The following is a 56863-nucleotide window of genomic DNA, read 5'->3' on the forward strand; positions in this document are numbered from 1 at the left end:
TGCCGCGCCGGCGGCGGCGCAGCGTGGCGTTGCCCGCCTCCGCCCGCGGGCCCCGCACCGATACCGGACAGCCGCATACCGATACGGGCCTGCCCCGGGTCGACATCGCCGAAGCCTGGCAGACCGGTTCCACCAGCGGACGTGCAGCCGCACATGACAACTCCGAAGGGATGACATCCTGATGGCCACACCCGGCACCACTGTGACCGACGGCGATAACAAGCTGTCGTGGATGCTCGAGGATCTGACCGTTCCCGGCGTCCGATTCGCCGTACTACTGTCCGAAGACGGCCTGCGCATCGCCCACGTCGGCGCCATCTCCCTCGACGACGCCGAACGCTTCGCCGCCGCGGCCTCCGGCCTCAGATCCCTGGGTAAGGCCCTCAGCGAATTCTGCGGCGGAGCGAACACGGTGCGGCAGAACATGACCGAGTACGACGAGGGCATGATCTTCATCACCGCGGCCGGTGAGGGCGCCCTGATCGGCGTCTCGACCATGTCCGATGTGGACGTCAGCATGGTCGCTCACCGGATGAACGAACTCGCCGTGAGAGTCGGCCGCGAACTCGGCAGCCTGCCCCGCCACAGGCCCGGTAGCGATCGGGCATGAGCAAGCACCGGCGCGATCCCGACCTGGTCCGTGCCTACGTACGCACGGGCGGACGTACCCGTGCGACTCGCTCGGTCGACCTGGTGACACTGGTTGTGGCAGCACAGGATCCGACGCCCGGTGCCAGTCCGGACGCGCGCCGGGTTTTGAACGTCTGCAGTCGGCACGCTGCACTGTCGCTCGCCGAGGTGGCCGCATATCTCGACCTGCCGCCCTCGGTAGTGAAGATCGTGGTATCGGACCTGCTCGACAGCGGCCATCTGGTCAACCCGACCCCGGCGGATCATGTGCCGGAGGTCGCCCTGCTCGAGGAGGTACTGAATGGGCTCCGCGCTCTCGCCGTCTGAGCGCCCGACCGCCCTGTCCGAACGACCCGCCGCTGTGACCGACCGTACGGTCGACTATGTACCGGAAACGGTCACGCGGTCGGTGAAGCTGTTGGTAGCAGGTAATTTCGGCGTCGGTAAGACCACGTTCGTCAGCAGCGTGTCGGAGATCCGTCCGCTACGCACCGAGGAGACCATCACCGAGGCCAGCGTCGGGATCGACGACATGGCCGGTCTCCCGGGCAAGCAGACCACCACGGTGGCCATGGATTTCGGGCGCATCACGCTCAATCCGCAACTGGCGCTGTATCTGTTCGGTACGCCGGGGCAGCGCCGGTTCCTGCCGTTGTGGGAGGAGCTGGCCAACGGCGCACTCGGTGCGCTGGTGCTGGTCGACACCCGGCGCATCGACAAGGCCGACGAGGTGCTCTCCATCCTCGAGGAACGCGGCGTGCCGTATTCCGTGGCGATCAACGAATTCGACGGTGCGCATCGCTTCCCGCTCAGCGAGATTCGCGATGCGCTGGACCTGGAACCGGGCACCCCGCTGACCGCGTTGGACGCCCGCGACCGCGGCACCTGCCTGCGATCGCTGATCACGCTGGTGGAATTCCTGTTCCACCGGCTCGAACCGCGTCCCTGACCGTTTCACCCCGAGCAACGCCGTACCGGCCTCCGGTGCGGCGTTGCTCCGTTTTCAGGAGCTGCGCTTTCAGGAACTGTGCAGGGCGGCCAGCAGGGTGACCAGGATGGGTGAGCGCCGGATATCGCCGCGAAGTACGGCCGACACCGGAATGCGCAGCGGCCGGCCGGCGAGTTTCAGCGTGGCGATCCCTTCGGTGGCACTGTCGGCGTAGAGGATCGTCCAGGCGTCCGGCCGATTGATCAACTCCATCGTCGCGGTGTGGTCCGGCGGGATCGGCGGGCCGTAGCTCGGGCGGGTCGGTATTTCGGCGAACGCGTGCCGGACGACGTTGTGCAGAAGCACCTGTTCCGTCTCCGGGGGCAGCAGCAGCGGATATTTCCCCAATTCGGCCAATGTCACATCACCGCGGCCGGCCAGCGGGTGGGCGGTCGAGGCGGCGATGACGAGGTCCTCCACCCACAGTTGTTCGACCGTCAGACCGGGCTGTTCGACACTGCCGCGGATGAGAGCAAGATCACAATCGCCGTCGGCGACCGCAGCGATGCGCTGCCGGAACGGCTTGATGACGAACTCGATTTCGGCACCCGGATGCGCTTCGCGTGCTCCGGCTATCGCGGATAGCGATCTTGTTGCGAAAGACATATTCGCTGCCAGGCGAATTCGTGGCCCGGAGTCGCGAACAGCTGCGCGAATAGCGGATTCGAGGCTCAGCATTTGTTTCGCAAGGGGAAGTAGCCGAACGGTTGCCTCAGTCGGGACAACGGAGCGCGTGGAGCGTTCGAAGAGCTGCACACCAAGATCATGTTCGAGTCGCGCGATTTGATGACTGATAGCCGATTGCGATATGAAGCAGCGCACAGCGGCGCGACTGAAGCTCAACTCCTCGCACACCGCGACGAAGTAGGTGAGCTGACGAAGTTCCATCAAGATCTCCATTCATGAATGATCTAGATAAGAGTCATCAATATTATGCGCCCTGACCCCCGAAACATCCAGGGCATGAATCGCGTTTACTCATGACAGAAGGAGGCTGTCATGCAAGACGTGGATGCGGGAATCGAAACCACCGATGTGGTCATCGTGGGTTCGGGGTTCGGCGGGCTCGCCGCCGCGAAGCAGCTCAGCAAATCGGGGATCGACTACGTTCTCATCTCGGCGACGCCGGAACATCTGTTCCAGCCGCTGCTCTATCAGGTAGCGACGGGTGTGCTCCCGTCCACCGACATCGCTCCGCCGATCGCGCAGATCCTGCGCCGGCACAAGGGCGCGGATGTGCGGCTGGGCAAGGTCGTCGATATCGACGCCGCTGCCGCCGTCCTCACCTACGAGACCGAGCAGGGGCCGCGCAAGATTCGCTACGGCTCGCTGATCGCGGCCACCGGCGCCACCCAATCGTATTTCGGCCGCGACGATTTCGCGGAGAAGACGTTCTCGCTCAAGACCATCGACGATGCCAAACTGCTGCGAGCGCAGATCGAGCGCGTCTTCGCCGAGGCGGCGAAGGCCGATCCGGAAACCCGGGAACGGCTGCTGAGCTTCGTGGTCGTCGGCGCGGGCCCGACCGGCGTCGAGGTCGCCGGTCAGCTCAAGGAACTCGCGAAACGCCACTATCACCAGGAGATTTCGGTGACCCTGGTGGAAGGCGCGGGCGCGGTGCTGCCGCCGTTCGGTGGCAGCCTGTCGGAGTATGCGCGCAAGTCGTTGAGCCGCAACGGCGTCGAGGTGCTGCTCGACACCTTCGTCACCGACATCGAAGCCGGCAAGGTGACCGTCAAGACCAAGGACGGTGTCGAGCGCGGTATCGGCGCCGAGACCGTGGTGTGGTCGGCGGGTGTGGCGGCCGGCGGATTCGCCACGCTGCTGGCCGAGGCCACCGGCTGCGAAACCGACCGTGCCGGACGGCTTCTCATCAACCCGGACTGCACGGTGGGCGGACACGCCGATATCTACGCCATCGGCGATATGACCTCGCTGAACGGCTATCCCGGCCAGTCGCCGACGGCCATGCAGGAGGGCCGCCACGTCGCCGACATCATCCGCCGCAAGAAGCAGCCCGGCACCCCGTTCGTGTACTGGGACAAGGGTTCGATGGCGGTGATCAGCCGGTTCAGCGCGGTCACCAAACTCAACGACCGCGTGAAGTTCACCGGCACCATCGCCTGGGCCACCTGGCTCGCCGTCCACCTGTTCTATCTGGTCGGCTTCCGCAACCGCTTCGTCGCGGTCCTGTCCTGGCTGGTGGCGTTCATCGGTACCGGCCGCCCGGGCTTCGACGAGAGCGACAAGCCGCAGCAGGCGACGCCGATTCCCGAGAATCGACGAGCGGCGTAGCGTCACCCGACCGAATCCCCCTTCCGGCCCGCGACAACGATGCGGGCCGGAACGCGTGGCTCCCGGGTCCCGGGTTCAGGCCGCTCGCTCGACGGCGGCCTCGGTGGTGGCCATGGCGAACAAATCCTCGGCAAGAGCATCGGGATGGACTCGCCGCACGTCGTTCGGTTCCACCGAGGCGAAATGGCCGGAATCGAACAACTGTTGCGCCGCACTGTTTTCGATGAGGCGGGTGATGAGCAGAGCGCCCACCCGCACACCGCTCGGTCGGACCTGCTGGTCGATCGCGTACAGGTAATTGAGCAAGGCCGACTGCGGCACGCTCGAACTGGCCAGCGCCGCTTGCGGTTCGCGCACCGCTCCGCCCTGGGCGATGAGGACGGCGCCCGACCCGCGGGCCGTCATCGCCGGCAGTAGCGCGTGCATGATGCGCACCGGCGTGGTCAGGTTGATCGGCAACCACGTGCGCAGGGTGTCCGCGTCCAGCGACAATGCATCGACGGGTAGCCGGCTCACATCACCCGGGCTGTAGACCACCACGTCCGGAAGTCCGTGCGCACTCCGCAATTCGGCGAGTGCGTAGTCGATCCGGGCGTCGTCGGTGAGGTCGGCGAGCAGGACGTCCACCTCGATCCCCTCGGCCGCCAGCCGCGCCCGCAACCGTTCGAGTGTGTCCGCGTTGCGCGCGATCAGCGTCACCGAATAGCCCGCACGGCCGAATCGCAGCGCCGCCGACAATCCGAGCGCGGGACCCGCGCCGAACACTGCCAGATGTGGCATGACCGAACCTCCATAACTCGAGAAGGCACTCAAGTTGAGCACATTCTCAAGTTAAGGCTAAGTCGAGTGGGTTTTCAAGTTGTTAGTGTGAGGTCATGGTCGAGAAGGTGGCGAGTACCGGGGAAACGGCGGCCGGCGCGCGCCCGCGGCGTCGGGACGCCCGGGACAATCGGGACAAGATCGCCGCGGCGGCCCGGCGGCGGTTCACGGCCGAGGGCCTCGACGCTTCGCTGAATCAGATCGCACGCGACGCGGGGGTCAGCATCGGCACGCTCTACAACCACTTCCCCACCCGCGAGGCGCTGATCGGCGACGCGTTACTGGACCTGGTCGTCGAGTCGGGCCGCAGCGCGGAGGAGGCCTTGCGGGCGGCCGACCCGTGGACGGGGCTGGTCGACCACTTGACGAAGCTGGCGCAGTGGCAGGCGAGCGATCGCGGCTTCACCGATATCTGCGTGTATTCGCTGCCCGCCGACAGTCCGATCGAGGTGGCGAAACAGCAGGGGCACACCCTGTTCCAGCGGTTGGTGACGCGAGCGCAGGAGGCCGGGCAGCTGCGCAGCGACATCACCGAAGCCGATCTCGGCCTCCTGCTGTGGTCGGTGGTGCGCGCGACCGACGGCGTGCGCGAGGTCGCCCCCGAGGCGTGGCGCCGGCATCTGACGGTCCTGCTCGACGGCTTACGCGCCGAGGCCGCCCATCCCCTGCCGGGACGCGCGCTCGACCCCGAACAGGTCCGCGCGGCAATGACTCTCGGTTGAGACCCCCGAACACAGCAGTCCCCGGTAGTCTCCATCGATACCTGAACCTCAGTCGTCGCTGTCGGTTCCGGATATTCGACTGGCTTGCCGGGGGCCTGGCCAGATCCTGGAAACCATCTCCGCGAGTCGTCCGACGTCTCGTTCGACTCCGTGATGATTTCCGGTGTTCCGGTGTATCACCTAGTTTCCTCCTGATTTTTCTCCAGTCAAGACCTCAGGAAGGAAAAACTACAGCTTGGCCAGCACTTTTTGCACCGTGAGCCAGGTGCGGGTGGTGATGTCCTTGCCGTAGACGGTCTCGAGCCACGACATGTGGTTCGGCGTGCCCGCGACCGAGTTGTCGATGACCGCCAGCAGCGCCCGCGCCGGTTCGTCGAAGCGCACGATGCGCACGGCCGACTCCAGGTTGCCGGGCAGCTCCGGCGGAGCGGACCCGGCTCGATCCTTCACGAAGGTCGCGGTGAGATAGGTGCCGCGCGCATGTGTGAGGCCGGGAAAAGGATCGGAGTCGACCAGCTTCTGCAGCTCCTCCCGGCTGCGGATGATGGTGCCGCCGCCGATGCCGAGCTCCGCCTGCAACGCCGCCTGGATCTGCGATTCCATTGCGGCGATATCGGTTTCAATGCTGCCGAAGACGATGTTCCCACTCGCCAGCACCGATCCCACCCCCTCGTAGCCGAGGCCCTCGAAGACCGCCCGCAACTTCTCGTTGCGCATGTTGGGGTTGCTGGGCATGATCCCCCGCAACCAGGCCGCATACCGGTTCATGAGCCGAAGGCTACCCGGCGTCACCGACAGGAATGCCGGTTCGGCCGTCCCGGCGATCGGGCTGTCCGGCGGACGCGTCCGGCAGGCGTGCGTAGGTCAGGTGCACGAGACCCGTGCCGACCGCGCGAACCCCGGTGAGCCGCAAGGGGCGCGGCGAGACCGGTGCCGAGCCGTCGGCGCAGGCGAAGAGCCGGCTCCCCGCGCCCATCACCACCGGGAATACCGCCAGTCGTACCTCGTCGACCAGGCCGTGGCCGGTCAGCGCGTGCACCAGTTCGGTACTCGCGTAGACCCGGATCTCGCCGTCGACGAGGTGTCGCAACCTCGCCACCTGCTCGGCGAGATCACCTCGCAGCACGGTCGTGTTGTTCCACTGGGGATCCGACAGCGTCGCGGACACAACGTATTTCGGCAGACCGTTCACGCGGTCCGCGGTCGCGCCGGTGCGCAGCGGATACCGGGCAGCGAAGTATTCGTAACTGCGCCTGCCCAGCAGCAGCGCCTGTGCGTCCAGCACATCGTCGTGAATCAGCCGGGCCCATTCCGCGCGGTCGTCCGGCGACAGCGCCGCACGCCAATCCGCGTCGCTGAAACGCTCCGCACCGGTCGGATCCTGGGTCACTCCGTCGAGCGACACGTTCTCGAAGACGACGATCTTTGCCATGGCGTACTCCTCTTGTGGGTGGCGGGACTGCTACAGAGACAGACACCGCCGCATCGGCCGAAATGGTCGCGTTCGGACCGACACATTCACCGTCGCCGCGGTGTCGATATTCGGTGGAGGTGTGTCATGACAGACGGAGATGACGACATGGTGGCGATCGGCGATCTGATGGCCGGGGCGCGGGCGGGCGACGGTGCGGCGTTCCGGGCGTTGACCGCGCCGTACCGCACGGAGCTACAGCTGCACTGCTATCGGATGCTCGGCTCGCTCCAGGATGCCGAGGATGCCTTGCAGGACACGATGCTGGCCGCGTGGCAGGGCATCGGCGCATTCCAGGAGCGCTCCTCGCTGCGCACCTGGATGTACCGGATCGCCACCAACCGGTGCCTGAACGCGCGCCGGGCCGCGGGCCGGCGCCGGGCGAAGGAGTGGGACGTGCCGAACGTCGAACCGCCCGAGCCGTCACGGCTCGGCGAGGTCGTGTGGTTGCAGCCCTGTCCCGACGCACTGCTCGAGCAGGCGCCGCCCGGCCCGGAGGCACGCTACGAGCTGAGCGAGTCCGTCTCGCTGGCCTTCGTGACCGCGCTGCAACTGCTGCCGCCGCGCCAGGTCGCCGTCCTCGTCCTGCGCGATGTCCTCGGATTCCGTGCGGCCGAGACCGCCCGGATGCTCGACGCCTCCGTCGACTCGGTCAACAGTGCCCTCACCCGGGCCCGGGCGGCACTCGAGCGGCGCCGGCCGATCGGCCGGTCACCGGCACCGGGATCGGCCGACGAGGAGGCGATCGTGGCGAGATTCGCGCACGCGTGGGAATCGGCCGATGTGCACGCGCTCGTGCGACTGCTGACCGACGACGTCTTCATGTCGATGCCGCCGATTCCGTTCGAATACGTGGGCCGCGAGGTCGCCACCCGCTTCTGCGCCGGCATCTTCGCCGCCGGGCGGCGATTCGACCTGGTACCGACGCGGGCCAACGGCCAACCGGCGTTCGGCGCCTACCTGCGCGGCCCGGACGGCAGCAGTCACGGCACCGGCCTGTACGTCCTGTCGCTCGCCGGCGAGCGCATCAGCGCCCTGACCCGATTCGAGAGCACGGTGCTGCCGTGGTTCGGACTGCCGCGCACGCTACCGAGCCGATAGCGGTACGAGAGGAATACGGGTCCGGCGGATCAGTCCGATCCGGCCCCGACTCCCGCCTTCTTGCGTTCGATATCGGCCAGCGCGGCGGCATGCCGGGCGCGCTCCTCGGCGGCGTCGTCCCAGGCCTTCTTGCGGTTCTTGACCACCCGGGCGGGGGCGCCGACGGCGATGCTGAAGTCGGGGATCTCCCCCTTCACGACGGCATGGGCGCCGAGCACGCAGCCGCGGCCCACCCGGGTCTCGCGCAGCACGGTCACCTTGGCCGCGATCCAGGTGTCGGGGCCGATGCGGACCGGGCTCTTCACGATGCCCTGATCCTTGATCGGCATCGTCACATCGTCCATCCGGTGGTCGAAGTCGCAGATGTAGCACCAGTCGGCGACCAGGGTCGACTCGCCGATCTCGATGTCGAGATAGGTGTTGACGACGTTGTCCTTACCGAAGACGACCTTGTCGCCGATGCGCAGCGAGCCCTCGTGGCAGCGCAACGCGTTGCCGTCGCCGATATGCACCCATTTGCCGATCTCCATGCGGCCGAGCTCGGGGGTGGCGTGGATCTCGACATTGCGGCCCAGGAAGACCATGCCGCGCAGCACGATATGCGGGTTCGCCAGCCGGAATTTGAACAGCCGGTAGTACCGCACCAGATACCACGGCGTGTACGCCCGATTGGCGAGCACCCAGCGCAGCGACGCCATCGTCAGAAAGCGCGCCTGCTCCGGATCCCGGCGGCGCGAACCCCGCCAACGCGAACGCAACGGTGCGCCCCACATGCTCGTCACGGGCCAGCTCCCTTTCCTCGGGCGACGGTTACCTCGGTGGTCACCTGATCGAGGTACCAGCGTAGTCTCGTGCAGGCCCGTTACGAACAGATGGGAGTGCAGCAGGTGCGAAGCGGCAGTCGGCGACCCGAGCGCAGCGAGCACGACCGCGGCGGACACCACCCGACGACGTTGCGCCACTCGGTAATTCGGGGAGGCGTCCCGTGGCGCGCGATCGCGGCGGTGGGCGCCCTGGGCCTCCTGACGCTGACCGGATGCGGCAGCAGCACCGTCGACGACATCAAGGTCGGTTCCGGCAAGGGCTGGCAGTCGGCCTTCCACGATGCCCGCAACAGCGGCGCGAGTCCCGTGACCGGCGCCCGGCATCTGAGTCTGAGCTGGTCGCGCCCGATCGGCGGCCCGCTGGCGAATGCGACCACGATCGGCCCGGACGGCCAGTTGTTCGTCACCTCCCGCACCACCACCGACTGTGTCGGCAAGCCGGGTACCACCGGCATGATCTTCTCGTTCCAGATGCCCACCGGGCGCAAGCGGTTCTGCAATGCGCTGGGACCGGATGCCGTCGCCGCGGCCTCGGCGGTCGACGGGGCGAGCAATGTGTATGTCGGTGACGACGGCGCGGTGTTCTCGTTCAACGCGCTGGGGCAGCCGCGCTGGCGCACTCCCGTTGCCGGCGTTCCGGTCTCGGTGCAGTTCACCCACGACGGGACCGTGCTGTCGGTCTCGCAGTCCGGTCAGGTCGACGTCCTGGACCGGCAGACCGGCGACCGCGAGGTGTCGACCTATCAGGTGCTGGGCGACCCCGACTTCCTCGCGCACCCGAATGTCACGCGCCCGGCGGACGGGCAGGGTATCGACGACTGCGCCGTCGGCGGTCCGCAGTGCGCGGTGGCGAATGTGTCGGCGCTCGATCCGAATTCGGGCCGCTTCTATCTGACCGCCTGGCGGACCGGCGCGCCCGCGGCGTCCGTGGTGGCGCTGCACTACGCCGACAAGAAGGTCACCCAGGACTGGAGCGTCGACATCCTCACCGACGGCAGCGCGACCAGCCCGACGCTGTCGTCGGACGGGAAGACGCTGTACGTGGGCGACAACAGCGGTCGCCTGCTCGCCGTCGACACCGCCGACGGTCGTACGAAATGGACGCAGCCGCTGGGCTTCGCCCCGCGCGGCGGCATCTCCGAACTCGACGGGCTGCTGATTCCGGGCGGCGACGACGGCCATCTGCTGGCGTTGCACGACAACGGCGACCGCGCCGAGATCGCCTGGGAACGTAAGGATCTCACCCTGCGCGGCCGTCCGGTGCAGACGGCCGGCGATACCGGCTACGTGGTGGTGCCGATGGGCGATGCGCTGCATCTGCTGACCTTCGAGACGAAGTCGGGTAAGACGATCGCCTCCGCCGCACTGCCGGGTGCGCAGGGCACGACGGTATCCACCGCGATCGGACCCGACGGCCAGGTCGTGGTCGGCACCCGGATCGGCGAGCTGTTCGCCTTCACACCGGATCGGTAGAGTTCGCCGCCGGCCCCACGCGCGGCGTTTCGCAGACGAATGCCGTTGCGGTACGGCCGATCCGGGTGATCACCACGGTGTGCGGGGTGCTGCCCCGCGGTTTGATCCGGCGCCGCAGGGCATCGGGATCGACGTCGACGCCGCGGATCAGTATTTCCAGCGGACCGCAGTCGCGGCGGTGCAGTTCGGCGCGCAGCGGCTTCTCCCGGAATTCCAGCCGGTCCAGGATGCGGAAACCGCGCACACCCGGCGGCACCGTCTCGCCGGTGAGATAGGCGATGCGCGGATCCAGTTGCCACAGGCCGTATCTCGCGGCGTAGTGGCGGACCAGGCCGGCCCGGACCACCGCGCCGTCCGGGTCGACGAGCCAGGTGCCGGGCTCGCGGTCGGGAAGGTCGTCGGGCTCGGCATCGGTCAGCGACCACGAGGAACCGTCGCTGCGCAGCACCGTCGCCCGCCTGGTCACCCCGGATTCGGTGAGCCCGCGCGACCACAGGCAGGCTTCGCGCACGGCGCCGTCGAGGGAGACCACCTCGACCTCACCGTCCCACGAAAGGCCCGCGTACCCGTCCGCGGCCGTCCGGTCGGCTCGCGCCGGCAAGGGTTGGGCGCCCGGGCGCCGCTGCGCGAAACGGTCGAAATCCAGTCCGGGAGCGCATTTCACGACCAGATCGCGGTCGCGGTAGACGGCCAGCAGCTGCGGTAGCGGCGGTTGCAGCTGAGCCGGATCGTGGGTGCGCCGGCCTCCCGCGCGCCGCGCCGGATCGGCGATCACCACGGCGCCGGCACTGCACGGCCGCAGCGCATCGGCCTGTGCCAGTGCGACATTCGGCGCATCCGCCAGATTGTGCGCGGCCATCGCCAGCCGCACCCGGTCCAGATCACTGCCGAGCACCGCCGGGCATTCCCGCCGCAGCGCGGCGAGTTCCGCGCCGATCGAGCAGGTGATGTCGTGGACGGGACGCCCCGCCAGCCGCCGGGCCCGGTGTCGGGCCACGAGACTCGGCGTCGCCTGCTGCAGAGCGTCGTCGGTGAACAGCCATTCGGCCGCGTCGTCGAGTTTGGCGGCCGCCCGCCGGCGCAGCTGCACGGTCTCCACCAGCGCGGCCGTACGCTCGCCGTAGTCGCGGCGCAGGACCTCGAGGTCGCGCAGCATCGTCGCGGGCGTCAGCGCGTGTTCCCCGACCACGGACAGTGCGTCCCGGCCCGCCGCACTGTCCAGAAAGCCGACGTCTTCCGCTGTGAACGAATACCCCATCAGCGCGGCTCCGGCCGCCGCACGGGCGAGACCGACTGAGCCGCAACGGGTATCGAGCGAGCAGAGACCGCACGCCGGTAGGACACCGGCACCGCCGAGGGCCGGAGCATGCACCCCACGCCCGTCGAGACGGTCCGCGCCGGACCGGCAGCGTAGCCGGTCCGCACGCGAGACAGCCTGCCGCCCACTACTTTCCGGCGGCGCCCGGCTTCACGCCGGTGATCATGGCGTTGTAGAAGAACTGGCGCGGCACCACGTGGCGCAGCACCTTCTCGTCGAGCTTGCTCAGGCCCAGCCACGCCTTGTACTGAGCCATCCGGTAGCGCCAGGTGAGCTTCTCCTCCGGCACCGCCGCCTCGAAGGTACGCACCGGCCAGCCCCACAGCGCGGCCGCGAATTCCTCGGTCTCGGCGTGCACCTGCACCGCACCGGCGCTGCGGGCGATCCGCTCGAGCTCGGAGGGATCGAAGGTGTGCAGGTCGACCACGGCCTCCAGGGCCGCGGCCCGCGACGACTCGTCCAGTTCGGCCTGCGGTCGCCGCCAGTCGGACAGGAACGGCAGCTTGGTCACCTCGGTGGTGACCTTCCAGGTGATCTGGCCGAGTTTGCGGGCGTAGAAGTTGCCGATGGTGGTCGGCTCACCGGCGAACACGAAACGGCCGCCCGGCTTCAGTACCCGCAGGCATTCCCGCAGCGCCTGCTCGACATCCGGAATGTGGTGCAGCACAGCATGTCCCACGACCAGGTCGAAGGTGTTGTCCTCGTAGGGGATGGTCTCGGCGTCGGCGACGCGGCCGTCGACATCCAGCCCCAGGTTCTGCGCGTTGCGGGTGGCGACCTTGACCATGCCCGGCGAAAGGTCGGTCACCGAACCGGTTTTCGCCACTCCGGCCTGCATCAGATTCAACAGGAAGAAGCCGGTGCCGCAACCGAGTTCGAGGGCCCGCTCGTACGGCAGCGGCGCATTCGGGGCGACGGCGTCGAAGCGGCCGCGCGCGTACTCGATGCAGCGCTCGTCGTAGGAGATGGACCATTTGTCGTCGTAGGTCTCGGCCTCCCAGTCGTGGTAGAGGACCTGCGCGAGCTTGTTGTCGGTGAGCGCGGCCTGGACCTCGGCCTCGGTGGCGTGCGGGTTCGGCGCGGGGTCGTCAAGACGTGCGGTCATGGTGGCACAGCGTATCGAGTGATCACGCGGAGTGGGTCAGCGGCCCAGGAATTCCGCGACGCCCGGACCGGACGCCGAATAAGAACGTGTTCCTACGCTGCGATCTTCGGTTTCGAACAGCTCCGCCCACTCGCCGCGGGCGCGGTCGAGGCCGTGCGGACCGGCCTCGAAGACCCGTTTCGCCGCGGCCAGCGCGCGCGCCGGGCCGGTGGTGAACTGCCGCGCCCACCGCAGCGCCGCGGCGAAGACGTCATCGGGCGCGACCACCTCGTCGACCAGCCCGATCGCCGCCGCCTCCTCGGCATCGACGTAGCGGCCGGTGTACACCAGATCCTTGGCCGGGCCGGGGCCCACGAGCAGTCCCAGCCGGCGGATGCCCGCCACCGGGATCAGGCCCGCCCGGATCTGCGGCAGGCCGAGTTTGACGTTGTCACCGATGAGCCGGCGGTCGGCACCCAGAGCGAGCTCGAGGCCCGCGCCGACCGCGTACCCGGTGATCGCGGCGATCGTCGGCTGCGGAATCCGGGCCAGGCAGCCCAGTGCCTGCTGCAGATCCGTGGCGACGGCGCCGGCCTGCGCGGGCGTCCAGCGCGCGAGTTCGGCCATGTCGTCACCCGCGCTGAAGATTCGCTCGTCGCCGTAGACGACCACGGCCCGCACCTCGTCGTCCGCCGCGAGGTCCGCGGCGGCCGCGGCCAGCTCGAGCGCCAGCTGCAGATCGATGAGATTCAGCGGCGGCCGGGCGAAACGCAGTACGGCGATTCCCGCCTCGACACGGTCCACGGTCACGAATTCGGCCACGGCGGCGAGCCTACTGTGCGTGCCGGGACACCTCCGACGTCGGGATGTTCGCGCCGGTGTCGGACCGCCGGCGCGTCGCCGTCCGGGCCGCCGGTAGTGCGACGAGACGCTGCCGACCCGACCCGCGAGGCGAAACGGGTCCCCGAGACGAGCCCGCCGCACCGCGACCGGCGCCGGGTAGCAGCTCGCGACTCGGCCCACGCCCCGTGGCCGGGTGTCCGGTCGTACCGCCGGCTCAGTCTCGCTTCGAACCCTGCAACCGGGACGCGTCCGGCATGTCGGCGAAATACCGGTGGTTGTTCGGGAACTGCAGCATCGGCTGACCGTCGACCGGCTCGAAGACCGGCATGATCGGGCTGATCGCGCGCTCGGCCGCGAGAATCTCTGTGGTGGAGGCGAATTCGGCGATCGAACTCAGCTGCGTCCAGGTCGGCGGCAGCAGCACGTCCTCGCCGGCCCGCCAGCGGTCCAGCGCCTGCGCCGGAGTCCGCCACGCCACCTCGTGTGCCTCGGTGGTCGCGCCGTCGGCGCGCTGGCCCTCCGGCAGGACGGCGACGAAGAAGTAGGTGTCGTAGCGCCGCGGTTCCACCACCGGCGTGATCCAGTTGTCCCACGGGCGCAGCAGATCCGCGCGCAGCACCAGATTCTCGTTCGCCAGGAAATCGCCGAACGACAGTTCGCGGCGCTCGAGCTTCTCCCGGGCACTGCGGTAGGCGACAGTATCGGAGACGACGGTGTCGGCGGTCGGGCCCGCCAGCAGCACACCGCATTCCTCGAAGGTCTCCCGTACCGCGGCGCACACCAGCGCCTGCGCGCGAGCGCGGTCGACTCCGAAACGACGACCCCACCACGTCGGGTCCGGCCCGGCCCAGCCGATTTCCGCGTCGGCGTCGGAGCGGTCGACACCGCCACCGGGAAAGACGGTCATGCCGGCCGCGAAGGCCATCGCCTTGACCCGTCGTTGCAGGAATACCTCCGGTCCGGATGCGCCGTCACGCACGAGCACTACGGTCGAAGCGTCCTTCGGCGCCGGTGGCTCGGCCGGGGTTTCCGCAACAGATTCACTCACAATCGCACCATAACGCGCGCTTGGTTCCGATCGGCAGCAGGTGCCCGAATGCGGCACCGGTGCGCACTGCGGGAACAGGCGCCGGGAACCGGCTCAGGCGCGGTGGCGGCCGAAACGCTGCGAGCGCCGCGCGAAATACCGTCCGTCGATGCGATCGAGGGCGATGGACTGGCGGAAGGCCTCGCTGAGGTTCTCGGCGGTCAGCACGTCCGAGAGCAGGCCCTGTGCGATCACATCGCCCTCGTTGAGCAGCAGCGCGTGGGTGAAGCCGGGCGGAATCTCCTCGACGTGATGGGTGACCAGCACGGTCGCCGGAGCATCCGGGTCGGCGGCCAGATCGCCCAGTTGCTCGACCAGTTCCTCGCGGCCACCCAGATCGAGCCCGGCGGCCGGCTCGTCGAGCAGCAGCAGTTCGGGATCGGTCATCAGAGCGCGGGCGATGAGAACGCGTTTGCGTTCGCCCTCGGACAGGGTTCCGTAGGCGCGGTCCGAAAGGTGTTCGGCGCCCAGGCTTTCCAGGATGTCGACGGCGCGGTCGGTATCGACATCGTCGTAGCGCTCGCGCCAGCGGCCCATCACGGCGTACCCCGCCGACACCACCAGATCCGACACCTTCTCGTCCACCGGGATCCGGCTGGCCACCGCCGCCGACGACAGGCCGATGCGCGGCCGCAGTTCGCTGATGTCGGTCTTGCCGAGCACTTCGCCCAGCAGCGTGGCCGACCCCGAGGTCGGATACAGCTCGGCGGCGGCCATCCGCAGCAGCGACGTCTTACCGGCGCCGTTGGGGCCGAGCACGACCCAGCGTTCGTCGAGCTCCACCTGCCAGGTGACGGGACCCACCAGGGTATGGCCCGAACGCCGGACGGTCACCTCGTTGAAATCGATGAGCAGATCGGGATCCGGTTGCGGCACGAGCTCCATCTTTGCCGACGCGCTCGATCCGTTGCCAACGTGGTCGGTGTGCACGCTATCCGTCATAGTCGGCCACCCGCTCCCCCACGATCCGAATCGGCCATTGCCGCAGTGACATTCCGCACGTTTGAGCACCCTACGGCGCTCGACACGCCACGGCACGCCGGGCCTCGGCTCGGTGCGGTGGGTGGTCGCGCCGCGCTACGCCGCGTCGTCGAGCGGGCTCATCGGCGGCGCCACCGCGATCACCGTCATCGATCCGGGCGCGACTTCGGTGAACCCGGCATCCCGCACGGCGGCGATCGTCTCGAGCCCGTCGCCACCGTTCACTCGGGCGCACAGGCGGGCCCAGAGATCCGGCTCCGCATCCCGGACAGCGCAGCGGAATCCACGCTGCGCCCAGGCGAAGGCTTGTTCCACCGGAAGCGCACCGGCCAGCAACATGCTCGCGTGACCGACCTGCGCCGCCGCCTTGCCCACGGTCATGCTCAGGGCCGAATTCACCCACAGCACAGGCAGTTCCGGGTCCGCGGGACCGGGCTCGTCCGACTCGAGATCGGTGCCGCCGATCTGCAGTTTGCGAATGCGCTGGTCGATGTCGCCGACCGGACCGGGCACCAGGGCGCGCGCCTCGGCGCCGTCCACCTCGAGCGTGACGCCGTCCACCTCGTTGGCCGCGAGCCACTGTGCGCCACGGGCCCGGCGCGCGACCTTCCGGATACGCGAGCGCTTCCACGCGAGGTAGCGGTCCTGCCACTCACCGTCCGGACCCACTCGCGGGTCCAGGCAGAGCGCCACGGCCGCGGCGGCCGCCGCCTCCAGTACCGCACTGCGGCGCGGCGGTTCGGCTTTCGGTATGTGCAGCACCATCTGCATCGCCTGCACCTGCGCGGGATCGTCCGGATCGCCGCCACCCCCGTAACCCAGCGCCAATTCCGCATGCCGGGCACGGAAACCCGAATCCAGCAGCAGTGGCGGTGCGGCGCCCTGGGGCGCGTCGATCTCGGGTTCGGTCATCAGCTCAGCGGCACTCGGCGCAGCAGTCCGTCGCGGGCGTCCGCAGCCTCGACCTCGTCGCGGGTGACCCCGAGAATGAACAACACCGCGTCCAGGAACGGATGCGACAACGCGGTGTCGGCGACCTCCCGCAGCGCGGGCTTGGCCTGGAAGGCGATACCGAGGCCGGCGGCGTTGAGCATGTCGATGTCGTTGGCCCCATCGCCGACCGCGACGGTCTGTTCCATCGGCACGCCCGCCTCGGCCGCGAAACGCCGCAGCGCCACCGCCTTTCCGGGCCGGTCGACGATCTCGCCGATGACCTTACCGGTGAGCTTGCCGTCGACCACCTCGAGGGTGTTGGCGTGCACGAAATCCAGTTCCAGCTCGTGCGCCAGCGGTTCGATCACCTGACGGAATCCGCCGGAGACCACACCGCACCGGAATCCGAGGCGGCGCAGGGTGCGAATGGTGGTCCGCGCGCCGGGGGTCAACTCGATCCGCTCGGCGACCTGATCGATCACCGTTTCGTCCAGTCCGGTGAGGGTGGCGACGCGCTGACGCAGCGATTCGGCGAAGTCGATCTCCCCGCGCATCGCGGCCTCGGTGACCTTGCGGACCTCCTCCTCGACACCGGCGTGGGCGGCCAGCATCTCGATCACCTCGCCCTGGATCAGGGTGGAGTCGACGTCGAAGACGATGAGCCGCTTCGCCCGCCGGGCCAGCCCCGCGCGCTCGACGGCGACGTCCACCTTCTCCTTCGCGGCGACCTCGGCCAGCGCCGTGCGCAGGCGGGTCTCGGCCAGCGCGTCCTCGGTGGGCGGTGCGGTGACCATCAGCTCGAGACCGGTCACCGGGTAGTCGGCGATACCCCGGATGGAGTCGATGTTGACCTCTTGGGCGGCCAGTGTGCGCGCGATGGTGCTGAACGCGCGAGCGGTCACCGGGCTGCCGAGCACCACCACCGCGTGTGTGGACAACGGCGCCCCGGAGACCGAATTGGCGCCGATCTCGACGTCGACCTGCATGCCGACGGTCGCCATCGCGTCCTCGAGCTGATCCTGCAGATCCTCCGGATCGCCCGGACTCGTCACCAGCACCCCGAGGGTCAGCCGGCCCCGGATCACGACCTGCTCCACATCCAGCAGGCTCACGCCGTGCCGGGACAGCGCCGCCAGCAGCACCGAGGTCACGCCCGGTTTATCGGGCCCGGTGACCGTGATCAGCACCGTCGTCTCGGTGGCAGTGCCACGATCGGACTCGGACGTGCCCACGCGCAACTCCATCTCTTCGTCACAGCTCCACTTCCGCGGCGATCGCGGTCCGCGACGGCCAGCAGACATTCTCTCAGGTCGGGTGCGGCCACCGGCGCGCACCGGTCGCCGGGGTCACTGCCGCACCGCCGACCCGGCGCGGCACCCCCGAAACGCCGAACGCGGCGGCCGTCGCACTGGACGGCCGCCGCGCCGGGACTGCTCTCTTCGAAGCGGGGTACTAGCTCGACACCTTCTCGAGCTCGGCCACGTGATGGGACTTCGAGCCCCAGCCCACGTGCGCCTCGGCCCGCATGCGCTCCACCATGTGCGGGTAGTGCAGCTCGAACGCCGGACGCTCGGACCGGATCCGCGGCAGCTCGTAGAAGTTGTGCCGCGGCGGCGGGCAGGTGGTGGCCCACTCCAGCGAGTTGCCGTAGCCCCACGGATCGTCCACGGTCACGACCTCGCCGTAGCGGTAGCTCTTGAAGACGTTCCAGATGAACGGCAGCGTCGAGGCACCGAGGATGAAGGCGCCGATCGTGGAGACGGTGTTCAGGGCGGTGAAACCATCGGTCGGCAGGTAATCCGCGTAACGACGCGGCATGCCCTCGTTACCCAGCCAGTGCTGCACCAGGAAGGTGGTGTGGAAGCCGACCATGGTCGCCCAGAAGTGCCACTTCGCCAGGCGCTCGTCCAGCATGCGGCCGGTCATCTTCGGGAACCAGAAGTAGATTCCGGCGAAGGTGGCGAACACGATGGTGCCGAAGAGCACGTAATGGAAGTGCGCGACCACGAAGTAGGTGTCGGACACGTGGAAATCCAGCGGCGGGCTGGCCAGGATGACGCCCGACAGACCACCGAAGAGGAACGTGACCAGGAAGCCGACCGAGAACAACATCGGTGATTCGAAGGTCAGCTGCCCCTTCCACATGGTGCCGATCCAGTTGAAGAACTTCACACCGGTCGGAACCGCGATCAGGAAGGTCATGAACGAGAAGTACGGCAGCAGCACCGCGCCGGTGGCGTACATGTGGTGCGCCCACACCGCGATCGACAGCGCCGCGATGCCCAGCGTCGCGTAGACCAGGGTGGTGTAACCGAAGATCGGCTTACGGCTGAAGACCGGGAAGATCTCGGACACGATGCCGAAGAACGGCAGCGTGATGATGTACACCTCGGGGTGGCCGAAGTACCAGAACAGGTGCTGGTAGAGCAGCGAACCGCCGGTGGCCGGGTCGTAGATGTGGCCGCCCAGGTGCCGGTCGTAGGCCAGCGCCATCAGCGCGGCGGTCAGCAGCGGGAAGGCCAGCAGGATCAGAACGCTGGTGACGGCGATGTTCCAGGTGAAGATCGGCATCCGGAACAGGGTCATACCGGGGCAGCGCAGGCAGACGACGGTGGTCAGCATGTTGACACCACCGAGGATGGTGCCCAGACCGGAGACGGCCAGACCCAGAATCCACAGGTCGCCGCCGACACCCGGGGAGTGCACGATGTCCGACAGCGGGGTGTAGGCGGTCCAGCCGAAGTCGGCGGCGCCACCGGGGGTGATGAAGCCCGCGGTCGCCATGGTCGCGCCGAACAGGTACAGCCAGTAGCTGAACGCGTTCAGACGCGGGAAGGCGACGTCGGGCGCACCGATCTGCAGCGGCAGCACGATGTTGGCGAAGCCGAACACGATCGCGGTCGCATAGAACAGCAGCATGATCGTGCCGTGCATGGTGAACAGCTGGTTGAACTGTTCCGGCGACAGGAACTGCAGACCCGGACGAGCGAGCTCACCACGCATCAGCAGGGCCATCAGGCCGCCGATCATGAAGAACGACATCGCGGTCACCAGGTACATCACACCGAGGACCTTGGGGTCCGTGGTGGTGACGGCCTTGTAGATGAACGAACCCTTCGGGCCCAGTCGTGCCGGATACGGCCGTGTCGCTTCCAGCTTGGGGACTGGCTGGGGCTCTACAGCAGTCACTGATCCTCCTGAAGGTGTGCCTTCTGCTCGTTTCGCACGCTCGTGCGTTCCGGCACATGACGAAACGACGGTGGCTTGCGCTAGAGGCATCGTAAACCGTGGCGTCGCAGGCGTCCGACGGGGTCCTACTCTGTGTCGTATTCGCCGCGCGGACGGTGCCGCAACGACCCTGCACACGGGCGCATGTACCCTACGCTGCATGCCGGTGAGCGAACGCGTCTCCACCCGAAAGCCCAAGACCCGCAAGCGCACCAGTGCGCGCCGGCTCTCGCTCGGCGGTGCGGCCGTCGGCGCGGTGGTCGCCCTGGTCACCGGGTGCGGCACCGGGGGGGACGACGCATCGAGTTCGATCGTCCGGACCACCACGAATATCGCCGGTGCGAGCGTGGTCGGCATCGAGCGCGACACCACCCGGGCCTGCGCCCTGCCCACCGCCCCCGATCAGGCGTCGGGCACGCGCACGGTGGCAGGCACCCAGGTACCCGCGGATCCGAAACGCATTGTCGTCCTGGACACCGCGGCGCTGGACGCGGTCTGTGCCGTGGGCCTGTGGGAGCGGGTCGTCGGCGCGACCACGCAACCCGGCCCGGCGCCGCAACCGAACTATCTGGGCACCGGCGTGCTGAAGATCCCGAGCGTGGGGACCTCCGGGGCGGTGGACCCGGCGAAAATCTCCGCGTTGCAACCGGATCTGATCCTGGGCGCCGCGGGTGACGGGGATCTCGCCGCCTTGCGCGGCGTCGCCCCGACCGTACTGGTCGACCACCGCGGCTGGCAGGACGATTTCACCGCCTACACCGACGCCCTGGGCCGCGGTTCGGCCGGTACGAAGGCGCTCGCGGACTACCGCACGGACGCCCGCGAAACCGGAGCCTCGATCGCGGCCAATTTCTCGCAGGCATCGGTGATCCGCTTCTCCCCCAAGGACATTCAGGTTCAGGGCACCGACACGTTCGCGGGGCAGGTGCTCGCCGACGCCGGTGTGCAGCGGCCCGGCGCCCAGCGCGATCGCTCGTTCACGGTGGACAGCCTCGCCACCGAGAGCGACCGCAACAAGATCGAGGGCGACATCATCTATTTGATGTTCGACGGCCCCGACGGTCAGAGCCACGGCGAATCAATCATGAAGGGCGACGACTGGAAAGAGCTCGGCGCCGTCGCCGACAAGCGCGATTTCGCCGTCGAAGACGACCTCTGGCACGGTTCCGGGCTCACCGCCGCGCGGGCGATCCTCGACGACCTACGGAAGACGCTGAACGGGTACGTCACCGACTGAGCGCGTATCGGCTCATCGCAGCTCGGGGCCCGGTTCACCGGCCATCCGCTCGTCGGCATCCGACGGATTCGCCGGGGCGCGGCGCGGATCGTCGCTTGCCGCCCGCGGACGCAATGCGTAGGCCGGCACCAACTGGTCGGTCAGGTGCAGCGGCGTCCGCCCGTCCGCATAACAAACCGAGAAATTCACCCGCCCCAGCCACTCGCCACTGAACGAGGGCACCCAGTGGGTCAATGTCCCCGGCCGCTCCCCCGTCATATCCAGCCCCGCCCCGTTGACGTGCCGGGGCGCGCCCGGATCCCGGATGAGAATCGCGTCCAACCGCACCCACACCGGTTTCGGCGGCTGCACGAGCACCCGGTAGTAATAGCCGGTCTCGTTCGGATACTGCAGCTGCGGTTCGGTCCCCTCGGTCCGCGGGACACCGTCCGGAAGCCGTCGCGGCGCCCGGCCGGAGAACCCATCGCCCGCCCCCTCCGACGACACACCCCCGGCACTCGAACACATATTCGAATCATACCGAGCGGTCGGCCCGATCGACACCCACCCCACCGCATCGGGGCCACGCGTCGTCCGGGCACGTCATGATGGGGCGGATGGGCAAACTTCTCGTGCTGGTGAACGGCCTTCCGGGCGCCGGCAAATCAACCGTAGGCCAGGCGCTGGCACCGGCCTTGCGCGCCCGGCTCCTCTCGAAGGACGCGGTCAAGGAGGCGTTGGCGACCTGCGTCGAGGATCCCGCCGCTCTTCCGGATCTGGGCGGTGTCGCGATGGACGCGGCGTGGTCGATGGCGCGAACCAGTCCCACCTCGGTCGTCATCGATTCTTGGTGGTTCGCACCACGAGACACGCAATTCGCCCGCGCCGGTATCGAGAAGGTGGGCGCGGACCGGGCCGTCGAAATCTGGTGCGACGTACCACCCTCGGTGGCGAGGACCCGGTATGCGAGCCGGCGCCGCCCCGGCTTCTATCACGACGCCCAGCGCCTCGGCACGCAGTGGGACCGATGGGCCCGGGAAGCAGCACCGCTCGGACTGACGCCCACCGTCACGATCGACACCACCCGGCCCGTCGATTACACCGCGCTCGCCGCGCAGATCCACCGGGTTGCCGGTGAGCCGCTAACCCACGGCGGGCCTTTCTCGGCCTTCCGCGATCAATGAGCGGAGAAATCGGGGGTCTGCGTGCCGTGCGCGCGCAACGCGGCCGCGAACCACGCGAACACCGGGCCGTGTTCAGGCGCGGCGGGCCGGCCGTTGAGCACGCCGACCAGTCGCCGATAGTGTTCCACCCGAGGGTCGTTCGCGATTTCCAGGCGGTGCAGTATCCAGCTGCGCAGCTCGGCGTCGTCCGGTCTTGACCGTCAGCCCCGTCCGCTCGGCCGGCGCGCCGATCGTCAGCATCGTCTCGTCGTTCACGAGCCTCAGCCTGCCGCCTCCTCCTAGGGGAGACTCGAGCGGCTGGGCTGGGCAAAGCTCGCGAGGGGCCCAGAACGAACGAGCCCGGACGCAGAAGTCTGCGTCCGGGCCCTTCATGGTCGAACCGAGTTCAGAACTCCCAGTCCTCGTCTTCGGTGTTGACCGCCTTGCCGATGACGTAGCTGGAACCGGAGCCGGAGAAGAAGTCGTGGTTCTCGTCGGCGTTCGGGGACAGCGCCGACAGGATGGCCGGGTTGACGTCGGTCTCGTCGCGCGGGAACAGGCCCTCGTAACCGAGGTTCATCAGCGCCTTGTTGGCGTTGTAGCGCAGGAACTTCTTGACGTCCTCGGTGAGGCCGACCTCGTCGTAGAGGTCCTGGGTGTATTCGACCTCGTTCTCGTACAGCTCGAACAGCAGCTCGAAGGTGTAGTTCTTGAGCTCGTCGCGCTCGGGCTGGGTGAGGTCCTCGAGCCCCTTCTGGTACTTGTAGCCGATGTAGTAGCCGTGCACGGCCTCGTCACGAATGATCAGCCGGATCAGGTCGGCGGTGTTGGTGAGCTTGGCGCGCGAGGACCAGTACATCGGCAGATAGAACCCGGAGTAGAACAGGAAGCTCTCCAGCAGCGTGGAGGCCACCTTGCGCTTGAGCGGCTCGTCGCCCCGGTAGTACTCGAGCACGATCTCGGCCTTGCGCTGCAGATTCGGGTTCTCCTCCGACCAGCGGAAGGCGTCGTCGATCTCGCGGGTCGAGCACAGCGTGGAGAAGATGGAGCTGTAGCTCTTGGCGTGTACCGACTCCATGAACGCGATGTTGGTCAGCACCGCCTCTTCGTGCGGGGTGCGCGCGTCCGGAATCAGGCTCACCGCGCCGACGGTGCCCTGAATGGTGTCCAGCAGGGTCAGCCCCGTGAACACGCGCATGGTCAACTGCTTCTCGTGCGCGTTCAGCGTGTTCCACGACGGAATGTCGTTGGACACCGGAACCTTCTCCGGCAACCAGAAGTTGCCGACGAGCCGGTCCCAGACCTCGGCATCCTTCTCGTCGGGCACCCGATTCCAGTTGATCGCAGACACTCGATCGATCAGCTTCACGCCCGCTCACTCACCCTTCCCGCTTCGCCGGTCATTGTACGCTCGGACACTACTCCTAGTGGGCCGCCGCTCAGCACAACACAAGGGCTTGTGTCTCCCATGTCCTGGGCAAATGCGTTCCGGGGTGGGAAGTTCCACACCGCGGCCGAGAGCGAATGACGAGCGCGCGATGCACAGGCTACTGCCGCCGCCACGATCGCAGCAACGATGCCGAGAGTTTGCTAATGCGATCCAATACCGGGACGTGCCGGTCGATCCCCGCAGAGCACATTCCGGCGGACATCGATGAGGCCTGGCGGGTGCTCCCGACCGGGCTCAGCGCCCCGACCGGCGGCGGTGAACGCATGCGGGCGGCGCACTAATCGTGCAAACCTCCTCGGCTTCAGCGGTTTTCTCACAATCTCATGGAGGTTTGCACGAAAAGTTCGCGCTACAACAGAGTTGATACCGCCTGCCGGGATGACGCCCCCGGGTTCATCGCGCCACTTGCTCCGAGAGGATGCCTCATGACCGTTGATCTCCGCATACGTTTCGCCGTCGACGACGAGGCCCTCTCGCGGCTGCACGCGGATGCATTCGGCGGTGACCGGACCGTGGTGCCCTGGAAGGCGCGCTTGGAACGGCACAGCCGGTCATGGGTCGGCGCGTTCGTGGGTGCTCGACTCGTCGGGTTCGTGCACGCGGCGTGGGACGGTGGGAGCCACGCGTTCCTCCTCGACACCGCGGTCGCCCCGGATCTCCGTCGGCAGAGCATCGGATCCGGCCTGGTGAACGCCCTGGTCGGCGACCTGCGCGAGCTCGGAATCGAATGGCTCCACGTCGATTACGAACCACATCTGCGCAGCTTCTACCGCGATGCATGCGGTTTCGGAGCCACCGACGCCGGTCTCCTACGACTGAACTGATGAGCGCATCGGCGATGTGTGCATATTTCACTCGCTCAGCAGCAGTTCGGCGACGGCCTCCGGAGCCTCGTGCATGGCATCGTGGCCGGTGGGGAGGTCGTGGACCACCCACCCGGGGTCGGCTTCGAGCCGGGTGCGCTGTTCGGCGAACGGGGTGCGGTCTTCCCAGCCCGAGCAGTAGACGAACTCCCGGCGGGGAACTCGGGCGAATGCGCCGGTGAGCCGGATTGTCTGCAGGAACGAGGCGAGCGGGTGGGGGCGGCGGCGCGGATCGCCGTTGCCCGGTGGGCGGACGGCATAACCGGTGGTCGCGGCGCCGTCGGCGATCACCTGCCGGAAGTAGTCGTTCATCGCCGACCAGCACGATTCGCCGTCCCGGGGGACGTACGCGTCGAGATGCACCAGGCGCGCGATCCGGCCGCCGGCACGGTCGGCCGCAGCGGCGATCACCATCCCGCCGTAGCTGTGCCCGACCAGCGTCACATCGGTCAGGTGGGCGCGGTCGATGAACCGCACGACGTCGTCGGCGTGGGTGTCGAGGTTGGCGGTCGCGACCGTCGCGGTATCGTCGTCCGGCCGCAGACCGGTCAGGGTCAGGGCGTGGACGGTATGACCGGCGCGCTCCAGCAGCGGAACCACCGCCTCGAACGACCAGGAACCCTTCCACCCGCCGGGCGCCAGAACATATGTCGTCATGCGCTTTTCCTTCTCTCCCACTGCGGCATCGAGGCACGCCACCTCGGAATCACTTCGCGTGGAGACAGTCTCACCGGCTGGGAGGGTGGCTTGCTACCGAGAGAAGGCCATCCAGTACCTGTTCGCCGCCAACGTCGCCCGATCATTCACGACGTACCGTAAAGCATTGCCGCCGAATCGGTTTCGCCCCATCTCCCCGGATCGCTCGTACGACCACGCCCCGGCGACGGGTACCCCCGGCGAGCATCGCGGACGGCTGTCGTCGACAGCGGACGGTACCGTCGCCGCCCGCGGTCCCGACTCAGATGCCGAGTACGAGCTTCGCCGTCGTGAAGTAGATGACCAGCCCGGTCGCATCGACCAGCGTCGTCACCATGGGCGCGGAGATCACCGCCGGGTCGATGCGCAATTTCTTGGCCAGCAACGGCATCGTGCCGCCGATGGTCGCGGCCCAGCCACAGATGATCACCAGGGTGATGCCGACGACCAGCGCGATCTGCGCGCCGACGAACGCCGCGCCGATCACCATGCCGACCACCGCGAGCATCGACCCCAGCACCAGGCCGACCCGGCATTCACGCCAGATGACCTTCAGCAGATCCGACACCCGCACCTCTCCCACGGCCAATGCCCGCACACACGAGGTCGCCGCCTGCGCACCGGCATTGCCGCCCGCGCCGATCAGGAGCGGAATGAACAACGCGAGATGCGCGGCCTGGGCGAGCGTCGCCTCGAACGCGTCGGTCACCGTGACCGTCAGGGTGGCCGCGACCAGCAGCAACAACAACCACATCGCGCGGTAGCGGGCCAGCTGGAACACACCGGCGGCCATGTAGTGCCCGGACCACGGGCTGGCGCCGGCCTGCCGCGCCACATCCTCACTGTCGGCGGCCTCGATGACCTCGACCGCGTCGTCGATGGTCAGCAGTCCAACCAGCCGGTCTTCGCTGTCGACGACCGGCAGGTTGATCAGGTTGGTCTCGCGCATGAGCCGCGCGGCCTTCTCCGCGGCGTCGGTCGCGCGGGCGAAAACCGGTGCGGTGACGACGAGTTCGGTCAGCATCGTCTCCGGATCGCTGAGAACCAGTTCCCGCATCTCGACCACGCCGGTGAGCCGGCGACCGCCGTCCACCACCGGCAGGGTGTACACCGTCTCCGCGTGCGCGCCCTTGGCCCGAACCACCCGCAGCGCCTGTTCGACGGTCAGATCACAGTGCAGCGCAACGACTTCCGGGGTCATGTAGCGACCGACCGATCCCTCGGGATAGCCGAGCAGCGCCGCGGTCATCCGCCGTTCGCGCGGGCTCAGCCCGGCCAGCACCTTCTTGGCGACCGTCGCGGGGGCCTCGCGCAGCATCCGGGCGCGGTCGTCGGGGTCCATCCCCTCCACCAGTTCCCGGAAGCTCTGATCACGCATCCCGGACAAGATCTGCTGCTGGTCCACCGGCTCGAGCTCCTCGAACACCGCCAGCGCGTGGTCCTTGTCCAGCAGCCGGAACGCGATGCCGGCGTGCACGGCGTCCATGCGCGCGAGTTCGTCGGCGATCCGGTGTGGGGCGTGGTCGTCCAGCCAGGTCAGCGCGGCGTCGACGCGGCGGTCGTCGATGAGGTCGCGGAGCGAGTCGTGATCCGAATGCTGTTCGGCGACAGCCGTTTCCGCCGTGCGGGCCGCATCGTGTCCGCTTGCGTCGGCGGCACACGTGTCGTGCACCCCCGCTTCGGTGGCGTGTTTCTCGCCGGCGGACGCTCGACCAGCCTCCGCGCCGGCGTGGTACAGCGCGGACTCGGTGGCCGGACGACCCTCATCCGGGACATCCGGGCGTGCGGGCGCGGCAAAGAACAGATCGGTCGACATGACAGAACCTCGGCATACTGCGAGTGGGTACGGGATCACGGATCACACCGCGAGGCACCGACCTCGCCACCGAAAGCTCTACCGGCAGAACAGGAGGACGGCGCCGCGCGGCCTTCGACTCGGGGGTTCGCTACGCACAGCCACCCACCTCCTCATCGCCCGCACTACACCGTCAGAGAATTTCGATGCCCTCCCGGCACCCCGATGACCCGCCTCGTCGCCTGGTCATCGCCCGGACGCACAGCGCCCGCATGCAGGCTACACCCCCAACCGCCGCCGCGCCGAACCACGAAACTTCGGTTTCGCGCATGTACCGAGCGAGGGGTGATCAGTACGGCCGCCGCCTCCCTCACTCGTCCTTCGTATCGGCCGTATCCTCGACGCAATATCGACATGTCTCCTTGAAGACACCCTTGTTCGTGTGATGTCGCGTGTGGGCATTGCGCCTGCTCGAAGGCATCGGCCGCCCCTTCCGGACGGCGGACATCTTCGCCCGAGTCTCGGCACTGGCGGTCCGCCCGAAGTTCGGGTTTCCTGCGCCCATGCGCATCTCCGAAAGACGCCGACGCGATTCTTCCGGCATAGCATGGCCGAATCCCGGGTGCGCGGCGCCGAACTTCCCGAAGTTGGGATTCGCTTCACCCTGAAAAGAGCCTTTGCGGTCCATCGACCATTTCACGCGCTGCGACGCCGAATGCGTACGCCCGAAAAACGGATTCTCTTCGCCGAAACGACTCACACCCTGACGACCGGTCGACCGAATCCGCGCGGCCTCCCGCATTTCCGCGGTCCAGATCACACCTACTGGCCCCAGTCCGCCCTCGGAAAGGTTGAGGAGTGGCTGGCCTTCTTTCCGTAGATAAGCGATCCACGCGATCTCAGCGCGTCCCAGATCCTGGAGGCCGTATACCCAGTCCAGGACATCCGCAATGACGGCATCTCGGTCCTGTTTGCGCAGCCAGTCGTAAAACGGCGTCTTGCGACCCGCACCGGCTTCCTTGAAGTGTTGCCGGAGCCGTACATGCTCCGACTTCGTCGTCAACCCTATATAGCGATAGTCGTACTCGGTGCGGAGGCGAACTCCGTAGATGACACCATGTTTCGGCTCACCCATCGACCCCCCGCATCGAGTCTTCTATGTGCTACACATCACAACATACAGGAAACGCAATTCTCAATTTCAGTCCCTTGCAACGCCATCTGCCGGATGCGGATGTAGTACAGGGTCTTGATTCCCTTGCGCCAGGCGTAGATCTGGGCCTTGTTGACGTCGCGGGTGGTGGCGCTGTCCTTGAAGAACAGGGTCAGCGACAGGCCCTGGTCCACGTGCTGGGTGGCCGCGGCGTAGGTGTCGATGATCTTCTCGTAGCCGATGTCGTAGGCGTCGGCGAAGTATTCGAGATTGTCGTTGGTCAGGTAGGGCGCCGGATAGTAGACGCGGCCGATCTTGCCTTCCTTGCGGATCTCGATCTTCGACGCCACCGGGTGGATCGAGCTGGTGGAGTGGTTGATGTAGGAGATCGACCCGGTCGGCGGCACCGCTTGCAGGTTCTGGTTGTAGATGCCGTGCTCCATGACCGAGGCCTTCAGCTCGAGCCAGTCCTCCTGGGTCGGGATGTGCACGCCCGCTTCGGCGAAGATCTCCCGCACGCGATCGGTCTTCGGCTCCCATGCCTGTTCGGTGTACTTGTCGAAGTATTCGCCGCTGGCGTACTTGGATTCCGGGAAGCCGCCGAAGGCCGTGCCGCGCTCGATGGCGAGCTTGTTGGAGGCACGCACCGCGTGATAGGCGACGGTATAGAAGTAGATGTTGGTGAAGTCCACACCTTCTTCGGATCCGTAGTGGACCCGCTCGCGCGCCAGATACCCGTGCAGGTTCATCTGGCCCAGGCCGATGGCGTGGGATTCGTTGTTGCCCTGCTCGATCGAGGGCACCGAATAGATGTGGGTCTGATCCGAGACCGCGGTCAGCGCCCGGATCGCGACCTCGATGGTCTGCCCGAAATCCGGTGAGTCCATCGCCTTGGCGATATTGAGCGAGCCCAGGTTGCAGGAGATGTCCTTGCCGACCTCCGCGTAGGACAGGTCGTCGTTGAACACCGACGGCGTGGAGACCTGCAGGATCTCCGAGCACAGGTTGGAGTGGGTGATCTTGCCCTTGATCGGGTTGGCCCGGTTCACCGTGTCCTCGAACATGATGTAGGGGTAACCGGATTCGAACTGCAGCTCGGCGATGGTCTGGAAGAACTCGCGGGCGTTGATCTTCGACTTGCGGATGCGCTTGTCGTCGACCATCTCGTAGTACTTCTCGGTGACGTCGATATCGGCGAACGGCACGCCGTAGATGCGCTCGACGTCGTAGGGCGAGAACAGGTACATGTCCTCGTTCTTCTTCGCCAGCTCGAAGGTGATGTCGGGGATCACCACACCCAGCGAGAGCGTCTTGATGCGGATCTTCTCGTCCGCGTTCTCCCGCTTGGTGTCGAGGAAGCGGTAGATGTCGGGGTGGTGCGCGTGCAGGTACACCGCGCCCGCGCCCTGACGCGCGCCGAGCTGATTGGCGTAGGAGAAGGAGTCCTCGAGCAGCTTCATGATGGGGATGACGCCGGAGGACTGGTTCTCGATCTTCTTGATCGGCGCACCGTGCTCGCGAATGTTGCTCAGCAGCAACGCGACTCCGCCGCCGCGCTTGGACAGCTGCAGCGCCGAGTTGATGGAGCGCCCGATGGACTCCATATTGTCCTCGATGCGCAGCAGGAAGCACGAGACCGGTTCGCCGCGCTGCTTCTTGCCCGAGTTCAGGAACGTCGGGGTGGCCGGCTGGAAGCGGCCGTCGATGATCTCCTCGACCAGCTGCTGGGCGAGGATCTCGTCGCCGGCGGCCAGGGTCAGCGCGACCATGCAGACCCGGTCCTCGAACCGCTCGAGATAGCGCTTCCCGTCGAAGGTCTTGAGCGTGTAGGACGTGTAGTACTTGAACGCGCCGAGGAAGGTGGGGAACCGGAACTTCTTGGCGTAGGCCTGCTGGAACAGCTTCTTGACGAACGCACGGCTGTACTGGTCGAGAACCTCGGGCTCGTAGTAGTTCTCCTCCACGAGGTAGTCGAGCTTCTCGTCGAGGTTGTGGAAGAAGACGGTGTTCTGGTTGACATGCTGCAGGAAGTACTGCCGGGCGGCGGCGACATCCTTGTCGAACTGGATCTCACCGTTGGGTCCGTACAGGTTCAGCATCGCGTTGAGCGCGTGGTAGTCCAGGCCCTCGGTCGAGGTCTCGGTGCTGACCGGGCGCTCTAGGCGGGCCGTCTTTCCGGCCGGTGCTGTTGTCGTTGCCAAAACAATCCCAATCCCTCTCGGACGCGCTCGACGTCCTCGGCGGTTCCCATCAGTTCGAAGCGATACAGGTACGGCACCCCGCATTTGCGCGAGATGACCTCTCCCGCATAGCAATACGTATCGCCGAAGTTCGTGTTGCCGGCCGCGATCACCCCGCGCAACAGCGCACGATTATGCGGATCGTTGAGGAATTTCGCCACCTGCCTGGGGACGAATTCCTTGTCCGAGCGACCGGCTGCCCCCTCGCCGCGCTGCGCGTCGAACACGTGCCGGCCGCCACCGTAGGTGGGGCAGATCAGCACATAGGGCGTGTCGACGCGCAGCGAATCGGCGGTGTGGAGCGGAATGCGAACGGCCGGCAAACCCAGCCGTTCGACGAAGCGGTGCGTGTTCTCCGACGCGCTCGAGAAGTAGACCAGAGCGGGCGTCGATTGGGTTCCTTCCCCGGACAACCCAGCCATCCCACTCCCCCTTACTCTGCTCGTCGGACGAACGGTGACCGGAGCGGATCAGGCCGCGGCGGTCACCAGGGACTTGATGCGGTCCGGACGGAAACCGGACCAGTGCTCGTCGCCGGCGACGACGACGGGGGCCTGCAGATATCCCAGCGCCATCACATAGTCGCGGGCCTCGGGGTTCTCGGAGATATCGACGACCTCGTACTCCACACCGGCCTTGTCGAGCGCGCGGTAGGTGGCGTTGCACTGGACACAAGCGGGCTTGGTGTAGACCGTGATACTCATGGGTGACCCTCTCTCCTTGCCTTATCCGATGCAGCCTTGAATCGGTACGCCATCTGCTGTGAGCATCCGTACTGAGCACGATCCATCTGGTACTGCGCAAACCCCTGGAAGTAGGGGCACCACCGGTGATCACAGTGCTGTGATCGGCTCGGAATCCGTCTCCCCTTCCAGTGCCGTAGACACTACACCTAGTGGCCGACAGATTCATACAACACGACATGTTGCGAACCACAAAGATGAAATTCGACGGCCGTAAGTACCAGGACAGTCGATTCGCAACCCGACACGACAGTGGCGCAGATCACGATTTCATGTCGCAGCTCTCTCTCAGCAAACCCAATACCACCTCTGGTCACATCGGCCACAGGGATCTCAACAGGCCCGTCTGGGCACATCCGAAACGACCGAATGCCGCGCCCGTTCCGGGGAACGAACGCGGCATTCGGCGGCTACTTCGGCGTGTCGCAGCCGAGCCGGATCAGCCCTGGCGAGCCTTGAACCGCGGCTCCTTCTTGTTGATCACATAGGTCTTGCCACGGCGTCGCACCACCTGAGCGCCCGGCTTGTCCTTCAGCGAACGCAGTGAATTCCGGACCTTCATGAGGACCTCCTATTGGAAATGGTTTTCATATCCTATAGAGGTGTGCGACGGGAGCGTTAGGACGCCGGTCACGTCGCCGCCCCTCGTAGCCGATGGCCCCCGACGCCACCGAGGGGCCACACCATCGGGTGCGGCCCCTCGGAACGGCTCGAGCCGGTTACCGTCTCGGGCTCAGGCGTTGACCGATTCCCGCGCGGCGACCAGTTCGGTGACCGCGGCGGCGAGCTGGGTCAGAGCCTCGGCGTCCTCGCGCGGATGCGCCTCGCCGAAGCGCTGGCCGATGGTGCCGAAGTGCAGGTGCGCGCTCTCCACGACGGTGCCGCCGGCCACACCTACCGCCTTCACCGTGTCGCCGTGCGCCCACTTCGCGGCGTTCTGGCTGATCGAGGCGCTGATCACGGCGACCGGCTTGTCCTTGATCGAACCGGCGCCGTAGGGCCGCGAGGCCCAGTCGATCGCATTCTTCAGCACGGCCGGGATCGTTCCGTTGTATTCGGGGACGAACAGCACCAGGGCGTCGGCGGCGGCGACGGCGTCACGCAGCGCCTGCGCCGGCGCCGGCACCTGACCCGGTACGTCGATGTCCTCGTTGTAGAACGGAACATTTCCGAGACCGTCGTAGATATCGACCTCGACACCTTCCGGGGCGGTCTGGGCGGCAGCCTCGGCCAGCTGCCGGTTGATCGAACCGGCGCGCAAGCTGCCGACGAGAGCCAGGATGCGAGTCTGTGACATGATCACTCCTTGTGCGGTGGGGCGGCGGTGGCTTCCGCTGTCACGACACGATAACCGGACTACGGTCCGCTTTCATTCCCGGGTCATGGGGTAAACGAACTGTGAACTGCGACACTCCCGATTCGACGCCGTCGAATTCGTCCCATTCGTCCGATCCGCGCGCCACGGATCCGGCCTTCGCCGCCGCGCCGCGTCCGGGCGTGCTGCCACTCGAGGCCGTGGCCGTCGACCTCCCGCCGACCGCGCTCACCACCGCGCTGCCGGTAGCCGAACACTCCGAGCGCAGCGATGCCGTACGCAATCGGCAGCTGCTGCTCGACGCCGCCGAGGAATTGGTCCGCGAATTCGGCGCCGACGGCGTCACGATGGACGCGGTCGCCAAGCGCGCGGGCGTCGGCAAGGGCACCGTATTCCGCCGGTTCGGCAACCGGGCCGGTCTCATGCTGGCGCTGCTCGACCAGTCCGAGCAGAAACTGCAGGCGGCGTTCATGTTCGGGCCGCCGCCGCTGGGCCCGGGCGCCCCGCCGCTGCAGCGGCTGATCGCCTACGGTCGCGCCCGTTTGGCCGGGATCGAGGTGGAGGGCGAAATGCGCCGCGCCGCCGACGAATCCGGCCGCTACGCCAGCGCGCCGTACAACATCTCGAAAACCCATGTGTCGCTGTTGCTTCGGCAGCTCGACATGAACGGCGATATCGCGCTGACGGCGGATACGCTGCTGGCGATCCTCGACGCCGGCCTGGTGCTGCATCAGCTGCGGGTCCTCGGTTATCGGCCCGAACAGATCGCCGACCACTGGGAAAACGTGGTGCGCGCACTGGTGGCACCCGCCCAGTAGAGTGGCCCGCATGGGGAACCTGCGCGAACAGATCATCGCCGAATTGGGTGTCGCGGCCGAGATCGAACCGAAGGTCGAGGTGCGGCGCCGCGTCGAATTCCTGGCCGACTATCTGAGTTCCACGCCGGCAACGGGTTTCGTTCTCGGCATCAGCGGTGGTCAGGACAGTTCGCTCACCGGCAAACTGTGCCAGTTGGCCGTGGACGAGTTGCGCGCCCGGGGACAGGAGGCGACGTTCGTCGCGGTCCGGCTTCCCTACGGCGCGCAGGCCGATGCCGACGACGCGCAGCGGGCGCTGGATTTCATCGGCCCGGACCATGTGGTCGAGGTCAATGTGAAGCCCGGCGCCGACGCGGTGGCGGCCGCGACCGCCGAGGGCGTGCGCGAACTGCTCGGACACGAGACCGAGCTGCGTGATTTCGTTCGCGGCAACATCAAAGCGCGCGAACGGATGATCATCCAGTACGCGATCGCGGGGCAGCTGAATCTCGTGGTCGTCGGCACCGACCACGCGGCGGAGGCGGTCACCGGCTTCTTCACCAAGCACGGCGACGGCGGCGTCGACATCACTCCGCTGACCGGTTTGACCAAGCGCCAGGGTGCGGCATTGCTGCAGGAATTGGGCGCTCCGCCGAGCCTGTGGGAGAAGGTGCCCACCGCCGACCTCGAAGACGATCGCCCGGCGCTGCCGGACGAGGAGGCGCTCGGCCTGAAATATGCCCAGATCGACGATTATCTCGAGGGCAAGGACGTGGCGCCGGAGGTGGCCGAGCGCGTCGAGACGATCTACTGCAACACCCGGCACAAGCGGACGGTGCCGGTGTCGCCGCTCGACTCCTGGTGGAAGAACTGAGGGGCCGAGCCCACCGCTCGAGAAACGGGCGCTGATCAGCCGCCCGCGAACGGCGGTAGTACGTCGACGCGGGCGGTGAGGGGGGTGCTGTCGTCGCGGGTGAGTTCCTCGCCCACCAGATAGGCACAGACCTTCAGCATCGGATCGAGATCGGCTCCGTAGGCCGCGCGCAATGCCGTACGCAGGTCACCGACCGTTGCCGTATCGGGCAGGTCCAGATGTTCGCTGGATTTGCCGACCGCGTCGGCGATCGCGGCGAAATATCTGACCTCAACCACCGATGGCTCCCATCGTGCGTTCCGGGGGGACGAAATCGGCGGCGTCGATGCCGTGCCCGGCCCATTTGTTCCACATCGCGCCGCGCCACAGCTGTGCCACTTCGTCGTCGCTCGCGCCGGCGCGCAGCAGGGAGCGCAGATCGTATTCCTGGTCGCTGAACAGGCAGGACCGGACCATGCCGTCGGCGGTCAGGCGGGTGCGGTCGCAGTCGCCGCAGAATTGACGGGTGACCGAGGCGATGATGCCGACCGTGGCGGGACCGCCGTTCACCAGCCAGGTCTCCGCCGGGGCGGAGGGGTCGGCACGCCCGGTCTCGGTGAGGGTGAAGGCCGCGCCGAGAACGTCGAGAAGTTCGGCCGCGGTGACCATATTGGTGCGTGCCCACTCGTGGTCGGCGTCGAGCGGCATCTCCTCGATGAACCGCAGTTCGCATCCCTCGTTCAGGCACCATCGCAGCAGATCGACCGCACCGGAAAGGGTTTCGCGCATCAGCACGGCGTTCACCTTGACCGGGTAGAGACCGGCGGCATGGGCGGCGCGGATGCCGGTCAGCACCGAGCCGAGCCGGTCCCGGCGGGTGAGCCGGGCGAATCCGGCGGGGTCGACCGTATCGAGGGAGACGTTCACCCGGCCGAGTCCCGCGGCCGCCAGCCCGCGCGCGCGATGTTCGAGCCCGATGCCGTTGCTGGTCATCGCCAGCGGCGTGTCGGGAACGGCGGCATGGCATCCGGCGACGATCTCCTCGAGATCGCGCCGCATCAGCGGCTCGCCGCCGGTGAACCGCACCTCGCGGATGCCCAGGCGCCGCACCGCGAGTTCCACCAACCGCACGATCTCCGCGGCCGAGAGCAATTCGTCCGCGGGGATGGCCGGCAACCCCTCCTCCGGCATGCAATAGGTGCACCGCAACGAGCACTTCTCGGTGATCGACACTCGCAGATCCCGGGCCGTGCGCCCGAATTTGTCGACGAGCAACTCCGTATCGGGCCGTCCGTCCAGCGAGGGCCGCCCGCCCCGGACGGCGGGAATCCCCATGAGAACGACGGTCACTCCTCCATTATGGGGGCCGCCCCCACCTCACGTCCCGCAAGTCCACACCTGTGAGGTAACCGAGTACCGCCGCAGCAAGTGAACATCCGGTCTGTACCCCCCGCGACGGTGAACTCCAAAGGTCTCGGCCCGCCTCGATTTTGCAGCGACGGAGCGAGGGAGCGCAGCGACTGAGCGGAGGAGTGAAAAATCGAGGCCCAGAGGGCCGAGACCCCGCCGCAGCGAAGCGAAGGCCAATAACACAGCTAGGCTGACGTCTATGAGTCAGCCTGCCAAGACTGTGGCTCGGTCCGTCGAGGATCATCGGGAGCGGATCGAACAGCTGCTGCGACCGCTGGCAGTGCGGCAGGTGGAGCAGTTGGCCTTGCACGGGGTGCGGGGCCGGATGCTGGCCGAGGATGTGCGGTCGCCGCTGGATCTGCCGGTGTTCCGCAATTCGGGGATGGACGGATACGCGGTCCGGGCGGAGTCGGTCGCGGTGACGCCCGTGACGCTGCCGGTGGCCGGTGTGGTGGCCGCCGGTCAGGGTGGCCCGGAGCGGTTGCCGGACGGGACGGCGGTCAAGGTGATGACGGGCGCGCCGATCCCGCCGGGCGCCGATTGTGTGGTGCCGGTGGAGGACACCCGGGCCGTCGACGGCGGCGTGTCGATCGAACGCGGCCGCAACGCAGGCGATTTCGTGCGGGAGGCGGGAACCGACATTCGGCGCGGTGAGCTGCTGGTGGCGGCCGGGTCGTTGTTGTCGCCGCATCGGATCGCGGCTCTGGCGGCGGTGGGCATCAGCTCGGTGGCGGTGGCGCGGCGGATCCGGGCGGCGGTTCTGACGACGGGCGACGAGCTGGTGTCGGCCGGTGTCGCGTTGCGCCCGGGGCAGATCTACAACTCGAACGGGATCGCGCTGGCTGCTGCGTTGGGCGCCAACGGGATCGATGTGGTGGATGTCTCGCACAGCCGCGACGATCCGGGCGAGTTCCGCCGCAAGTTGTCGATCGCGACGGCGGCCGCGGATGTGGTGTTCACTTCGGGTGGGGTGTCGCAGGGCGATTTCGAAGTGGTCAAGGAGGTGCTGGCCGAGGTCGGCGGCGAGTTCGGTTCGGTGGCCGTGCAGCCCGGCGGCCCGCAGGGCATCAGTGTGGTCGACGGGGTTCCGGTTTTGAGCTTCCCGGGTAATCCGGTGAGCACGATGGTGTCGTTCGAGGTGTTCGCCCGGCCGATCCTGCGGCAGCTGAGCGGGTTGGCTCCGGTGCCGAGTTACGAGGTGGCGCTGTTGGATCCGGTGCGTTCCCCGGCGGGCCGGCGGCAGTTCCTGCGGGGCCGGCGCGAAGGTGCGGGAGTCCGTTCGGTGTCGGGACCCGGGTCGCATCTCGTGGCGGCGATGGCGCAGGCCGATGTTCTGATCGAAATTCCGGCCGACGTCACGACGGTGGCGGCCGGTTCGCTGGTGAGGGTGCGCGAACTGTGAACGAACTGTCCCACGCCGAATCCGGCGCGGTACCGAAAGACGACGCTGTCCGGAAAGACGACGCCGGCACCTTGTCGCACGTCGATGCCGAAGGCCGGGCGCGCATGGTCGATGTGAGCGCCAAGGCCGAGACGACACGGGTGGCGGTGGCGGCCGGCCTGCTGCGGACGACGCCCGAGGTGGTGGCGCTGGTGCGCGCGGACGACCTGCCGAAAGCCGATGTGCTGTCGACGGCTCGCATCGCCGGTATCTCGGGGGCGAAGAAGACCTCGGAGCTGATTCCGCTGTGCCATCAGCTGGCGCTGTCCTCGGTGGATGTGCGCTTCGGTTTCGACGAGGACGCCATCACCATCGAGGCGCGAGCGAAGACGAAGGGCCCCACCGGCGTCGAGATGGAGGCGCTCACCGCGGTCGCGATCGCCGGCCTCACGCTGCACGACATGGTGAAGGCGGTGGATCCGGCGGCCGTCCTGGACGGTGTGCGCCTGTTGACGAAAGACGGTGGTAAGCGCGGCCATTGGGAGCGGCCCGATATCGCATCGTCCGACGATGTCGCGCTGTCGGCCGAGGCGCCCGCGACCGGACACTCTCCCGCCGGCCGGCGCCACAGCGATGCGGTACACCACGCGACGCACGCCGGCGAGGGCTCCCGGACGGCGGTCGTGGTCGTGGCCTCGACCGGCGTCGCGGCCGGTACCCGGGTCGACAAGACCGGTCCGGTGCTGACGGACTGGCTTGCCGGACTGGGCTTTTCGGTGCGCGGCCCGCTGGTCTACGCCGATGCCGATATCGCGGCCGGTCTGCGCGACGCGCTCGACGGCACGCCGGGACTGGTGATCACCACCGGCGGCACCGGTGCCTCGCCCTCCGATGCCACTCCGGAGGCGACGCTGGCGGTGCTGGATCGTGAATTGCCGGGCGTCGCCGAGTCGATCCGCCAGCGCGGTACGGCCGCGTTTCCGTTGGCGGCCTTGAGCCGTGGCGTCGCGGGCCTGTCCGGCACTACGGTGGTCGTGAATCTGCCCGGTTCGCCGGGCGGGGTCCGCGACGGAATCGCGGTCCTGCAACCGTTGCTGGATCATCTGCTGGCCCAGGTCGCCGGAGGAGGCCGCCATGAGTGAGTACACGCCGCTCACCCGCATCAGCGATCAGCCGCTGCAGCCCGAGGAGGTCGAGCGCGCGGTCACCGGCCCCGAATACGGCGCGGTCGTCGTCTTCACCGGTAAGGTTCGCAATCACGATGGCGGACAGGCGGTTTCGGCCCTGGAGTATTCGGCTCACCCCGAGGCGGAGAAGTTCTTGACCCGGGTGTGCGCCGAGGTCGGGAAATCCGCCGGCCTACCGGTCGCCGCGGTTCACCGGGTGGGCGAGCTGACGGTCGGCGATCTGGCGATCACGGTGGCCGTCGCCGCTCCGCACCGCCGCGAGGCCTTCCAGACCTGCGCGGAATTGGTGGACCGCATCAAGCACGAGGTCCCGATCTGGAAGCGCCAGCTGTTCGCCGACGGCATGTCCGAGTGGGTCAACGCCTGCGGCTAGGCCACGACGTCAGCGTGGTTCGGGGCCGGGATTCGCCTCGGCCGCCGGTGTGGACTCGGTGAGATTCGCCTCGATGCGGCGCAGCGCCCGGAAGAGTGCGGCGCGTTCGGCCGCGCTGAACGACGTCAGCGCCCGTTCGGTCAGTCGCGCACTCTCGGCTTCGATCTCGTGCTCCAGATCCCGCCCGCGTGCGGTCAGGTGCAGGCGGACCAGTCGGCGGTCGGTCGGATGCGGTTCACGCCGGACCAATCCGGCCGCTTCCATCCGGGTGGTCGCCCGGGTGACGGTGGGCGTTGCCAGGCCGAGCCGTTTGGCCACCTGACCGGGCGTCAGACCGTCCTCCTGCCAGAGCTGGCGCAAGATGAACTGCTGGCCCTCGTACACGCCGTGCCGGGCGTAGGCGGCCGCCGCCGCCACCGCGAGGGCGTGTTTGGTGGACCAGAACGCGGTCTGGAAGTCGTCGTCGGTCATGGTGTGTTCAGCGTAGAGGTATTGTATTCGTTAGCCGACTCACGTTATAGTCATTGTCCGGCTAACAACTTCGAACGGGAGATCTACGTGAAAATCGGCATCGCACTCACCGACTTCTCCTGGCCCGTCCCGAACGGCGAAATCGGTTCGGCGGTCACGGAACTCGCGCAAACAGCCGACACATCGGGTATCGACAGCCTCTGGGTGATGGACCACTTCTTCCAGATCGGCATCAGCGGACATCCGCCGGAGTCGCCGATGCTCGAGGCCTACGCCGCGCTGGGATTTCTCGCCGGCATCACCGACCGTATCCGGCTCGGCACGCTGGTCACGGCGGTGCCGTATCGCCATCCCGGCGTGCTGATCAAATCCGCGACCACCCTCGACGTCCTCAGCGGCGGCCGCCTGATCTTCGGCGTCGGCGCCGGCGCGCCCTTCGATCCGGAACCGATGGGCCCGAGCACCACATTCGAGGCCGAGGGCCTGGGTATTCCGTTCCCGCGACTGCCCCGGCGCTTCGAACAACTGGAGGAATTGCTGCAGATCGCACACCGCATGTGGAGCGAGGACGAGACGCCCTATCGGGGAAAGCATTACGAGTTGGCGCGGCCGCTCAATTCACCGAATTCGATCCAGCGCCCGCATCCGCCGATCCTGATCGGCGGCAGTGGCGAACGCAAAACCCTGCCGCTGGTGGCCCGATATGCCGACGCCTGCAATCTGTTCGACCTTCCCGGCAGCGGCTACGCCGACAACCTCGCGCACAAACTCGCGGTGCTGCGGCGCCAGTGCGACGAGATCGGCCGCGACTATTCCACGATCGAGAAGACCGTCACCACGGCCCTGGATATCGATTCGGGTCCCGGACCGGTGCTGGACCACTTGAAGACCCTGGCCGCCACGGGCATAGACCACGCGATTCTCGGACCGGACGGGCCGTGGACGCCGCCGCGCCTGCGACGGCTCATCGAGATGGCACCGGAGATTCACGCGCTCTGATCCGAGTCGTCCCTCGGCACGTACCGCCACACCGGCAGCAATGCCTGCTCGTCCAGCGGTTCGGGTCCGGTGTGAGCGGTGGCGTGCAGCCGGGTTGCGGCGGAGTCCGCGTCCAGACCGGATCCGATGAGTACCAGCCGAGTTTCGCGGGTCTCACCGCGCGACCACGCGGCCGGCTCGAAGACCACATGCCGGCCGACCATGTGCAGCAGGAACTTCCGGTTCTCACCGCGTACGCCGAACGCGGTGGCGCCCTTGGCGCGGAACAGGCCCGACGGCGGATCCTCCAGGAATCCGACCAGGCGGCGCGGATCGAGATCGGTTGCGGTGGTGAACGTTACGCTGTCGTAGCCGTCGTGCAGATGGCGGTGTCCAGGCGCGTCGTGGTCGTGATCGTCGAGCAGTTCGTCGAACGACAACTGCCGCGCGGCCGTCGATTCGCCGCGTTCGGGAACGTCGAACAGCAGCGGCGGATCGATGCGGCCGTGCGCGGTGGCATAGACCGGCACCCCCGCGGCGATTCCCTCGATCTCCGCGCGCAGGTCGTCCAGCCGCGCGGCCGGCACCCGGTCGGCCTTGTTCAGCACGATCAGGTCGGCCAGGCGCAGATGCGTGGTCAGTCCGGGATGGCGGGCGCGGCTGTCGTCGAAATGCTCGGCGTCCACGACCTCGATCAATCCGCCGTAACGAATGCGCGGATTGTCGCTGCCGATGACCATACGGATCAGGTTGCGAGGTTCGGCGAGGCCGCTGGCCTCCACCACGATCACATCGATGCCGTGGCGCGGCTCGGCGAGCCGGGCGAACATCTCGTCGAGTTCGGTCACGTCCACCGCACAGCACACACAGCCGTTGCCCAGCGAGACCATGGCGTCCACCTGGCCCGCGACCAGCATGGCGTCGATATTCACCGCACCGAAATCGTTGACCACGACGCCGATCCGGGCCTCGCGTCGCCGCAGCAGATGGTTCAGCAGCGTGGTCTTACCGGCTCCCAGAAATCCCGCGACCACCAGAACAGGTATGCGCCGATCCATTCGGCCGAGCTTACCCACGCCCGGACGAGGACGTGCCCGCCCCTTCGTGCGGAGGGGCGGGCACGAACGGGGCCGATTACTTACTCTGCCCCAGGAGGGTGGAGACCAGGGTGTAGGCCAGATTCACCAGTTCGGAATCGAGCGCACCGTTGCCCAAGCCGAGCGATTTCGCCAGCGGCAGCAGCAGCTGCATGGCGGTGGTGGCGAGATTACCTGCACCGGAACCGGATTGCGGTTTCTGGGTGCCGCTGGTTCCGGGTGCGGTCGAGGTCTGCGGTGAGACCCCGGACGTGCCCGGATCGGTGTTCGAATAGGTTCCCGGCGCCGTGCGATAGGTGCCGGCCGGATTCGAGCCCGGTTGCGTCGTGGCCGGAGCCGACGGCGCGGTGGACGTCGGCGCGGACTGCGTGGTGGCGGGCGTCGAGTTCGGCCCGCCACGCAATGCGTCCGTTGCCGAATTCTGTTGCGGTGCTGCCGGATTCTGCGTCCCCGAATTCTGGGTCCCCGAATTCTGGGCGCCGGAATTCGGTGTCGCCGATCCCTGCGGAGACGCGCTCTCCGGCGCGGCATTCTGCGGTGCCGGACTTTGCGGGGTGGCACTCGGCGACGTGGTGCTCTGTGACGTACCGGTCTGCGACGCGGAATTGTCCTGCCCCGGCGCCGACTGCGGCGCGTTCGCGGGACTGTCGGCGGGCGACGCGGCCGGCGAGGCACCACCCGGAGCCACTCCGATCAGATAACTCACCAGCCCGGTCGTGATCGCGATGGCATGCTCGAGCTGCCCCTCGGGCGATTCGAGCTTTTTCGCGTCGTCGACATTCGCGCCATTGCCCATTTCGATGAAGACGTCGGGCACCTCGGTCAGCGCCGGGCCCGCGATATCGGACCGGGTTTGCAGACCGTCGACCGCGCCCGCGTAATCAGCGGGCGTGAACCCGGCCTTTTTGTACGCGTCACGCATGGCATTCGTGGCGACCTGACCGGGGCCCGACTGCGCTTCGTTCGCCTTGGCATCGGGGACCGGCAGCTGCGGCACGATCAGATGGAATCCGTGATCCTGTTCCGGTGCGCCGTCGGCGTGGATGCTGACGGCCACCGCGGCGCCGGAGCTGTTGGCCGCCGCGGCGCGTTCGTCGACACATCCGCCCCAGCCGGTGTCGTCCTGGCGGCTCATCACGACGTGCGCGCCGAGCGCCTCGAGCGACTGCCGGACCAGCTGTGCCACATTCCAGTTGATGGTGTGCTCGGGCACGCCGTTGCGGGTGGTCATCCCCGTGGTCTGGCACTCCTTGGTGCCACCACGGCCGTTGTTCACTTGACGATTGAGGTCTTCGTTGTGGTTGCTGCCCTGATGGCCCGGGTCCAGAAATACCGTCTTACCCACCAATTTGGTCGACATATCGGGATCTGCGGGCGCGGCCGGCGCGGCGAGAGCGGCGACGGGCGCCAGCACACCGGCCGTGGTGACCGCGGCGACGGCGAGCCTGACTCCGGTCTTGATGATGTGTGGATGGTTCATGTTCGGACGGCGCACCCGGAGGCGGGCACACCCCTCCCTTCCCACTAGTAACATCAAACCCAGTGGTTCACTGTTGCAACGCCAGCATCAACTACGCAAGCTCAGTTACCGAACCGTTACCCCCATTAGACCCGCAGCGGGACGCCATTTCCGCAGACACGCCGGTCGTATGGCTGATTCAGCGGCAGTCGGCACGAGAAACGGACATCTCAGAGCTATCTCATCGCGGTCGCACTCGCGGAACGCACGGAACAACCGGCAGGTTTGTGTCGCTGACCACATCGAGGCGAAATTCGAGGGAATGCACATCATTGCCCGAATGTCGCTGCGGCCGGGCGAATCCGCACGATCCGCCGATATCCAGGCCCGCGGCCGAAAATGCCGAAATGCTGACCCCGGATGATTCGCCAGAGTAATTTAATTCTGAAATACCGCTGTGTTGCACGGGTCGCCGGCGCTGCAGTACGTTCCCATCTCGCACCTCGGCGGTTGAATCGCACGCCGGTGCCGTCCCCGTGGGCACGAGGGGATCCCGCGGGGACGTTCAGCGACGGCATTTCGCGGCCGTCTGCCCACCGGCCAGCGGACGCGTTGTCGAATCTCCAGATATTTCTCCGATCCGGTCCGCGCCTATCGCAATTCTGATAGACCAAGGCCCCGGAAGATGCGGGGATCTTCTCCGGCCGCCCGATAGTCGACGGCCGTCTGCGAGATCGAGGAGGACCGCCGTGCGTGGACGCACGTTTGTGATCGCCGGGGCCGTCGCGTCCACGGTGACGATGCTCGGATCCGGCACCGCTGCCGCCGATCCGGCGACGAACATTCCCGGAGACGGGATGTACCGGGTCGGGGTAGATATCGCGCCCGGCATCTATCAGTCCGCGGGGCCGGCGGACCCGGCGCACGACTGTTCCTGGGAGCGCCTGTGGAAGATTCCCGAACCCGGTGATCCGCCGGACCCGAACGCCGCCATCGTCGCCAGCGACCGCACCCACACCACTCCGGTGCGGGTGCTGATCAAATCGTCCGATGTCGCGTTCGCCTCGGCCAACTGCGGCGGCTGGGTGATGATGCCGGCGCCGCCGCCGACCGGCTCCTACGGGCCGGGCGGGTTGTTCGGCAGCGAGTACTGAGCGAGGCCGGTCCGGCGCGGTGTATCCGCCGCGCCGGATCCGGCACCCGCCGCCTGTCGCGGCCGCGATGTTAGTGTCCCGCTGAGATCCGGTGGATCGAGCGGAGGGATGCGATGGCGCGGCCGAGTCCCGTGATGAGTCGTCGGTCGCTGGCCGACGGCCGCGAGATCATCTACTTCGACAGCGAGCCGGTGCCACGCACCGCCGCCGACACCCGGGATCTGCCTCGGACCAGTACGCATTCCCAGGCACGTTTCGATCCGCTGCTCGGCGAGTGGGTGGTGATCGCCTCGCACCGCCAGAGCCGGACCTTCCTGCCGCCGGCGGATCTGTGCCCGCTGTGCCCGTCGCGCCCCGGCCATCCCACCGAGGTCCCCGAGGCCGACTATCAGGTGGTGGTGTTCGAGAACCGCTTTCCGTCGCTGTCGACCGGCCGCGCCGAACTTCCCGACCACGTCGAAGGGTCGCCGGAGACGTTGCTGCGCAACGGTTTCGGCCGCTGCGAGGTCGTATGCTTCACCAGCGACCACAACAGTTCGTTCGCCGGGCTCGATCCGGGCCGGGCGCGCCTGGTGGTGGACGCGTGGGCCCAGCGCAGCGCCGAACTCGGGGCGCTCGACGGCGTGGCCCAGGTGTTCTGCTTCGAGAATCACGGCGAGGAGATCGGCGTCACGCTGTCGCATCCGCACGGCCAAATCTACGCCTACCCCTTCCCCACCCCGCGCACCGCGACGATGGTGGCCAACGCGGCACGCCATCGAAAAGCCCACGGCAGCAATCTGTTCGGTGATCTTCTTGGCGCCGAACGAGCCGCCGGCGTCCGGGTGGTCGCGGCGAACGAGGAGTGGACCGCCTTCGTACCACCGTTCGCCCGCTGGCCCTACGAAGTTCAGCTCTATCCGCACCGCCGGGTGGCCGATATCCCCGATCTCGACGATGCCCAGCGCGACGGTTTCGCGCATCTGTACCTGGATGTGCAGCAACGCTTCGCGCGCCGATTCGACACCCCCATGCCGTACGTGGCGGCATGGAATCAAGCGCCGAAATCCGGTGTGCCGGGCGATGATTGGTGGCTGCACCTGCAGCTGTTCTCGATCCGGCGGACGGCGCACAAGTTGAAGTATCTGGCCGGCTCGGAATCGGGGATGAATGTCTTCATCAGCGACACCACCCCCGAGACCGTGGCCGCCGAACTGCGGGAGGTGCGGTGAGCGCGGCACCCCGGCGCGGCGTATGGGTCGCGCCCGGCCGGGTCAACATCATCGGCGAGCACACCGACTACAACGACGGATACGCGCTGCCGATCGCGTTGCCTCAGGTCGTGACCTGCACCGCCGAGGCCACGACGGACGGCACGGTGCGGGTGAGTTCCAAACAGCACGCCGGGCAGGTGCGCGAATCGCTCGACGGGCTCGCCGAATCCGCCGTCACCGGCTGGGCCCGCTATCCGCTGGGCGTGGTGCACGAATATCGGCGCCGCGGGCACGAACTGTCCGGGGTGGTGCTGGAGATCGACGGGGCGGTACCGGTGGGCGCCGGGCTGTCGTCCTCTGCGGCGCTGGAATGCGCTGTGGCACTGGCGATTCGCGATCTGTTCGAGATCGACGCCGGCAGCGCCGAGCTGATCGACATCGGCCGGGCCGCGGAGAACTCCTATGTCGGCGCGGCGACGGGGACCCTGGACCAGTCCGCCTCGTTGCTCTGCACGGCGGGTCACGCCCTGTTCCTGGACTTCGCCACCGGGGAATTCGCGCAGGTTCCCTTCGATCTCGCCGCGGCCGGCCTGCAATTGCTGGTAGCCGACACCGACACCCCGCACCGGCTGGCCGACGGCGGTTACGGCCGGCGCCGGCACGAATGTGAGCAGGCCGCGCACGCTCTGGGCGTGCATTCCCTGCGGGCCGTCACCGATCCGGCGGAAACGCAGCGGCTGGCGGACCCGGTGCTGCGGCGGCGCGCCCGCCACGTCGTCACCGAGAACGCCCGGGTGCTGACCGTGGTGGAACTGCTGCGCGACGGGTGTGATCCGCGCGCGATCGGGCCGCTGCTCACCAGCGGACACGCCTCGTTGCGAGACGATTTCGAGGTCTCCACGCCGGAGCTGGATGCGGCGGTGGCGGCCGCGCTCGACGCCGGGGCCCACGGTGCGCGCATGGTGGGCGGCGGATTCGGCGGCAGCATCATCGCGGTGACCGATATCGAGCGGACCGATTCGATCGCGGCCGCGATCCGGCGGCGGTTTCGCGACGACGGTTTCTCCCCACCGCGATTCTTCGTGGCGGTGCCCGCCGCCGGAGCCCGCCGGATTTCCGATCAGACGGCCGGGCGGCACTAGGGTGGGGTGCCATGACCAGGCGCAGAATTCTCATCACCGGAGCGAGTGCGGGCCTGGGGGCCGAGATGGCTCGGCAGTTCGCGGCGCGCGGGCGCGATCTCGCGCTGTGCGCGCGCCGCATGGAGAACCTGCGGTCGCTGCGCGAGCAATTGCGGGCGGCCCATCCCGATATCCGGGTTTCGCTGCGGACCCTCGATGTGGACGACCACGAGGCGGTCCCGCGCGTATTCGGGGAATTCCGCGACGAATTCGGCGGGCTGGATCGCGTGATCGTCAACGCCGGCCTGGGCAAGGGCGCGGCGCTGGGTACCGGGCGTGCGGATGCGAATATCGCGACGGCCACAACGAATTTCGTGAGTGCGCTGGCCCAGGCCGAGGCCGCACTGGAGATCTTTCGCGACCAGAACGCCGGGCATCTGGTGCTGATCTCGTCGATGAGCGCGGTGCGCGGGCTGCCCGGTAAGAAGGCCGCGTATGCGGCGAGCAAGGCCGGATTGTCCGCGCTCGGTGAGGGTTTGGCGATCGAACTGCGCCGCAGCCCGATCGCCGTGACCACGATGCAGCCCGGATTCATCGCCACCGAGATGTCGGCGCGCGCCGACGACGCCCGGCTGGTCGCACCGCTCGAACGCGGTGTGGCCGCGATGGTCGCCGCGATCGAGTCCGAGCCGGTGCGCGCCTGCGTGCCGCAATGGCCTTGGCGCGCACTGAACCTCGTGCTGCCACGGCTGCCGAGGGCGGTCATGGCACGGCTGGGCTGATCCGGCTCGGACGGCCCTGCGCTCGGTGAGGTCTCTCACAATCGACCGCCCCGATCGATGTGAAGTTTCACCACGAATCCGGCACTCTGCAAGTTAGCGGACTCCCGGATCCGCTTCGCGAACCGACAGAAGCCTCGATGTAGCGGCGATATTCATCGATTGCCGAGTAGTTACTACTTGCTGCGACGCGCTGTTACAAATACATCGAATTCACCACTACCCGATCGAAGCGTCGAGATGCGGATCAAGAATGCGCTAGTTACTCTCGGGTAGCATCACGTCACGAACAAATTCCGCAAGCATTCGTCATGCCAATTCAGGAGGCGGCGTGCCGCATTCTCGTTTCGAAGCGATCGGCGCATATCTACCCGAAAAAAAGGTCACCACGGAGGAATTGATATCGCGCCTCGCCGTACCGCCGGCCTTCGATCTCGAAAAGATCACAGGCGTGCGCGAACGCCGCGTTCACGACACCCGACCGGAATCCTACGAAGACTCGTTCGTCCTGGCCGGCAAGGCGCTGGACGAGTGTCTGTCCAGGTCACAGTACTCCGGGTCGGAGATCGAGGTGGTCATCTCCACCTCGATAACCCGCAGCAAGGACGCCGACAAGATATATATGGAGCCGTCCTTCGCGTCGGCTCTGGCACAACGCATCGGTGCGCGGAACGCTATTACCTTCGACCTTTCCAACGCCTGCGCGGGAATGCTCAGCGGAACCTACATCCTCGATCGGATGATTCGATCCGGAATGGTGCGCAACGGCATCGTGGTGAGCGGTGAGGCGATTACTCCGATCGCCGATACCGCGGTGCGCGAAATTTCCGACAAATACGATCTGCAATTCGCGTCGCTCACCGTGGGCGATTCCGCGGCCGCGGTGGTGCTCGATCGTTCCGTCGACGAGGCCGACCGCATCGACTACATCGAGCTGGTCACGGCCTCGGAGTTCTCGCACCTGTGCCTGGGCATGCCCAGTGACAAGACCCCGGGCGTGGCGCTCTACACCGACAATCGCAAGATGCACAACGAGTCCCGTTTTCTGTTGTGGACCGACACCCAGCGCATGTTCTACGAGAAGCGCGGCACCACGTTCGCCGAGGAGAACTTCGACTTCGTCATCCACCATCAGTTCGGCGCGGCGGCGATCCCGTATATGAACGCCATCGCCGAACGGGAATTCGGCGCACCGATGCCGCCCGACCTCAATGTGCTGACCGAATACGGAAATACTTCCAGCACTTCACATTTCATCGTGCTGCACGACCATCTGAGCCGCGGTGAGATCCCGGCCGGCTCGAAACTGCTGATGGTTCCGGCCGCCTCCGGGGTGGTCGGCGGTTTCCTGTCCACCACGATTTCGTCTCTGAAGGTCTGAGGTACTGGTCATGGGCGTTGCCATCACATCCACCGGAATCAGTCGCGAGAGCGACACGTTCAGCATCGTCGAGCACAGTGGCCGCGCCGCGCGCCGCAGCCTCGAACGCGCCGGGGTGGCGCCGGAGCAGGTCGGGGTGCTGATCAACGCGGGAATCTTCCGCGACTCCAACACCGTGGAACCGGCGGTGTCGGCGCTGATCCAGAAGGAGGCGGGGATCGGACTGGACTACCGGTTCGGCGACCCGCGCTCGTTCTCCTTCGACCTGATGAACGGCGCCACCGGTGTGCTCAACGCGGTTCAGGTCGCGCAGTCGATTCTCGAGACCGCCGGATCGGGCCACGTCCTGATCGTCTCCGGGGACACCCATCCGTCGCTGGCCCGGTCGGCGGCCGACGACGAGTTCCCCTACGCCACCGCGGGTGCCGCGCTGCTGCTCGAGCACACCGACGAGCCGGTCGGCTTCGGCCGCGTGCACACCGTCGCGGGTTCGGGTTCTCCCGTGGTGCAGTCGTATGTCGACGTCACCACGATGGGCACGGCCGGACGCGGACTGATGACGGTGGAACGCGAACCCGGATTCGAGGATCGACTGCTGGAGATCGCCGCCGACGCCGGCCGCCGCGCCCTCGACGCCGACGGAATCGATCCCGCCGCAACCGTTCTCATCGCCTCCACGCCGACGCCGAAGTTCCCGCGGCTGCTCGCGGACACCCTCGGTATCGGCGAGGTCCGCACCCCGGACCTGTCCGCCGGCGATCCACACACTGCGGCGTTGCCGCTGGCCTATCACCATGCAGTGGAGGAGGATTCGCTCGCCGGCTTCGACACCGTGCTGTTCGTCGCGGCGGGCGCGGGACCGTCCGCGGCGGCCGCGGTGTATCGCCTGCCGGTCGCCGCCGGTGCGGCGGCGTGAGCGGTACATACTGGCGCGCGGTCGACCGGTTCCGCGTGGTCGCCGCGGCCGCACCCGACCGCACCGCGGTGTATTTCGCCGATGCCGACCATGCGGGCACCCCGCACTATCGGCGGCTGAGCTACGCCGACCTGGATCGCTGGTCCGACACTGTCGGTGAGCGGCTCACCGCCGCGGGCGTCGGCAGCGGAACCCGCACCATCGTGCTGGTGCTGCCGGGGCCGGAGCTCTACGCGATCATGCTGGGACTGTTGAAGATCGGCGCGGTGCCGGTGGTCATCGATCCGGGTATGGGGCTGCGCCGGATGCTGCGCTGCCTGCAGGCGGCCGACGCCGAGGCGTTCATCGGCATTCCGCAGGCGCATGCGGCGCGGGTGCTGTTCCGCCGCTACTTCCGCGGGGTGCGGGTCGCGGTCACGGTCGGGCGGCGATGGTTCTGGGGCGGAGCGACATTCGACAGCTGGGGTCGCCGCCCGTCCGGCACCGCGCCGGACCGCGCTCCGGCACCCGAGGGCGACCTGCTGATGATCGCGTTCACCACCGGGAGCACCGGACCGGCCAAGGCCGTGGAGATGACCCACGGCAATCTGTCGGCCATGGTCGAGCAGGTCCACGCCGCGCGCGGGCATGTGCCGCCGCAGACCTCGCTGATCACGTTGCCGCTGGTCGGCATTCTGGATCTGCTGCTCGGTTCGCAGTGCGTGCTGCCGCCGCTGATTCCCAGCCGGGTGGGTGCGACCGATCCGGCGCACGTGGCCGACGCGATCGGCCGGTTCGGCGTCCGCACCATGTTCGCCTCCCCCGCCGTGCTGATCCCGCTGCTGCGCCACCTCGAACAGACCGGCACCCGGCTGCCGACACTGCGCAGCATCTATTCCGGTGGCGCGCCGGTCCCGGACTGGTGTATCGCCGGCCTGCGCGCGGTGCTCGAAGAGGATGTGCTGGTCTACGCCGGATACGGGTCCACCGAGGCACTGCCGATGTCGACGATCGAATCGCGCGAGCTGCTGGACGGCCCGTCCGAACGCGCCCGCGCCGGTGCGGGCACCTGCATCGGCCGACCAGCCGACCGGGTGCGGGCGCGAATCGTGGCGATCACCGACCACCCGCTGCCCACGTGGGCGGACGCCCGCGCCCGGGAGGATCAATTGGCGGCCACCCGCGGCATCGGCGAACTGGTGGTGGCGGGGCCGAATGTGAGCACTCGCTACTACTGGCCCGCCGTGGCCAACGCGGCGGGCAAGATCGTCGACGGCGAGACCGTCTGGCATCGCACCGGTGACCTCGCGTGGATCGACGACCAGGAGCGAATCTGGTTCTGCGGACGCAAATCCCAGCGGGTCCGCACCGCCGACGGCCCGATGTTCACGGTGCAGGTCGAGCAGATCTTCAACGCCGTCGCGGGTGTGGCGCGCACGGCACTGGTCGGGGTGGGGCCGGCGGAAGCACAGCGCCCCGTGCTGTGCGTGGAACTGCGCCCGGACGCCGATCGCGACGACGTGGCCGCCGCGCTGCGCGCGCGTGGCGCGGAATTCGAGCTGACCACGAAGATCTCGGAGTTCCTGTTTCATCCGGGATTTCCGGTCGATATCCGGCACAACGCCAAGATCGGGCGCGAACAGCTCGCGGTGTGGGCGGCTCGGCAGACCGCGAAGGCGTTGCGATGAACGTGAAAGTTGTTGCGCTGCGCGCTGTTCCGATCGCGGGATGGTTGTTCCTGCTGGCCGGTCCGGCGGTCCGGAGCTCCGGCCGCCGCTGGCTGCGCGCGCTGTGGTGGATCGACGCGGTGCTCAGCATCGGCGTGCACGCCGCCCAGATTCCGGTCGCCCTGCGCGCCGCGCGGGGCAGCGGCCGGTCGCGCCTGTACACCGCCGTCATGACGCAGCTGTTCGGGCTCACCTGGTGGCGCACCGAAATCGTCCGCAGCACGGCATCTTTCGAGGAGAACGAACGGTGAAGGCACTCGTCACGGGCGCATCCGGATTTCTCGGCGGCGCGCTGGTCCGCCGCCTGGTCCGCGAGGGCGGCCACGAGGTGACCGTCCTCGCGCGGCGGACCAGCAACCTCGGCGACCTGCCCGAACTCGAGGGTGTGCGGATCGCCTACGGCGACCTCACCGACGACGAATCCCTCGAACGCGCGTGCGCCGGAGTCGATGTGGTGTTCCACAGTGCCGCCCGCGTCGACGAACGCGGCACCCGCGCCCAGTTCCACACCGAGAACGTCCGCGCCACCGAAGTTCTGCTGCGCACCGCCCGCGCCGCCGGAGCCACGCGTTTCGTGTTCATCTCGAGCCCCAGCGCTCTGATGGATCGCGACGGCGGCGATCAGATCGACATAGACGAATCGGTGCCGTATCCGCGCCACTACCTGAACCTGTATTCCGAGACCAAGGCCGCCGCCGAGCGCACCATCCTCGCCGCCGACACCCCGGGTTTCACCACCTGCGCGCTACGGCCGCGCGCGATCTGGGGAGCCGGCGACCGCTCCGGCCCGATCGTGCGCCTGCTCGGCCGGACCGCACAGGGGCGCCTGCCCGATCTGTCGTCCGGCCGCTCGGTCCAGGCGTCGCTGTGCCATGTGGACAACATCGTGCACGCCTGTCTGGGCGTCGCCGGCTCCGACCGGGTCGGCGGCAAGGCCTATTTCGTCGCCGATGCGGAGCGGACCGACGTCTGGGCCTTCCTGGCCGAGGTGGCGGGCGGGCTCGGCTACCCGGCTCCCAGCCGCCGGCCGGATCCGCGTGTGCTGGCGGCCGCCGTGTCGGTGATCGAAACTGCCTGGCGCATACCGGCGATCGCGCGGCGCTGGTCGCCACCGCTGTCGCGCTACGTGGTGGCGTTGCTGACCCGCACCGCGACCTACGACACCGGCGCGGCGGCACGCGATTTCGGATACGCGCCGATCATCGACCGCGAACAGGGCCTGGCCCGGTTCCTGTCCTGGCTCGAATCCGAGGGCGGCATCGAGCAACTCACCCGCGAGCTGCGGTAACGCAGAGTCAGGAGCCGATCATGAGTCCCGTCTTCCGGCGGCGGATCTCCCCCACCGAGCGCATGTACTTCCCGATGCGCGATATGGCCCCGCCGTTTCTGATGCAACTGGCGATCCCGGGAACCGGGCCCCTGGACGCGGAGGCGCTGCGCCGGGCGGTCGCGGTCGCGGCCGCCGCCTGTCCGGGCGCCCGGCTGCGACGCGAGGGCAAGTACTGGGTGGACACCGGCGTGCCCCCGGCCGTGCGCGAGATTCCCGGACATGTCGTGAACTACGACCGGCTCGAGGCCGACCCGGTCCTCGCGTCGGCGATCGGCCCCACCCCGGAAACCACCTGTGAGGTGCTGCTGCTGACCGGCGACCCGGTCACCGTGATCTTCCGGGTGTTCCACGGCGTCATGGACGGGATGGGCATGGTGCTGTGGACTCGCAACGTCCTCGCCGCGCTGCGCGGTGAACAGCCGGAAGAACTTCGCGACCCGGTCGCCGACCGGGAACTGGTGCGGCGCCTCGGCGCGCCGGGACGTCCCACTGCCATGATTCCCCGATTCCGTTCGGCGGTCGGCCACGGCCGTCAGGAGGTGGGCAGCCCCCGGCATCTGCTGCGGCACCGCAGTATCGGGGCCACCGGTCCCGGTGCGGTGGCGCGAGTGTCGGCGCTGCTGGCCGACGCCGCGGGCAGCACGCAGCGGATCATGGTGCCAGTCGATCTGCGCCGCCACGACGCACAGCTGCGGTCGACGGCGAATCTGGCGTTGCCGCTGTTCCTCGACATCCGGCCCGGCCAGGATTGGCGACAGGTGCGCGAAGACATGCGTGCGGGTCTGCGAGACCGCACCGAACTCAACCAGTTTGCCGCCGGCGCGATCGCCAACGCACCGCACGCCGTCGGCCGCACCATTCTGCGTACGACCAACGCGCTCGGCGCCCGCTTCGGGCGCAACCTCGCCTCGGCGACGGTCTCGCACATGGGCCGCTTCGATCTCGGCGAACTGGCGGTGCCCGGCTGGTCGCCCACGTCGGTGCGGGTGCTGCCCCAACACAGCGTCGCGATGCCGCTGCTGTTCGCGATGGTGGAGGCGGGCGGCCGTACCGAGCTGACGGTCTCCGCGCGCAACGGCCGCGACATCGAGGATCGGCTCGAAGCGCTGCTGGACCGCATCGCCTCCACGCTGGAAAGCGAACTGCCGCAACCGGATTCGGTCCCCGCATGACGCGCTGGGCGCGGCTGGTCGGCACACGCCCGAAACTGGTGCTGCTCGCGGCGATCGGTTTCGCGATCGTGTGCGGACTGTTCGGCGCGGACGTCCAGCAGCGGGTGAGCGCGGCCGGATTCGCCGATCCCGGAAGCGAATCCGCGCTCGTCGACCGGGTGGTCACGGCACATCTGGGCCGGCAGAACCCCGATGTGATCGCGATCTTCACCGTGCCCGACGGACAGGACCTCGCCGCACTGGGCCCGCGCGTCCAGCAGGCGGTCGACCACATCGATCCGGCGCTGCTGGCTCAGCCGGTGCAGACCTATTGGAACAATGCCCCACCGCGCCAGAATTTCCTGCGGTCGGCGGACGGACGGCAGGGGCTGGCCGTGGTGTTCGCCGCCGGCGACGACAATCAGCGCATCGCCGCCTACCACGACATCGCCGCTGCGCTGACCGTTCCCGGCGTCTCGGTGCGATTCACCGGCTACAGCGCCCTGGCCGACGAGATCGACCGGCAGTCCCGCCACGATCTGGTGCTCGCCGAATCCGTCTCACTGCCGGTCACAGCGGTGATTCTGGTGCTGGTGTTCGGCGGAGTGGTCGCCGCCGGCCTGCCGCTGCTGGTGGGTGTGCTGGCCGTCGTGGGCTCACTGGGCGCGGTCGCGGTGATCGCGCACGTCACCGAGGTGAGTGTCTTCGCCGTGAACGTCGCCTCGCTGCTGGGACTCGGCCTGGCCATCGACTACGGGCTGTTCGTAGTCACCCGATTCCGCGAGGAACTCGCCGCGGGTGCCGCGGTTTCCGAGGCGGTGACGCGCACCCTGGCCACCGCCGGTCGGACCGTGGGATTCTCGGCACTGCTGCTGGCCTGTGCCTTCGCCGGAACGTTCGTCTTTCCGCAGGCGGTACTGCGATCGCTGGGTTTCGGGGCCATCGCGGCGGTCCTGCTGGCCGCGGGACTGTCGCTGACCGTCCTGCCCGCCGCGCTCGCCCTGCTCGGTCACCGCGTCGGCGCCTGGAGCTGGCGCCGCGACGCCTTCGACCGCGGCCGGCGCCGCGCCGAGCGATGGTGGGGCCGCGTGGTGGACGCGGTGGTGCGCCGGCCCGGCGTCGTGGCCGTCACCGTCGGCGGACTGCTGCTCGTGCTCGCCACGCCGCTTTTGGGCGTGCGGTTGGGCGATGTCGACCATACGGCCCTCCCGGCGGGCAATGCCGTGCGCGCCGGTGTCGACGAACTCGCCACGCGTTTTCCGGAGGCCGGTAGCGGCGCGACCGTCCTGCTGCGCGGTGACGGCGCCCCACCCGACTCCCGCCCCACCGCCGCCGCGATCCGGGCGCTCGGCGCGGTCCCGGGTGTGCACGACGTGCAGCGACTCGCCACGGTGGACGACGCGGTGGTGCTGCACGCGGCCTTGAACGACCCGGACCGCTCCCCCGCCGCCATCGAAACCGTCACGCGCATAAGGAATCTCGAGCCGCCGGACGACGTCGAGATCCAGGTCGGCGGCGATACCGCGGCCACCGTGGACAGCGTCGCGGCCATCACCTCCCGGATGCCGCTGATGATCGCGGTGATGGTGCTAGCCACGCTGATCCTGCTCGGCGCGGCGTTCCGCTCGGCGGTGCTGCCGGTGAAGGCGGTACTGCTGGCATTCCTCAGCCTGGCCGCCACCTTCGGCATCCTGACCTGGATCTTCTGCCGGGGCCATCTCGCCGATCTGCTGCACGTGAGTGTGGGACCGCTCTCGGCGGGGATGATGGTGCTGATCATCGCCGTCGTCTTCGGGCTCTCGACCGACTACGAGGTCTTCCTGCTCTCGCGCATGGTCGAGGCCCGTCACGACGGTTGCGACACCGTGACCGCGGTCCGCACCGGCACGGTCCGCACCGCCCGCGTGATCACCGCCGCCGCAACGCTTCTGGTGTTCATCACCGGCGCCTTCACGCTGTCCCCGCTGACGCCGATGCGATTCCTCGGCCTGGGCATGATCCTGGCGCTGGTCATCGACGCCACGCTGGTGCGGATGCTGCTGGTGCCGGCGCTGGTGCGGTTGATGGGCCCGCTGAACTGGTGGCCGATGCGGCCCGCCCGGGACCGTTACCCCGAAGGTAATGGACCTCGCGCGCGCGTCCGGGCAAGCTCGACATCATGATCGATACCGAAGGAACCCGGCTGTTCCACAGCACCATGCCGTTCACCGAGAAACTCGGCGTCGAGGTGCTCGAGCACGGGCCGAAGCTGGTGCGCAGCCGGCTCGCCTGGGACGAGAGCCTGTGCACCCTCGGCGGCGTCCTGCACGGCGGAGTGCTGATGTCGCTGGCCGACGCCACCGGTGCGGTGTGCGCGTACCTGAATCTGCCGGAGGGCAAGCAGGGCACCACGACCGTGGAGTCGAAGACGAATTTCCTGCGGGCGATCCGGTCCGGCTATGCGGTGGCCTCGTCGACGCCGCTGCACGCGGGGCGCAGCTTCATCGTGGTGGAAACCGAAATCCACGACGACGCCGGCAAACTCGTCGGCAAGGTCACCCAGACCCAGGCGGTGTTGTGAGCCAGAGCGCGCTCATCCAGGGCCGGGTCCGGCGCTGATCGCCATCCGCCCCACGTTGCGGCGGGTGGCGATCCGATCGACGACGGCATCCAGCTCGGTCCAGTCGCGCACCTCCACGCGGGGACGTATCACCTTCTCCTCCAACAGCTTCCACAACCGCGCCCGATGCTGCGCGATCAGTTCGGGTTCGGTCCGCGACAGCAGTCCCATCGAGAAGCCGGTGATCGTTTTGAGGTCGCCCAGCAGCGTGGAGGTGTCGACCGCGCCACCACCGGCGCTGTAGGCGACCAGCGTGCCGTGCGGGCCCAGGCTGTCCACGCCGCGCTGCACCAGGTCACCGCCGACGCCGTCGAGCACGATGTCGACGGCACGGGGCCACGGATCGTCGTAGGTCAGCACGTCATCGGCGCCGCACTGCCGGACGAAATCGAATTTTCCGGTCGATCCGACGGCGGCGACCACCCGGGACGCTCCCGCGGCTCGTGCGAGCTGGAGCGCCAGATGTCCGGCTCCGGACGCGGCGGCGGTGATCAGAACCGAGGCGCCCGCAACGGTTTTCGCCGCGTGCACCACACCCATGGCGACCAGGCCGCCACGCACCACGGCCAGGGCGTCGGCCGCGGGCACATCGGCCGGTATCTCGGTCACCATCGCCGTTGCGGCACAGACGTATTCGGCGTACAACGAGGCGAACACCACCCCGCCCACCCGGGTTCCGATCCAGGATTCCGCGACGCCGGGGCCCACCGCGACCACCGTCCCGACCATCTCACCGCCCGGATTCGCCGCGGCATCGGCCCGCAGCATCCGCACCAGGCCGACACCTACACCGGTCAATTCGGTGCGGACCAGCACGTGCCCCGGTCCGGGCTCGGGGCGTTCGACCTCCACGAGCCGGGAGCGGGCGAGGCGATCCGCCGCGGGAGAGAACTGAATTGCGCGCACCGACAGTGCCTTTCGTCCTGGAGCGGCAGATGGCCGCGGGCTGATGCTCGAAGTGACTCAACAGCTGTTACGGGACAACATCCCTACCTCCTCGAATTCTTACTACCGACGTAAGATTATGACACCGCGCTGCGGTAGGTCAAGGCTATTTTTATGTCGGTGGTAATATTTCCGGCCATGGCCAGTGCGA

Annotated in this window: 59 protein-coding genes and 1 pseudogene (1 of these 60 cut by a window edge); 30 read left to right on the top strand and 30 right to left on the bottom strand. The window is 67.8% G+C overall.

All coding sequences use genetic code 11. From position 1 onward, the window contains the following. From NN2_RS38210 to NN2_RS21245, 4 genes and pseudogenes are all read left to right on the top strand, one after another. Positions 1-182: pseudogene (locus NN2_RS38210) on the top strand (ATP-binding protein); the annotation flags it as partial. Continuing rightward, positions 182-610: a roadblock/LC7 domain-containing protein gene (locus tag NN2_RS21235; RefSeq protein ID WP_030515692.1), complete on the top strand. Its 429-nt coding sequence runs from the start codon at positions 182-184 to the stop codon at positions 608-610. The pseudogene NN2_RS38210 and the gene NN2_RS21235, both read left to right, overlap by 1 nt. Next, the gene (locus NN2_RS21240; protein ID WP_030515691.1) at positions 607-957 is read left to right on the top strand and encodes a DUF742 domain-containing protein; all 351 of its coding nucleotides are present in this window, start codon (positions 607-609) and stop codon (positions 955-957) included. Before NN2_RS21235 ends, NN2_RS21240 begins: the two co-directional genes overlap by 4 nt. After that, on the top strand, positions 932-1579 hold the full coding sequence (locus tag NN2_RS21245; RefSeq protein ID WP_081879507.1) for a GTP-binding protein: 648 nt from the start codon (positions 932-934) through the stop codon (positions 1577-1579). The genes NN2_RS21240 and NN2_RS21245 overlap by 26 nt, the downstream gene beginning before the upstream one ends. A 69-nt stretch (positions 1580-1648) precedes the next feature. On the opposite strand, the gene NN2_RS21250 is transcribed toward NN2_RS21245, so the two are convergent. Then, positions 1649-2506 carry a LysR family transcriptional regulator gene (locus NN2_RS21250; protein ID WP_063015687.1) on the bottom strand — a complete coding sequence of 286 codons (858 nt, stop codon included), beginning with the start codon at positions 2504-2506 and terminating at the stop codon, positions 1649-1651. 111 nt (positions 2507-2617) lie between these two features. On the opposite strand from NN2_RS21250, the gene NN2_RS21255 reads away from it, so the two are divergent. Further along, positions 2618-3913, top strand: a complete 1296-nt coding sequence (locus NN2_RS21255; protein WP_063015648.1) for an NAD(P)/FAD-dependent oxidoreductase — start codon at positions 2618-2620, stop codon at positions 3911-3913. Positions 3914-3988: 75 nt separating this feature from the next. Here the strand turns inward: NN2_RS21255 and NN2_RS21260 are convergent, their stop codons facing one another. Further along, on the bottom strand, positions 3989-4693 hold the full coding sequence (locus tag NN2_RS21260) for an SDR family NAD(P)-dependent oxidoreductase (RefSeq protein WP_063015649.1): 705 nt from the start codon (positions 4691-4693) through the stop codon (positions 3989-3991). Positions 4694-4788: 95 nt separating this feature from the next. Here NN2_RS21260 and NN2_RS21265 point away from each other — a divergent pair, with 95 nt between their 5' ends. Further along, positions 4789-5454, top strand: a complete 666-nt coding sequence (locus tag NN2_RS21265; RefSeq protein WP_063015650.1) for a TetR/AcrR family transcriptional regulator — start codon at positions 4789-4791, stop codon at positions 5452-5454. A gap of 228 nt (positions 5455-5682) precedes the next feature. Here NN2_RS21265 and NN2_RS21270 read toward each other — a convergent pair whose 3' ends face one another. Both NN2_RS21270 and NN2_RS21275 read right to left on the bottom strand, forming a co-directional pair. Further along, positions 5683-6222, bottom strand: a complete 540-nt coding sequence (locus tag NN2_RS21270) for a DUF1697 domain-containing protein (protein ID WP_063015651.1) — start codon at positions 6220-6222, stop codon at positions 5683-5685. Between the two features lie 10 nt (positions 6223-6232). Continuing rightward, complete coding sequence (locus NN2_RS21275) at positions 6233-6886, bottom strand: dihydrofolate reductase family protein (protein WP_063910830.1); 654 nt, start codon at positions 6884-6886, stop codon at positions 6233-6235. A gap of 126 nt (positions 6887-7012) precedes the next feature. Here NN2_RS21275 and NN2_RS21280 point away from each other — a divergent pair, with 126 nt between their 5' ends. After that, positions 7013-8026, top strand: a complete 1014-nt coding sequence (locus tag NN2_RS21280; RefSeq protein WP_439955860.1) for an RNA polymerase subunit sigma-70 — start codon at positions 7013-7015, stop codon at positions 8024-8026. Positions 8027-8055: 29 nt separating this feature from the next. Here NN2_RS21280 and NN2_RS21285 read toward each other — a convergent pair whose 3' ends face one another. Then, positions 8056-8799, bottom strand: a complete 744-nt coding sequence (locus NN2_RS21285) for an acyltransferase (protein WP_039779969.1) — start codon at positions 8797-8799, stop codon at positions 8056-8058. 78 nt (positions 8800-8877) lie between these two features. Here NN2_RS21285 and NN2_RS21290 point away from each other — a divergent pair, with 78 nt between their 5' ends. Then, positions 8878-10323 (top strand): outer membrane protein assembly factor BamB family protein, encoded by a 1446-nt coding sequence (locus tag NN2_RS21290; RefSeq protein WP_227463004.1) that lies wholly within the window; start codon positions 8878-8880, stop codon positions 10321-10323. Here the strand turns inward: NN2_RS21290 and NN2_RS21295 are convergent. The 8 genes from NN2_RS21295 to ctaD all read right to left on the bottom strand — a co-directional run bounded on the left by NN2_RS21295 (position 10307) and on the right by ctaD (position 19758). Further along, positions 10307-11581, bottom strand: coding sequence for a THUMP-like domain-containing protein (locus NN2_RS21295; protein WP_063015652.1), 1275 nt, complete (start codon positions 11579-11581; stop codon positions 10307-10309). The genes NN2_RS21290 and NN2_RS21295 overlap by 17 nt on opposite strands. 187 nt (positions 11582-11768) lie before the next feature. After that, entirely contained in the window at positions 11769-12746 is a 978-nt protein-coding gene (locus tag NN2_RS21300) for a class I SAM-dependent methyltransferase (protein ID WP_030515679.1), read from the bottom strand. Positions 12747-12782: 36 nt separating this feature from the next. Next, on the bottom strand, positions 12783-13547 hold the full coding sequence (locus tag NN2_RS21305; protein WP_063015653.1) for an enoyl-CoA hydratase-related protein: 765 nt from the start codon (positions 13545-13547) through the stop codon (positions 12783-12785). Between the two features lie 235 nt (positions 13548-13782). After that, entirely contained in the window at positions 13783-14616 is an 834-nt protein-coding gene (locus NN2_RS21310) for an NUDIX hydrolase (protein ID WP_063015654.1), read from the bottom strand. 93 nt (positions 14617-14709) lie between these two features. Continuing rightward, the gene (locus tag NN2_RS21315; RefSeq protein WP_063015655.1) at positions 14710-15540 is read right to left on the bottom strand and encodes an ABC transporter ATP-binding protein; all 831 of its coding nucleotides are present in this window, start codon (positions 15538-15540) and stop codon (positions 14710-14712) included. A gap of 192 nt (positions 15541-15732) precedes the next feature. Further along, the gene (locus NN2_RS21320) at positions 15733-16548 is read right to left on the bottom strand and encodes an aminoacyl-tRNA hydrolase (RefSeq protein WP_063015656.1); all 816 of its coding nucleotides are present in this window, start codon (positions 16546-16548) and stop codon (positions 15733-15735) included. Further along, positions 16548-17801: a phosphoserine phosphatase SerB gene (serB, locus tag NN2_RS21325; protein ID WP_245658799.1), complete on the bottom strand. Its 1254-nt coding sequence runs from the start codon at positions 17799-17801 to the stop codon at positions 16548-16550. Before serB ends, NN2_RS21320 begins: the two co-directional genes overlap by 1 nt. Before the next feature lie 220 nt (positions 17802-18021). Next, the gene (ctaD, locus tag NN2_RS21330) at positions 18022-19758 is read right to left on the bottom strand and encodes an aa3-type cytochrome oxidase subunit I (RefSeq protein ID WP_063015658.1); all 1737 of its coding nucleotides are present in this window, start codon (positions 19756-19758) and stop codon (positions 18022-18024) included. Between the two features lie 199 nt (positions 19759-19957). On the opposite strand from ctaD, the gene NN2_RS21335 reads away from it, so the two are divergent. Next, a complete protein-coding gene (locus NN2_RS21335; RefSeq protein ID WP_063015659.1) occupies positions 19958-21034 on the top strand; it encodes an ABC transporter substrate-binding protein in 1077 nt (358 codons plus the stop codon). Positions 21035-21046: 12 nt separating this feature from the next. On the opposite strand, the gene NN2_RS38060 is transcribed toward NN2_RS21335, so the two are convergent. Then, complete coding sequence (locus tag NN2_RS38060) at positions 21047-21541, bottom strand: hypothetical protein (protein WP_174554998.1); 495 nt, start codon at positions 21539-21541, stop codon at positions 21047-21049. 89 nt (positions 21542-21630) lie between these two features. Here NN2_RS38060 and NN2_RS21345 point away from each other — a divergent pair, with 89 nt between their 5' ends. Continuing rightward, positions 21631-22197, top strand: a complete 567-nt coding sequence (locus NN2_RS21345) for a P-loop nucleotide/nucleoside kinase family protein (RefSeq protein ID WP_169812428.1) — start codon at positions 21631-21633, stop codon at positions 22195-22197. Here NN2_RS21345 and NN2_RS38980 read toward each other — a convergent pair. After that, positions 22191-22325: a hypothetical protein gene (locus NN2_RS38980; protein WP_255407307.1), complete on the bottom strand. Its 135-nt coding sequence runs from the start codon at positions 22323-22325 to the stop codon at positions 22191-22193. The genes NN2_RS21345 and NN2_RS38980 overlap by 7 nt on opposite strands. A gap of 257 nt (positions 22326-22582) precedes the next feature. Continuing rightward, complete coding sequence (gene nrdF / locus NN2_RS21350) at positions 22583-23545, bottom strand: class 1b ribonucleoside-diphosphate reductase subunit beta (protein ID WP_030515669.1); 963 nt, start codon at positions 23543-23545, stop codon at positions 22583-22585. Positions 23546-24051: 506 nt separating this feature from the next. Here nrdF and NN2_RS21355 point away from each other — a divergent pair. Then, positions 24052-24450, top strand: a complete 399-nt coding sequence (locus NN2_RS21355; RefSeq protein ID WP_063015661.1) for a GNAT family N-acetyltransferase — start codon at positions 24052-24054, stop codon at positions 24448-24450. Positions 24451-24477: 27 nt separating this feature from the next. Here NN2_RS21355 and NN2_RS21360 read toward each other — a convergent pair whose 3' ends face one another. The 8 genes from NN2_RS21360 to NN2_RS21395 all read right to left on the bottom strand — a co-directional run bounded on the left by NN2_RS21360 (position 24478) and on the right by NN2_RS21395 (position 32413). Then, complete coding sequence (locus NN2_RS21360) at positions 24478-25146, bottom strand: alpha/beta fold hydrolase (RefSeq protein ID WP_063015662.1); 669 nt, start codon at positions 25144-25146, stop codon at positions 24478-24480. A gap of 301 nt (positions 25147-25447) precedes the next feature. After that, positions 25448-27001, bottom strand: coding sequence for a magnesium transporter (mgtE, locus tag NN2_RS21365; RefSeq protein ID WP_245658801.1), 1554 nt, complete (start codon positions 26999-27001; stop codon positions 25448-25450). A gap of 349 nt (positions 27002-27350) precedes the next feature. Then, positions 27351-28115, bottom strand: coding sequence for an NUMOD3 domain-containing DNA-binding protein (locus tag NN2_RS21370; RefSeq protein WP_063015663.1), 765 nt, complete (start codon positions 28113-28115; stop codon positions 27351-27353). 35 nt (positions 28116-28150) lie between these two features. Next, positions 28151-30256: a class 1b ribonucleoside-diphosphate reductase subunit alpha gene (gene nrdE, locus NN2_RS21375; RefSeq protein WP_218022046.1), complete on the bottom strand. Its 2106-nt coding sequence runs from the start codon at positions 30254-30256 to the stop codon at positions 28151-28153. 35 nt (positions 30257-30291) lie between these two features. Further along, positions 30292-30795, bottom strand: coding sequence for a class Ib ribonucleoside-diphosphate reductase assembly flavoprotein NrdI (gene nrdI, locus NN2_RS21380; protein WP_051756104.1), 504 nt, complete (start codon positions 30793-30795; stop codon positions 30292-30294). A 48-nt stretch (positions 30796-30843) separates the two neighbouring features. Beyond that, the gene (locus NN2_RS21385; RefSeq protein ID WP_030515663.1) at positions 30844-31077 is read right to left on the bottom strand and encodes a redoxin NrdH; all 234 of its coding nucleotides are present in this window, start codon (positions 31075-31077) and stop codon (positions 30844-30846) included. A gap of 478 nt (positions 31078-31555) precedes the next feature. Further along, the gene (ykgO, locus tag NN2_RS21390) at positions 31556-31678 is read right to left on the bottom strand and encodes a type B 50S ribosomal protein L36 (RefSeq protein WP_036504093.1); all 123 of its coding nucleotides are present in this window, start codon (positions 31676-31678) and stop codon (positions 31556-31558) included. A 171-nt stretch (positions 31679-31849) separates the two neighbouring features. Continuing rightward, a complete protein-coding gene (locus tag NN2_RS21395; RefSeq protein WP_063015691.1) occupies positions 31850-32413 on the bottom strand; it encodes an NAD(P)H-dependent oxidoreductase in 564 nt (187 codons plus the stop codon). A gap of 218 nt (positions 32414-32631) precedes the next feature. Here NN2_RS21395 and NN2_RS21400 point away from each other — a divergent pair, with 218 nt between their 5' ends. Further along, on the top strand, positions 32632-33249 hold the full coding sequence (locus NN2_RS21400; protein WP_227462829.1) for a TetR/AcrR family transcriptional regulator: 618 nt from the start codon (positions 32632-32634) through the stop codon (positions 33247-33249). 10 nt (positions 33250-33259) lie between these two features. Further along, positions 33260-34102 (top strand): NAD(+) synthase, encoded by an 843-nt coding sequence (nadE, locus tag NN2_RS21405; RefSeq protein WP_063015692.1) that lies wholly within the window; start codon positions 33260-33262, stop codon positions 34100-34102. A 35-nt stretch (positions 34103-34137) separates the two neighbouring features. Here the strand turns inward: nadE and NN2_RS21410 are convergent, their stop codons facing one another. Next, entirely contained in the window at positions 34138-34380 is a 243-nt protein-coding gene (locus NN2_RS21410) for a MoaD/ThiS family protein (RefSeq protein ID WP_063015665.1), read from the bottom strand. Beyond that, positions 34373-35431 carry a GTP 3',8-cyclase MoaA gene (gene moaA / locus NN2_RS21415; RefSeq protein ID WP_063015666.1) on the bottom strand — a complete coding sequence of 353 codons (1059 nt, stop codon included), beginning with the start codon at positions 35429-35431 and terminating at the stop codon, positions 34373-34375. Before moaA ends, NN2_RS21410 begins: the two co-directional genes overlap by 8 nt. A gap of 259 nt (positions 35432-35690) precedes the next feature. On the opposite strand from moaA, the gene NN2_RS21420 reads away from it, so the two are divergent. The 3 genes from NN2_RS21420 (at position 35691) to NN2_RS21430 (ending at position 38432) form a co-directional block, all read left to right on the top strand. Next, positions 35691-36893 (top strand): molybdopterin molybdotransferase MoeA, encoded by a 1203-nt coding sequence (locus NN2_RS21420; protein WP_063015667.1) that lies wholly within the window; start codon positions 35691-35693, stop codon positions 36891-36893. A 104-nt stretch (positions 36894-36997) separates the two neighbouring features. Continuing rightward, positions 36998-38014 (top strand): bifunctional molybdenum cofactor biosynthesis protein MoaC/MoaB, encoded by a 1017-nt coding sequence (gene moaCB / locus NN2_RS21425; protein ID WP_063015693.1) that lies wholly within the window; start codon positions 36998-37000, stop codon positions 38012-38014. Continuing rightward, the gene (locus tag NN2_RS21430) at positions 38007-38432 is read left to right on the top strand and encodes a molybdenum cofactor biosynthesis protein MoaE (protein WP_063015668.1); all 426 of its coding nucleotides are present in this window, start codon (positions 38007-38009) and stop codon (positions 38430-38432) included. The genes moaCB and NN2_RS21430 overlap by 8 nt, the downstream gene beginning before the upstream one ends. A 9-nt stretch (positions 38433-38441) precedes the next feature. On the opposite strand, the gene NN2_RS21435 is transcribed toward NN2_RS21430, so the two are convergent. Next, on the bottom strand, positions 38442-38903 hold the full coding sequence (locus tag NN2_RS21435; protein ID WP_030515653.1) for a MarR family winged helix-turn-helix transcriptional regulator: 462 nt from the start codon (positions 38901-38903) through the stop codon (positions 38442-38444). Positions 38904-38990: 87 nt separating this feature from the next. On the opposite strand from NN2_RS21435, the gene NN2_RS21440 reads away from it, so the two are divergent. Then, entirely contained in the window at positions 38991-39902 is a 912-nt protein-coding gene (locus NN2_RS21440) for an LLM class F420-dependent oxidoreductase (protein ID WP_063015669.1), read from the top strand. On the opposite strand, the gene NN2_RS21445 is transcribed toward NN2_RS21440, so the two are convergent. Further along, a complete protein-coding gene (locus tag NN2_RS21445) occupies positions 39890-40939 on the bottom strand; it encodes a CobW family GTP-binding protein (RefSeq protein WP_063015670.1) in 1050 nt (349 codons plus the stop codon). The two genes, NN2_RS21440 and NN2_RS21445, sit on opposite strands and share 13 nt — an antisense overlap. 76 nt (positions 40940-41015) lie before the next feature. Then, positions 41016-42458 (bottom strand): N-acetylmuramoyl-L-alanine amidase, encoded by a 1443-nt coding sequence (locus NN2_RS21450; RefSeq protein ID WP_063015671.1) that lies wholly within the window; start codon positions 42456-42458, stop codon positions 41016-41018. A gap of 728 nt (positions 42459-43186) precedes the next feature. Between NN2_RS21450 and NN2_RS21455 the strand changes: the two genes are divergently transcribed. The 12 genes from NN2_RS21455 (at position 43187) to NN2_RS21510 (ending at position 55728) form a co-directional block, all read left to right on the top strand. After that, positions 43187-43591, top strand: coding sequence for an Rv1352/Rv1906c domain-containing protein (locus NN2_RS21455; protein WP_063015672.1), 405 nt, complete (start codon positions 43187-43189; stop codon positions 43589-43591). Between the two features lie 149 nt (positions 43592-43740). After that, positions 43741-44802: a galactose-1-phosphate uridylyltransferase gene (gene galT / locus NN2_RS21460; protein ID WP_063015694.1), complete on the top strand. Its 1062-nt coding sequence runs from the start codon at positions 43741-43743 to the stop codon at positions 44800-44802. Next, positions 44799-45926 (top strand): galactokinase, encoded by a 1128-nt coding sequence (galK, locus tag NN2_RS21465; protein ID WP_082857158.1) that lies wholly within the window; start codon positions 44799-44801, stop codon positions 45924-45926. Before galT ends, galK begins: the two co-directional genes overlap by 4 nt. 11 nt (positions 45927-45937) lie before the next feature. Beyond that, entirely contained in the window at positions 45938-46687 is a 750-nt protein-coding gene (locus NN2_RS21470; protein ID WP_063015673.1) for an SDR family oxidoreductase, read from the top strand. 328 nt (positions 46688-47015) lie between these two features. Continuing rightward, positions 47016-48065 carry a 3-oxoacyl-ACP synthase III family protein gene (locus tag NN2_RS21475; protein WP_063015674.1) on the top strand — a complete coding sequence of 350 codons (1050 nt, stop codon included), beginning with the start codon at positions 47016-47018 and terminating at the stop codon, positions 48063-48065. A 10-nt stretch (positions 48066-48075) separates the two neighbouring features. Beyond that, positions 48076-48981: a beta-ketoacyl-[acyl-carrier-protein] synthase family protein gene (locus tag NN2_RS21480; RefSeq protein ID WP_063015675.1), complete on the top strand. Its 906-nt coding sequence runs from the start codon at positions 48076-48078 to the stop codon at positions 48979-48981. Further along, the gene (locus NN2_RS21485; protein WP_063015676.1) at positions 48978-50648 is read left to right on the top strand and encodes a fatty acid CoA ligase family protein; all 1671 of its coding nucleotides are present in this window, start codon (positions 48978-48980) and stop codon (positions 50646-50648) included. The genes NN2_RS21480 and NN2_RS21485 overlap by 4 nt, the downstream gene beginning before the upstream one ends. Continuing rightward, positions 50645-50938 carry a hypothetical protein gene (locus NN2_RS38065; protein ID WP_063015677.1) on the top strand — a complete coding sequence of 98 codons (294 nt, stop codon included), beginning with the start codon at positions 50645-50647 and terminating at the stop codon, positions 50936-50938. Before NN2_RS21485 ends, NN2_RS38065 begins: the two co-directional genes overlap by 4 nt. Next, positions 50935-51975 carry an NAD-dependent epimerase/dehydratase family protein gene (locus NN2_RS21495; RefSeq protein WP_174554999.1) on the top strand — a complete coding sequence of 347 codons (1041 nt, stop codon included), beginning with the start codon at positions 50935-50937 and terminating at the stop codon, positions 51973-51975. The genes NN2_RS38065 and NN2_RS21495 overlap by 4 nt, the downstream gene beginning before the upstream one ends. Before the next feature lie 20 nt (positions 51976-51995). Continuing rightward, positions 51996-53189: a hypothetical protein gene (locus NN2_RS21500; protein ID WP_063015678.1), complete on the top strand. Its 1194-nt coding sequence runs from the start codon at positions 51996-51998 to the stop codon at positions 53187-53189. Next, positions 53186-55330, top strand: coding sequence for an MMPL family transporter (locus NN2_RS21505; protein WP_063910832.1), 2145 nt, complete (start codon positions 53186-53188; stop codon positions 55328-55330). The genes NN2_RS21500 and NN2_RS21505 overlap by 4 nt, the downstream gene beginning before the upstream one ends. Continuing rightward, positions 55327-55728: a PaaI family thioesterase gene (locus NN2_RS21510; protein WP_030515638.1), complete on the top strand. Its 402-nt coding sequence runs from the start codon at positions 55327-55329 to the stop codon at positions 55726-55728. The genes NN2_RS21505 and NN2_RS21510 overlap by 4 nt, the downstream gene beginning before the upstream one ends. A 12-nt stretch (positions 55729-55740) precedes the next feature. Here the strand turns inward: NN2_RS21510 and NN2_RS21515 are convergent, their stop codons facing one another. Then, the gene (locus NN2_RS21515) at positions 55741-56673 is read right to left on the bottom strand and encodes a quinone oxidoreductase family protein (RefSeq protein WP_156511398.1); all 933 of its coding nucleotides are present in this window, start codon (positions 56671-56673) and stop codon (positions 55741-55743) included. 177 nt (positions 56674-56850) lie between these two features. On the opposite strand from NN2_RS21515, the gene NN2_RS21520 reads away from it, so the two are divergent. Further along, positions 56851-56863, top strand: the beginning of a protein-coding gene (locus NN2_RS21520) for a TetR/AcrR family transcriptional regulator (protein WP_063015680.1). The gene runs 626 nt beyond the window's last position; only the first 13 of its 639 coding nucleotides appear in the window; the start codon lies at positions 56851-56853; its stop codon lies off the right edge, out of view.

The organism is Nocardia nova NBRC 15556, from assembly GCF_001613005.1.
GTDB lineage: Bacteria > Actinomycetota > Actinomycetes > Mycobacteriales > Mycobacteriaceae > Nocardia > Nocardia nova.

Coding starts and splice junctions, on each gene's coding strand:
- NN2_RS21235 (WP_030515692.1), top strand. CDS start 182: ATGGCCACACCCGGCACCACTGTGACCGACGGCGATAACAAGCTGTCG.
- NN2_RS21240 (WP_030515691.1), top strand. CDS start 607: ATGAGCAAGCACCGGCGCGATCCCGACCTGGTCCGTGCCTACGTACGC.
- NN2_RS21245 (WP_081879507.1), top strand. CDS start 932: ATGGGCTCCGCGCTCTCGCCGTCTGAGCGCCCGACCGCCCTGTCCGAA.
- NN2_RS21250 (WP_063015687.1), bottom strand. CDS start 2,506: ATGGAACTTCGTCAGCTCACCTACTTCGTCGCGGTGTGCGAGGAGTTG.
- NN2_RS21255 (WP_063015648.1), top strand. CDS start 2,618: ATGCAAGACGTGGATGCGGGAATCGAAACCACCGATGTGGTCATCGTG.
- NN2_RS21260 (WP_063015649.1), bottom strand. CDS start 4,693: ATGCCACATCTGGCAGTGTTCGGCGCGGGTCCCGCGCTCGGATTGTCG.
- NN2_RS21265 (WP_063015650.1), top strand. CDS start 4,789: ATGGTCGAGAAGGTGGCGAGTACCGGGGAAACGGCGGCCGGCGCGCGC.
- NN2_RS21270 (WP_063015651.1), bottom strand. CDS start 6,222: ATGAACCGGTATGCGGCCTGGTTGCGGGGGATCATGCCCAGCAACCCC.
- NN2_RS21275 (WP_063910830.1), bottom strand. CDS start 6,886: ATGGCAAAGATCGTCGTCTTCGAGAACGTGTCGCTCGACGGAGTGACC.
- NN2_RS21280 (WP_439955860.1), top strand. CDS start 7,013: ATGACAGACGGAGATGACGACATGGTGGCGATCGGCGATCTGATGGCC.
- NN2_RS21285 (WP_039779969.1), bottom strand. CDS start 8,799: ATGTGGGGCGCACCGTTGCGTTCGCGTTGGCGGGGTTCGCGCCGCCGG.
- NN2_RS21295 (WP_063015652.1), bottom strand. CDS start 11,581: ATGGGGTATTCGTTCACAGCGGAAGACGTCGGCTTTCTGGACAGTGCG.
- NN2_RS21300 (WP_030515679.1), bottom strand. CDS start 12,746: ATGACCGCACGTCTTGACGACCCCGCGCCGAACCCGCACGCCACCGAG.
- NN2_RS21315 (WP_063015655.1), bottom strand. CDS start 15,540: ATGGAGCTCGTGCCGCAACCGGATCCCGATCTGCTCATCGATTTCAAC.
- NN2_RS21320 (WP_063015656.1), bottom strand. CDS start 16,548: ATGACCGAACCCGAGATCGACGCGCCCCAGGGCGCCGCACCGCCACTG.
- NN2_RS21335 (WP_063015659.1), top strand. CDS start 19,958: ATGCCGGTGAGCGAACGCGTCTCCACCCGAAAGCCCAAGACCCGCAAG.
- NN2_RS38060 (WP_174554998.1), bottom strand. CDS start 21,541: ATGTGTTCGAGTGCCGGGGGTGTGTCGTCGGAGGGGGCGGGCGATGGG.
- NN2_RS21345 (WP_169812428.1), top strand. CDS start 21,631: ATGGGCAAACTTCTCGTGCTGGTGAACGGCCTTCCGGGCGCCGGCAAA.
- NN2_RS21355 (WP_063015661.1), top strand. CDS start 24,052: ATGACCGTTGATCTCCGCATACGTTTCGCCGTCGACGACGAGGCCCTC.
- NN2_RS21360 (WP_063015662.1), bottom strand. CDS start 25,146: ATGACGACATATGTTCTGGCGCCCGGCGGGTGGAAGGGTTCCTGGTCG.
- mgtE (WP_245658801.1), bottom strand. CDS start 27,001: ATGTCGACCGATCTGTTCTTTGCCGCGCCCGCACGCCCGGATGTCCCG.
- NN2_RS21370 (WP_063015663.1), bottom strand. CDS start 28,115: ATGGGTGAGCCGAAACATGGTGTCATCTACGGAGTTCGCCTCCGCACC.
- nrdI (WP_051756104.1), bottom strand. CDS start 30,795: ATGGCTGGGTTGTCCGGGGAAGGAACCCAATCGACGCCCGCTCTGGTC.
- NN2_RS21385 (WP_030515663.1), bottom strand. CDS start 31,077: ATGAGTATCACGGTCTACACCAAGCCCGCTTGTGTCCAGTGCAACGCC.
- ykgO (WP_036504093.1), bottom strand. CDS start 31,678: ATGAAGGTCCGGAATTCACTGCGTTCGCTGAAGGACAAGCCGGGCGCT.
- NN2_RS21395 (WP_063015691.1), bottom strand. CDS start 32,413: ATGTCACAGACTCGCATCCTGGCTCTCGTCGGCAGCTTGCGCGCCGGT.
- nadE (WP_063015692.1), top strand. CDS start 33,260: ATGGGGAACCTGCGCGAACAGATCATCGCCGAATTGGGTGTCGCGGCC.
- NN2_RS21420 (WP_063015667.1), top strand. CDS start 35,691: ATGAGTCAGCCTGCCAAGACTGTGGCTCGGTCCGTCGAGGATCATCGG.
- moaCB (WP_063015693.1), top strand. CDS start 36,998: ATGGTCGATGTGAGCGCCAAGGCCGAGACGACACGGGTGGCGGTGGCG.
- NN2_RS21430 (WP_063015668.1), top strand. CDS start 38,007: ATGAGTGAGTACACGCCGCTCACCCGCATCAGCGATCAGCCGCTGCAG.
- NN2_RS21435 (WP_030515653.1), bottom strand. CDS start 38,903: ATGACCGACGACGACTTCCAGACCGCGTTCTGGTCCACCAAACACGCC.
- NN2_RS21445 (WP_063015670.1), bottom strand. CDS start 40,939: ATGGATCGGCGCATACCTGTTCTGGTGGTCGCGGGATTTCTGGGAGCC.
- NN2_RS21450 (WP_063015671.1), bottom strand. CDS start 42,458: ATGAACCATCCACACATCATCAAGACCGGAGTCAGGCTCGCCGTCGCC.
- NN2_RS21470 (WP_063015673.1), top strand. CDS start 45,938: ATGACCAGGCGCAGAATTCTCATCACCGGAGCGAGTGCGGGCCTGGGG.
- NN2_RS21480 (WP_063015675.1), top strand. CDS start 48,076: ATGGGCGTTGCCATCACATCCACCGGAATCAGTCGCGAGAGCGACACG.
- NN2_RS38065 (WP_063015677.1), top strand. CDS start 50,645: ATGAACGTGAAAGTTGTTGCGCTGCGCGCTGTTCCGATCGCGGGATGG.
- NN2_RS21500 (WP_063015678.1), top strand. CDS start 51,996: ATGAGTCCCGTCTTCCGGCGGCGGATCTCCCCCACCGAGCGCATGTAC.
- NN2_RS21505 (WP_063910832.1), top strand. CDS start 53,186: ATGACGCGCTGGGCGCGGCTGGTCGGCACACGCCCGAAACTGGTGCTG.
- NN2_RS21510 (WP_030515638.1), top strand. CDS start 55,327: ATGATCGATACCGAAGGAACCCGGCTGTTCCACAGCACCATGCCGTTC.